Source organism: Caballeronia sp. KNU42, from assembly GCF_053760385.1.
Genome location: NZ_CM132389.1, coordinates 229148 through 285845 on the forward strand (window position 1 = coordinate 229148; position 56698 = coordinate 285845).

Here is a 56698-nt window from a genome sequence, read left to right on the forward strand (position 1 = left end):
TAAGCTCTTTGTCGTTCGCCGCACCCTCAACGTATTCTGGAAGATGCTCGCCATGCTCGACGAAATTGATTCCGCGTCCTTCCCGAATCACGAAAAAAATGTCGTCCCTGGTTTCGCCTGTCGCGGCACTGACCACCCGGAGTAAGCCAGCAGCAAGTTGCCGCTTCTGTTCGTCGGTCCGGCCGAAACGCATGTCACAAGAAATGAGTGCCATTTAAATCTCCTAAAGAATTTCGTGGATTAAACCTGCCCTGACGCTCCTTCGCTGCCTGACGACTGTGGCTCCTCAGCAGCGACACCGGCACTTGTCATTTGCCACCGACGTCGGGCGCTGAGGCGACGTAGCCGTCTAAATTCAATAATGCAAATTCGCACTGTTTGAACCGAATATCAAGCGAAGGGATTACATACGGCTATCTATCTGAGAGATAGCCCAGCCACGCCGTAGCCTTGACTATCCGGTTGCTACGCCAGCGGAGCCGGCTACCGATTCCCGCTCATGTGCTTAATGAGTTGCGCTGTTTCCCATGGGTCAACTGTGTACGGAATTATTTCGTCGCTGGAATCGAGAGATCGACCTCGGCCGCGATCGAATCGGTTATTTCCGTGGTTGCATGCGCTAGCGGCTGTTGCATAGCCATATCCGAATCGCGCTATTTCTCAGGCCACCGATCAGTCTCATTGCTGACGGGTGGCCCCCTCCCGTAGCGATTAAGTTGCGGCGGGCACCATACGATTTTGCGCATAAAGCGAGTAGCCGAGTATCGCATCCATTTCCCTGACAATATTTCCGACTATCGATTTGGCCGGCAACACCTCGTGAACCAGGGCAGCTGATTCACCCGCGATCACGGCAGCGATGTCGAAGTCGTGATTTTCACGAGCGTTGATATACCGCGTCCGCTCTGCATGCAGATGCCGAAACAGTTCGCGCTCACGCCCAACCCACTCTTCCGAGAACTTGTTTCGCAGCACCCGGCCCGTGTACGGTGCCGGCCAGATGTTATCGCGCGCTATATCAAACAGGCTTCCACGGATGGTTTGCTCACCGCCCGTGCATTCGACTATCCGCCGTTTGGCGTCATCATGCCCGATCGCTTCCTCGCTTGCGTACATGCGGGTTCCCAATACGATGCCCGAGGCGCCAAGCGCAAGGGACGCCGCGAAGCCCCTGCCGTCGGCGATGCCTCCAGCAGCAACCACCGGCACTCTTCCACCCACTGCATCGACAACCGCTGGGACCAGAGAGATCGTGCCGCAGGCAACGCCGTGGCCGCCGCCTTCCGCACCTTGAGCAACGATAATATCCGCGCCCTGGCTAACCGCCTCCCGTGCCATTGCAGCAGTCTGAACCTGGCAGATCACGAGGATTCCGGCCTCCTTCGTTCGCTCGATGTGTTTGCTTGCGTCACCGAATGAAAACATGATTGCGGCTGGTGAATGTTCAATGCATACATCAATAAGATGCGGCTGCCGGGATAGACTCCAAGTAATGAACCCCACGCCGATCCGGGCTCCTTCCGCCGCGGCAAACTGCTCGCGCAGCCACGTCTCGTCGCCGTACCCACCCCCTATTATTCCGAAACCGCCAGCGTCAGTGACCGCTGCAGCAAGCGTGCCGCCGGCCACAAGGTCCATCGGCGCAAGCAGTATCGGATGATCTACACCAAGTATCGCTTTAAGTTGCTCGTATCGCTCAAACACTCTCGTCTCCTCGTTTATTGCTCAACGAATCTGTCTCGCCCGCATCTGAAGGTGTAAGACTGCTACTCAGATCGCAGCATCTGAAACGATTTGTTCTGATACCGGTGATCTCTCAATCAGATAGGAAAGCAGGTACGTCTTGATCGCGGCGATTTCCACCCAGGCAAAAAACGCAGACGCCGCACCGTGCTGCGTGCGACGCCCGATCACCTGTCGCAACCGCTCGCTTACTTCGCAGTAGGCATTGCGAATTCAGCGCCCTTTTCCGTGCTTTCCGGCCAGCGTTGCATGATCGACTTCTGTTTCGTATAGAACCGCACACCTTCTTCCCCATATGCATGCGTGTCGCCAAAGAGGCTGCGCTTCCAGCCGCCGAAGCCGTGCCAGGCCATCGGGACCGGAATAGGGACGTTGATTCCGACCATGCCCACTTCGATGCGCCGTCCAAATTCGCGAGCGATATGCCCGTCTCGCGTGTAGCACGCCACACCGTTGCCGAACTCATGAGCATTGATCAAATCGACCGCTTCCGAAAAGTCCTTCACGCGGACACAGGCAAGAACGGGTCCAAAAATTTCTTCCTTGTAGATTCTCATCTCCGGCGTGACGTTGTCGAACAGCGTACCGCCCGTGAAGAAACCGCCCTCGAAGCCGTCTACCTTGAGGCCGCGACCGTCGACAACCAGCTTTGCACCTTCGTCGATGCCAATCGCGATGTACCCTTCGATGCGTTCGAGCGCCTGTTGCGTAACGACAGGCCCCATTTCCGCGTCGGACTCCATGCCGTTCTTCACAATCAGATTGCGCGCACGCTCGGCAAGCTTCGGAATAATTTTGTCAGCAACATCACCTACGAGGACAGCTACCGAAATAGCCATGCAACGTTCGCCAGCGGAGCCGTAGCCAGCGCCAACCAGCGCGTCGACAGCCTGATTGATGTCGGCATCGGGCATGACCACCATATGATTTTTGGCCCCACCCAGCGCCTGCACGCGCTTGCCGGTCCTTGCACCGGTCTCGTAGATGTAATTGGCGATTGGCGTCGATCCAACAAAGCTCACAGCCTTCACGTCCGGGTGCGCCAGCAGCGCGTCGACCGCGACCTTGTCACCCTGGACCACGTTGAAAATGCCGTCGGGCAGTCCGGCTTCCTTCATCAGTCTAGCCATGAACAATGATGCCGACGGGTCCCGCTCGCTGGGTTTCAGAATGAATGCGTTGCCCGCGGCAATCGCAACAGGGAACATCCAGCAAGGCACCATGCACGGGAAGTTGAACGGCGTAATGCCTGCGACAACACCGAGCGCCTGGCGCGTTGTCCAGTTATCCATGCCGGTCGAGACCTGCTCCGTGTAGTCCCCCTTGAGCAGTTGCGCAATACCGCAGGCGAATTCGATCACATCGATGCCGCGTGCTACCTCGCCTTGAGCATCAGAAAAGACCTTGCCGTGTTCGGCCGTGATGATTGCAGCCAACTCATCGCGATGCCTGTTCATCAGTTCAAGAAACCGCAGCATGACGCGGGCTCGGCGGATCGGCGGCGTGTTGCTCCACTTCGGAAATGCAAGCTTGGCGCTCGCGACTGCAGCGTCAACATCTGCGATCTCGGCGAGCAGAAGTTTGCGTGGCCGTTCCCCGGTGGCGGGATTAAAAATTGCCTGGGTACGCACTCCCGACCCGCGTACACGCTCGCCATGAATAAAATGGGTGACGTCGGCTGTGTCATTGAACGCTTTCATCTCGGATCCTTGATTGATGATGGGGTTATTGAAGCTTAGGAGTCGCCATTGAATTTCCAAAGGCGTTGAGAATGAAATGATTGTTTTCAATGGTGAACAAAAGCGAACAAAGATATAGTACGCATAGCTAATCTTCAACCTGCCAAGCCGCTAATCAACGGCCGACTTTGCGCCGCTCCGGAGCGGCGCAGCATCAGCCCACGCATGCCCCACTCCGCCAAGTTTTCACGAGAACCCGGTAGATTTCGAAACGGATTCCCAAGCGTCAATTTCGCGACGCAGCGCAGCTATCTTGTCCCGGACCACGCATAACGCATCATCGCCCAGCACGAGGTGAACCGGCGGATCAACCTCGTCGATCAAGTCCAGCAGCACCTTCGCCGCTTTCACCGGATCCCCGGGCTGCTTGCCATCTTTTGCCATCCGGGCGCGGCGGATCGGCGCAAACACCGAATCGTAGTCGTCGATGTCATGCTCCGTGCGTACCATTGACCTTCCCGCCCAATCTGTTCGAAACGCGCCCGGTGCAACAGCGATTACCTTGATGCCGAAGCTGCGCACTTCCTGTTCCAGGGCTTCCGATATCCCTTCAAGTGCGAACTTGCTGCCGCAGTAGTAGGAGATGCCGGGAAATGTAGTCAGCCCCGCCATCGACGTGATGTTGATGATGTGACCCGTGCGCCGTATTCGCATCGACGGAAGCACGGCCTTGATCATGGCAACTGCGCCGAACACGTTCACGTCAAACTGACGACGCAGCTCCTCGAGGGGTGATTCCTCGAGGATTCCTTCATGACCATATCCAGCACTATTCACGAGCACGTCGATGGGGCCAACGCGCTCAGCCAGTCCTTTGATCGTCGCATCGACTGAGTCGAAATCAGACACATCGAGCAGCACACCGTGAGCGTGGTGCGGATGCAATCCCTCAAACTCCGCCTTCGCGGAATCGCTTCTTACCGTACCAATGACAGTATTGCCGGCGGCCAATGCTGCTTTCGCCAAGGCTCGGCCAAAGCCGGAACTCGCACCGGTAATCAAAAGAATCCGCTGGGCGGCTTTGCTCATGATCGAAACCTCGCTTTGGCTAATCTTTGAAATGCGGATCCAGCAGCTATCCGGTACTAAATCGGGTGCTGGACAAGAAAAAATCGTCCACACCAAGCGCTACCCGAACCCCTTCATCCATGACTCAGCCCAACTCAAGCAGGCTGAATTCGCGGATCAAAGTCGAACTCGAGTCTGATGCCACCCGGTTCAAACACCATTGTGTGACGCTTGGGTCCTTCACCCATGTCCTCCGGTGCGAACTCAACCACCACTCCTGGCCATCCGGAGACCCGGGCGAAGATCGCGTCAAGATCCTCTTTACTACCGACCCGTAGCGCCAGGTGGTGCAGGCCCACATTCGTCTTGCGGTCGAACTCCACACAATCTGCCGTATCCCCGACCTCCCAGAGTGTGAGCGTGACGTGCCCGTCGGACACAAAAGCCGCCGGATAGTTGGGCCGCGCCCCAACCTGTTGCCAGCCCAGGGCGTCGATGAAAAAGTCCCGGGTGATACTCAGATTGCGGACCGTCAGACCAACGTGGTCGATGCCAAGTGTTAGCGGTACATCAGTCATTCCCAAGCTTTCCTATTGAACTTATCCTTCGATGATCCGACAGACCCTATAACAGTGTTCCTACGTTCGGATTGTTGGCGTATCACTCAGGAACCAGCTTAGCAAGCTTTCCAGAACGGATGAGCGGTTTCTGACGATAGGGGTATCGTCAAAATAGATACCCTGGAACCGAATTTCGCTTAGCCACGACATCGCGCCTTGTACGCTACGCCGCTGCCATCAAAGGTCCAAACTCCAGGCGCGCGACCTCGACGAAAGCATGCATGGCGCTCGACATGTAAGCGTCATGCCGGCGCACGAAAAGCGTCTCCACCTGTGCTTTCTCAGGCGAGATCTCGTGGATGGAAACGATGCCCTGCCGCGCCGCGCCCGCGACTACGCCTCGCGGCAGCAACGTGATTCCGACACCAGCCGCAACACACGCAATGATTGCGTCCAACGAGCCGAACTCGAGCGTCGTCACGATAATCCCCATCTCTGCGAGCAGCGCTTCCAACTGCCGCCGATACAAGCAGCCCACGCGGAACACAATCGTCTTCAGGTCCGGGATTGACGTCAAAGACGCCGGCGAGTGTATGGTCCTAGGAGTCACCAGCACCAGTTCTTCATGGAGAATCGTTTCGCTGTGAAGCTCCGGGTGGTCAAGAGGACCTGCTATGAACGCCCCATCCAGACGACATTCCGCGACATCCACCGCGAGGCTGCAGCTTGTTCCAGTCGTCAGCGACAGCCTGACCTGCGGATATCTCCGAGCGAAGTTGCTCACTATGGGCGAGAGCCGCAGCGCCGCAGCGGTCTCCATGGTTCCCAACACCAGTGAACCGCTTGGAGGACCATCGTCCATGGCGGCCACGCGCGCGTCTGCGACAAGCTTGGCGATTCGCGCCGCGAAGGGCAGCATGCGTTGACCCGCCGGGGTCATGCTCACGCCCCGGACATGCCGCCTAAAAAGCGCAACGCCAACTTCCCTTTCCAGTGAGCGGATCCTGGCCGTTACGTTGGACTGGACAGTATGCAACTCTAAGGCGGCCCTGTTCATGCTTCCGTGGCGAGCAACTGCTTCAAATGCCTTGAGGTCTGCAACATCCATAACACTGTCCCATCAAAAAAATCGCCTTCATCAGCGGTGACTGTTTGCTTTTGATACCGGCCCAATGCACCCCAGGCGGTGCGCATCGAAGGTGCGGTCAATGCGCGTACGCGAGCCAAAGGTAACGTCGACATTCGCGCCGTGCTCGCGAAGTGCGGCCTGTAGCCTGATGGCGCGATACAAGCGCACGAGCCATACACGTGATAGCCGGATTGCGAACGCTTGCAGGATCGTTCCTCCGATCACAGCGCACCCGAGGCCGGAAAGTGCGGCTGGCACCTTGGTGAGGAGTTGAGTCGGCCCGGGTGCATCGAACGCCAGGCGAATGCACGCGGAATGTCCGGCAAGTCATCGGCTGAGCGGCCGGCGCTGCTGCCACAAGTCGTCGCAACGGACGCGCGTTGCGGATTAGAGTTCATGCGAATAGCCTGATAATCTCGAGAGACGCCATGACGTTTCCGTCGTGGTCGGGATAGCCGCTATTCTGGATGACCTTCGACGCGAAATTATTGCGCTCGGTCGCAATTCAGTTGTTCCTGTGGGTCACCCCAAGCAACAGCGCCGCGCATGCGTTGCTCGGGCTACGGACACGTGTTCCCACTGCTTCGTTTATTCTTCGCGTGTTGTCACCGGCATTGCGACCCCAGGACGTACGCGATGCAGTTGCAGAGACCGGCGTCGAGCCGATGCATGATGTCGGTGCGACAACGCTATCGACTGTCGTCGCACCGTCTGAGACCAGGTTCTACTCCGAACCTTCGACAATCCGAAAATCCCGCTCCACAGCGTCGCCGAGTACTTTTAGCGTAGCCTGGTAGGCATCGCCTTCAAACGTCGCGATTGCCTGTTCGATGCTATCGAATTCGACAACGACAGTACGCTCAGCGATGCCTGCACCATGTGCCAGCTTTGCAACGCCACGAACCAGAATACGTCCGCCGCCACTGGCAATCGCCGGCGTGGCGAGTTTCGAATACTCAGCGAGCTGATCCGGCTTCAGCACCTTGCGATATGACACAACCCAATACCCTTTTGCCATTTTCATCTCCATAGTCATTTGCGCCGCTTCGGTCCGTCAAGCTCTTGACGGGCCAAACTGCGGCTTCTGCCCACCATCATCTAATCGTTTTCAACGCGGCAAACTATAAGTTCGTAAGGAATATCCGCGGAACTCGAGCATGCGCCGAGGATCACAGAAGTCAAAATCATTTCGCTTGCATTCAACGGCGCGTCCTTACCCGATCGCCGTGGGCGGAAAACAGATTGCCCTCTAAGTATGCGCTCCCCGCTGACCGCACAACGCCCGCTCCTTGGAGCGCCTCCCATCCTCCAAACCTGTTCGGCATAGTTGAGTGATGTAGGGTCGTGCCACGACAAAGAGACCGCTGAGGCCGACAGGCGTTCGAGAATTCGAATAGTTGCACATGAGTCTCTGGTATTTCGCGCTGCCCATTCGACCTTGCCCCTGCTTGCCCTTGTCAGCAGGGATATTCGGCCACGAATCTGATCGAAATCTTCGTCGTTGCAATCGCTCGGTTTTGGTCCAGAACAATTGCTTAGCATTGCAAGAGTCTGCGCCCACGGATCCAGCTGAAATTCGTGCTTCATCTTGAGCTCACGGTCAAAGTGAGGCGGGGGTCCCGCGAACCGCGCCCCGTGTTGATCACTGCGCGAAATAAGCGACGCCGTAACAGGCACCGCGGCCAGTAGAAACTGTAAGGTTCAAGACGTCGCTGAATATAGGTCGCCTCACGAACAACACCTTTTGCGCGTGGTTAATAGAAACGTTGCGCGCTTGCCGATTCAATCTCACCACAGAAATATGGCCGCCATCGCGCGCGACTTAGGCGCTGGCCACGCGTGAACGTCAGTATTCGGTTAGGAGACTTTGCGTTGAATGTCCGCGAACGCCTGACTGTGCTTATAGAGGCCAGAGACAACATCGGCTTGGGTCATCATCCCGACCAGCCGGCCGTGGGAGTCAACAACCGGTATGTGGTGATGCCCGTGCTTCGCGAACATCGGAACAACCGTGACAAGTAACGTTTTGGCTTCGACAGTTTCCGGTGTCACCGTCATCAGGCTATGGACCAATGTTTCCTGGTCGCCGACAGTCCAGGACTCAAGACGCGGACTCCCTCCCTCAGCAATGCCTGTGGTTTCTTCAAGTCTGCGAACATCCGCCCGAGTGACAATGCCAATGACCCGGCCCGATTCGTCGGTTACCGGAAGAGCTTTAATGCGGTGTCTAAGCAGAATGTCACGAGCTGTGTTCAATGAGGTCTTCGGTGATATGCAGATGACCGGACGTGACATGACGTCACCGCATGTCAGCCCGCTAAAGCTGCGAACGTAAGCCAGCGTCTGTACTTCCTGCAGCAACGAGGCGAGATCATCGGTGTCTATATCGAGGAGTTCTCCGCGTCGACGCAAGGCGGACTCCAGCTCATCGCGGGAGATCTCCCGACGTGCCCTGCCCGGGTTATTTATCGCATTGCTCTCGTGGTTAGCATGAGGATAACGGTGACCGGTGAGCGCATGATAGGCAATCGCGCACGCCAGCATGATCAAGGATTGCACCGCGATGGGTGCCAGCACGTAGCCGTATCCGAGCGAGTGAATGCCGGGCCCTCCCAACACGGCCGTGAGTGCAACGGCGCCTGAAGGAGGATGCATGCATCTAAGCGTAAACATCGCCCACAGCGCAAATGCGATCGCGGCAGCTGCCGCTAGTACCGGGTCAGAAATGATTTGCGAACAGGTCACGCCAATCGTGGCGGAAATCAAATTTCCGCCAATGAACGACCACGGCTGAGCGATCGGACTTGCCGGCACGGCGAAAAGCAGGACCGCCGACGCACCCATAGGCGGGACAAGGAATGGAACGAGTCCACTGCTTTGGCCGAAGCTGCGTATCCCTATCCCGGTGATCGCTATGCCAATCAATGCTCCTGCGCACGAGCGAATGCGTTCGGACCAGCTTACTGGGATGGATGACGGAATGAGCCGGTTAAGCCAGTCGATCATGCGATATTCCCACGCCTACGGAAAGCGGTGGACTGCACGGGCGCAATTCCAGACGCCTGACAAGCTGCGGAATCCGCCCGGAATCGAAAAAATACGATCGACCTGCCATCAAAATTTACGCACCCCGCGCAGACGCGATTGCTTCTTCAAGCATCGGAGTACCAATCAATGCGCCGTGAATTCCGATAACGCTCGCTATCTCGATAGTCTCGATGATTTCCTCGGCAGTTGCCCCATGGTGAAGTGCATTACGCATGTGGATTTTGATGCCCGGCTTGTACAGGTGTGTGGCGGCGAGATCGAGCGCACAAAGCACAAGCTCCTTGACCTTCGGCTCCAGAACACCGTTGCGCCACGGAACCGAGGAAAATTCGAGGTACGCCTCGAAGAAATCCGGATCGAGTTCCAGCGTCTCGTCCCATGAGGGATCCCAGTACCCCTGCACTTCGGTGAAATGCCGCTTCAATTCTTGCCGGCGGTTATCAGCAGGCCCTGCCGGCTTTCCGAGACCCTCTTCCTGAAGCACCTCGGCAAGGATCGGCATGGCCACATTCGAAGCGTGAATACCGACCGTACTGGTCAGTTCAAGCACTTCCATCAGTTCTTCACGAGTAGCGCCAAAATCCACCGCCGCTTTCAGATGCATCTGGATGCCGGGGGCAAAGAGATGGGTCGATGACGCATTCACGGCAATGTAGATAAATTCCTTGACCTTGTCCTCCAGATGGTTGTGCCACAGCGGCACCGCTGAGAGTTCAAGGTAAGCATGCAGAAAATCACAGTCGGTGCGAAGAATACTCTCCCATTGCGGAGCCCAGGTATTGCGCACGCGAATGAACTCGTCCTTGATCGATTGCTGTCTGGCAGTTAGCGTCATCACTTCTCCTTTAAGGATAGACATACATAGTCTGACTAACCGTTAGAGCGGCCCGCGCTTACCCGGTGTTTCAGGGAAAGCCCATCACATCGTCTATGCGGTCAGGAGCATGATCGAGGTCATACGCTCGCACTGTTTAGTGCGCTCGACAAGCGAAGGGAAAATATACGGCTATCTGTTTGACAGATAAGGCTGCATCGGCACCGAACGAGGCGTGTAGATTGCACCACACTGCGCATGGAAATAGCGTAGGCGCGCTGCCTGTGCTTCACTTGGAAGGCGGACTGGCAATCAACGCCTACGGCACGGAAGCGACACGACTAGCCAGGCAGCTCATGTCTGGATTGCAGCTTAGACGAGCGTGAGTGTCACGTCGATGTTGTTACGCGTTGCGTTTGAATAGGGGCACACAATATGCGCCCTGTTTATCAAGTCCTGAGCCGCTTCGCGTGCCATGCCCGGCAACGATATCTTCAACTCGACTTCGATGCCGAAGCCATTGGGAATGACGCCGATGCCCACTATTGCGTTGACCGACACATCAGCCGGGATAGCGATTTTGTCGCGCGCAGCAACGAATTGCATCGCGCCGATAAAGCATGCGCTGTAACCGGCGGCAAAAAGCTCTTCGGGGTTTGTGCCTTTCTCGCCTTTACCACCCAATCCCTGCGGCCTCGTCAGCCTCAAGTCCAGTCCGCCTTCCGGTGCAACGGCGCGCCCTTCCCGGCCTCCGGTAGCCTCGGCGTGCGCACGGTAGAGAACGTTTTCAATCGACATTGTCAGCTCCTTATTGATGAATCAAATAGCGGGCGCAACCAGTGGCACGCCCGTAATGCCCTTAGTGCCCAGCGCTCTGGCCGCCGTCGACGTGGAGGATCTCACCCGTCACGAATGGCGCCGCATCCAGATACAGGATCGCGTTGACAATGTCGCTCATCTCGCCCATGTGGCCGAGCGGATGGAACGCGCCCAGCGCCTCGTGTGTTTCGGGGGCATGCATGGGTGACTTGATTATGCCGGGGGCAACCGCGTTCGCACGGATACCGGACTTCGCGTATTCGATGGCGAGGGACTTCGTGGCCGCGTTCAAGCCGCCCTTCGTCAGTGATGCCAGGACAGACGGCACCTTGCTGTTGGCGTGATCGATCAGGCTGGTGGTGATGCAAACCACATGGCCGCTCTTGTTCTTCTCCATTTCAGTGATCGCCAACTGCGTGATGTAGAAGAAACTGTTCAGATTCACGCCCGTCACCGCGGCGTAGTCTTCAGCGGTGTACCCGGTGAACGGTTTTGCGATAAAGACACCGGCGTTATTAACCAGCGTATCGATGCGGCCAAAGCGCGCCACGCCCTCGGAAATCACGCGCCGCGCCGTCGCCGGGTCAGCGATGTCTCCAGCGACCGTCACGATGTTGGGATCTTCCGACGGTTTGATGCTGCGTGCCGTTGCGACAATGCGATAGTTAAGCGCCCGGAATGCTTTGACGGTCTCGGCTCCAATGCCTTGCGATGCGCCAGTAACGACTACGACCTTTTGCGACGTGCTCATGGAAAACCTCGAATATTGGATTCGGCTATCTCGCCGACCGGGCCGGCGGCTCCGATGCGTGCCTAATCTAGGTGTATTTATGCTTCGAAGAAATACCCGCCATGGACAAACTATTTGTCGCGAGCGGAACAAATCGGATCACGGCTCGACGAATCAAGTCGACAGACGAAATATCGCGCGGCGCATGTGGCATGTCACTTTGCTTAAATCGACGCGAGTCCCGAGTCAGATCAACTGTATTGAGACACCCAGACTATTTGGCTGGATTGATACCAAGATTGTCGATGGAGACAGTAGTCGCCAACGCATTCTGTTTGTACAGTATGGCTCTCCGCATGAACCGATCACGCGGACACAGGAGAGCGAAGATGATCAGGAACGCCCTGGTGGCGCACGCCGATAAAATGTTGGCAATTCCCCTGTCGATCGAATCAATCGACGTCCTGGCCATGAAGAATCAGCTGACCAATGATCGTTTTTCCTGACGCTGCACGCGGTGCAAGAGCGGCGCGAACTCGACCATGACCTCCGATACGAAGAGTGGCGAGACATATGACCCACTGCCTCATCGCGGGCGATCCGTCGATGGCGAAGAAAAGCCGCCGGCCCTGGAAAATCGCGCGCTACAGAAAGGCAGCGTCGCTCCTGAGGATTACGAAACTGTTGAGGCGGCGCAGCGCACCCAGATAGAACGGCGCGTGTACCAGATGTATCCCCGTTTGACTGAGGCACGAATAGCCAAAGCCGCCCGCTTCGGGACGACGGAGCAATGGAAAGCCGGTGATGTTATCTTTCACGCGGGGGAACCGAGCGATGGCATGAGGATCCTGACCCGCGGGACGGTGCATCTGATCGTACGAAACGGGTTTGGGGAGTCACGGCTCTTCCGGGAGGTGGCCGACGGCCACTTCCTCGGCGAAACGGCAACGCTAAGCGGTAAGCCATATCTTGTCGATGCGATCGCCATCACAGACGTTGACCTGATCCTTGTCCGGCCTGAGCGACTCCGCGCGCTTCTGATTGCAGAAGCTCAGCTTGGATCGGAGATCATGCGCGCGTTCATCCTCAGGCGGGTTGGGTTGATCCAGGATGGCAGTGGTCCAATCCTGATCGGTTCCTCCACCGACCCCAAACTTATTGCACTTGCGGACCTGCTGCGACGGGTCAATCATCCGCATCAGGTGCTGGATCCGGCAACGAACGAGAAAGCTCGCGAGTTCCTTTCGAGAACACAGTACGCAAATGGACAGATGCCCCTCGCCGTTCTGGTTGATGGCTCGGTGCTGCAAAGTCCCGATGAAAAACAACTGGCCTCAAAGCTGGGTCTTCTTCGCGGCTTCGACGAGTCACAGACCTATGACACGGTGATTGTCGGCGCCGGTCCAGCCGGGCTTGCTGCTGCAGTGTATGCCGCGTCCGAAGGATTATCCGTGCTGGTGTTCGATTCAAAGGGGTTTGGCGGGCAAGCCGGCGCAAGCTCGCGAATCGAAAATTACCTTGGATTCCCAACCGGCATCTCCGGTCACGTTCTGGTGAGCCGCGCGTTTGAGCAAGCCGTCAAGTTTGGCGCAGAGATCGTCATGCCGACTGGAGTGGCAAGACTGCACTGTAATTCGTCACCCTTTCAGATCGAACTCCGCGATGGCAGACGCGCCCATGCAAAGACGGTTGTCATCGCAACCGGCGCAGCCTATCGCCGCCCTCAGATTCGCGGGCTTGAGGAGACATCCATTCGTGGCGTCTGCTATTGGGCGTCGTCGATCGAGGGTCGACTCTGTCAAGGCTCGGAAGTCGTGCTCGTGGGAGGCGGAAACTCTGCCGGTCAGGCAATCGTCTTCCTGGCGAGCTATGCGGCGCACGTCCACGTGCTGATTCGCCGCGAGAGCCTGCGCGAAACGATGTCAAGGTATCTGATCGATCGCATTGGCACGTTTGCCAATGTCACCATTCACCCCAGTTCGACGATCGAGTCCGTCCTGTCTGACGAAGACGGTTTGACGGAAGTTCATTTCCGGACCCGCCAGAATCAAGCGCACATATCGACGCGTCATCTCTTCCTTTTTACCGGGGCGGACCCCGCCACGGGCTGGTTGAGCGAGTGTGGAGTAGAGGTCGACGACAAGGGGTTTGTTACAACCGGATGCACCGACTCACTCGGGCGGCCTGCACGATCCGCTTTTCAGACAAGCGTTCCAGGAGTCTTTGCGATCGGTGACGTGCGTTCGACGTCGATCAAACGCATCTCGTCGGCTGTGGGGGAAGGCGCTGCTGTCGTATCCGGGATCCATTCGCTCCTAAGCGCCGAAGTGACGGCCGCTGTCGATAAGTCGTAGGAACTTCAACACGCGAATGCAAAAGAACCGATGCTTGGAAAGTACACCGCAGAAGCTGTGCCATCCCCCGTCCGGGAAAGTCTGTGCGCTGGTCGGGAACGTGGGCGCCTCGATATCAAAGCGTGCATTCCACCGGGGTCCGGTAACGGCTGTTTGCTATCTATTTCCACGATACCCGTATCGCCACAAATCGCCTATGCGTTGTGGAAACATTGTTAATCTATTTGCTACCTGATACGTCAACAATCCGAACGTGCGAACGCCGTTATAGCGTGCGCCGGATTTTTATATCCGCGACAAGTCCAGTCAGGGGACGTTCGCCTTGTGAATTTATCAGCGAGGTAGGAGATGGACCAGCTATACATGTTGCGGGCGTTCGTTGCAGTCGTACAGCATCGAAGCTTCAGCAAGGCTGCCGCGTCATTAGGCGTAACCACCAGCTCGATCTCCAAAGCCATCGCCAAGCTCGAAGAGAGCACCCGGACGCGGATCCTGCATAGAACAACCCGATCCGTTTCGGTGACAGATGCGGCACAGTCGTACTATCTGAGTTGCCGCCGTCTCCTTGAAGAGCTTGACGAAGCAAATCGTCGAATCATGCAGGAGCGTGAAGTCGACAGTGGCAGGTTGCGACTTGTTGTGCACCCAATGCTGATGAGCAGAACCTTCGCCAGACTTGCGTCGAGCTATCAGGCTATTGCTCCCAACGTGAACCTCATGGTTTCCGTTCAGGAGGAAGCGGTGAACCTGTATGACGGACAGTTCGATATGGCGATTCTTCCACCTCATCTTCTGGAGCAGTCTGCGGTAATTCGCCGTACGCTGTCCAGGTCACCGCACATTTTTGTCGCCGCACCTGCTTATCTTGAGCGATGCGGTATACCCCAAGCCGCTTCGGAGTTGGCCGGCCATTTCCTCCTGCTGAACCCCACGTCGATGCACAAAGGCATGGATTTCATCGATCTGCTGGAAAACGGCAAGACAGTGAGCGTGCTTCCCATGTCGTCCATGAACGGTAACGAAGCTCTGCTTCGAGCAGCAGCGCTGACGGGGACCGGCATCGCGACCTTACCTGAAGCCATGGTTCGTGAAGATATTGCCATAGGGCATCTCACGCACATCTTGCCTCAGTGCTCCACGTCGGAAGGTGGCGTCGAGATATGTCTTTTCTACGCGCACCGCGAACTGCTTCCTGTGAGACTGAGGACTTTCGTCGATTTCTGCACCAACTTTTTTCGCACGGTTCCCCCCCATATCCCCAATTCGATGGCGACGGTTTCACAACGCCTGGACCACGACGTAGATCACGTGCTAATAACAGTCTGAAATTTGGGCGACAGAGTCGTTCAACGGATACTGGTCATGCGTTATGTGCTGACGAAACCTTCAGTGTGTCAGCGCCGCTCGTGCAACTTGATACCTTCATTTAGTTCGGACTGGAAATTACATTATCACGTGGAGTGGCGGCCTCTTGTGCCACTGAGGGTCTGAGTCGACAGAACCAACCTGGTCTACCCCAGCGCGAAGATAAAGATTCGAATGGCGGTATTGATACCAAGATTGTCGATAGAGAGATTGTTCCCGAGCGTACTCTGTTTGTATAGTCTCACTCCGGAAGTCGCCTTGCTCGCGCAGCTTAAGGCAAAGCCAGGAAAGGAGGACGCGCTGGCGGCGCACCTCATTCAGTCGCAATCGATCGCTGTGCCGCTGCGCGGCAATCCGCCAATCCCCGACAACTAGAAGCAAAGATGGAGCACACAGATGAGCGAGCATGTCTATGAAGACGGGATTTATCCCTTCCCGGCTGTGATGCAGACGCGGACGATCGAAACCAACGGTACGTCCATCCATGTGCGGGTCGGCGGTCATGGTCCAGCGGTCGTCATGCTGCACGGCTTCGGCACAACGGGCGACATGTGGGGTCATCTGGCGAGCGCACTCATCGAAGACCACATGATCATCGCGCCCGACCTGCGGGGGTTGGGCCTCTCGGCGAAACCTGACGGCGGCTACGACAAGAAGAATCAGGCGGCGGACGTGTTGGGCGTCCTGGACGCGCTGGGTGTGGATACGGCCGAATTGGTGACGCACGATATTGGCATCATGGTCGGCTTCGCGGTTGCCGCCACCCAGCCCGAGCGCGTGAACCGATGGGTGGCGATCGATGCGCCGCTGCCCGGCGTCGGACCCTGGGATCAGATCACCCAGGATCCAGCCATGTGGCACTTTGGCTTCGGTGGTCATGACATGGAGCGCCTGGTCACCGGCCGCGAGCGCATCTATCTCGACCGCTTCTGGAACGAACTTTCTCGTGACCCGAAGCGGTTTGATGAAGCGAAGCGCCAGCATTATGCGGCGCTTTATTCACAACCCGGCGCAATGCGAGCGGGCTTTGCCCAGTTCCTGGCGTTCAGCCAGGATGCGGCCGACAACAGGACGTTCCTTGCGCAGGGCAAGCTTCAGATGCCGGTCCTGGCCTTGGGTGGCGAAGCTACATTCGGCCCCTTGATCGGCTCGGTGATACGGTGTGTCGCCGATAACGTCGAAGATGTGATCATCCCGGATTGCGGGCACTGGATCACGGAAGAACAGCCGGCTGCGACGACAAAACTTGTCGTCGACTTCCTGCATCGCCGTTCGTGAGTTAGCTGGCAATACGTAGTGCGGCGTGTTGAGGATTGTGGATGACCGCAGCGGTGACCACAAACCGCTTGACGCGACAGCTATTGCGATCTTCTTTGTTATTCATTCAATAATCCTAATAAATATCCAGCGACTCGTACGGTCGCCTTTCGTTTAATTGGAGCATGCGCGTCAGCGCTGTTCAAGTTAGCAGCGGGCGCAAAGCGGCCCATCATCGACACTCAAGGAGTCTGATTTGAACAAGCACCTGATTGCATCTGGCGTTCTCGCGCTGATCGCGGGATCAGCCATGGCGGCCCCGACGACATACAACCTTGATCCGAGGCACACCTATCCCAGTTTCGAAGCCGACCACTTTGGCGGGATTTCGGTGTGGCGGGGCAAGTTCACGAAAAGCAGCGGCGTCGTGACGCTTGACGTCGCGGCGAAGACTGGCACAGTCGACGTGTCGATTGACACCGATTCAATAGACACCGGAAATGTGCCACTTGATACGAAGGTGAAGTCCGCTGATTTTCTCGATGTCAGCAAGTACCCGAGTGCGATATTCAAAAGCAGCTCGCTTCGCTTTGACGGTGACACGCCGGTCGAAGTCCTGGGCGACTTCACGTTCCACGGGGTGACCAAACCGATGACGTTGAAGATCGATACGTTCAAGTGCTTCGTCAACCCGTTGCTCAAGAAAGAAGTGTGTGGCGCGGAAGCCAGCGCGCAATTTGACCGCGCTGACTACGGCGTGAGCTGGGGCACCAATTACGGTTTCAAGACGCTGACTCGCTTGCAGATTCAGGTTGAAGGCGTGAAGGCGGATTAAGCTGCAGGCGGCCATCGACAAGCCACCCGATGGCCCCACACGAACAGCGGTAGTGACGGGCCGGCAACAACGCGGCAGCCAACAAATTTCATTCGGGAGATTGCCTTGGCGCTAACCCAAGCATCGCGAACGACTCCACCACCGCTTGCTGGACCGCCAGGACTGCGGATTCGCGCGTCCTGATCGAGCGCCATCCCAACTCGACCGGATACTTGGGCAGTGCAAGCGGACAAGGCAGCAGACGCAATCCGGTGATCCTGGATATCGCTGCTGCCGCGTGCCTCGGTATAGTCGCTATGGCGTCCGATCCATGGAGTAAGTAAGGTAGCGCAGCGAAATGCGTCGTCGATGCGCAAACAATCCTCTTTCGCCCGATGTTCGCGAGCCCTTCGTCGACAATTCCTACTACGCCTCCGGACGACACGAGGATATGCGGCCGGGCCACGTAGTCCTCTAGTGTCAACTCCCCCTGCTGGTCTGAGAGCGATGCGGGGTCCACCAGACAGGCATATTCCCCTTCGCCTAGCGCCTGTCGGCTCAACCCTCGCGACGACAATCCGCCTGAGGCAATGGCGAGATCTATTTGCCGGTTGAGCAGCGCATCGGCAACAATGTGGCTGTGTGTCTGCCTGAAGATCAAGCGTAGCCCCGGTGCATTTTTCGCCACGGCGCCCATCACCCGATGTCCTACAGCCATTTCGAAGTCATCGGACATACCGATAGAGACTGAACGGCCTCGGTAGTTGCTGGTGTCGTCTACCGTTATTGCCAGTGATTGCCGGCATCGGTCAAGTGCGTCGGTGACAAGGGGCTTCAATTCGTCAGCTCGAGCGGTCGGCGCCAGACCTCGCCCGGTCCGTGTGAAGAGAGCATCCCGATAGACCTCGCGCAGCCGTCTCAGCGCCGAACTGACTGCCGGCTGAGTGAGCTCCAGCCGGATCGCTGCCCGCCCCGCTCCGCCTTCTTCATAAAGGGCCTCGAACACCTTCAAAAGGTTGAGGTCCATCTCGACGATATCAATTCGGCTCATATCACTTATACAGGGAAGGCAGTTGCTTCATTCTATCGGTCTGCCATGATCAACACATCCCTTACAACGTGTGGAGCAGGAAATGCCAAAATCGATCGTCGCCGCGCTTCAACTTGGCTCGTCCCCGTCCGGCAAGGCCGACACGCTCGCGGAGATCCTGAGCTATGAACAACGAATCATCGATTCAGGCGCGAGCCTCGTTGTCATGCCCGAAGCGCTCCTGGGCGGATACCCGAAGGGCGAGATCTTCGGTACGCGACTGGGTTACCGGTTGGCCGAAGGACGTGAGGCGTTCGCACAGTACTTCGCGAACGCAATTGACGTTCCGGGCGCGGAGACCGACGCTTTGGCTGACCTGTCCCGTCGAACCAACGCGAGTCTGGTCATTGGTGTTATCGAACGTGCAGGCAGCACGCTTTTCTGCACTGCACTATTTTTCGATCCGCAGGACGGCTTGGTCACGAAGCACAGGAAGTTGATGCCAACCGGCACGGAGAGGCTCATCTGGGGCCAAGGGGACGGTTCGACTTTGCCGGTCGTCGACATGCCAGTGGGCCGCGTAGGAGCGGCGATCTGCTGGGAAAACCACATGCCCCTGCTTCGCACGGCGATGTACGCCAAGAACGTGCAGATCTGGTGCGCGCCGACCGTCGACGAGCGTGATGTATGGCAAGCCTCGATGCGTCACATTGCGCACGAGGGACGTTGCTTTGTCATCAGTGCATGCCAGGTTCAACCGACGCCCCGTGCTTTAGGCGTGGAGGTGCCCGGATGGGACAGCGATCGTCTGCTCATTCGAGGAGGCAGCGTGATTGTCGGGCCACTGGGAGAAATCCTTGCAGGCCCCCTGGTCGGTGAGTCCGGACTCGTTGTCGCGAATGTCGATACCGACGAACTGGTACGCGCGCGCTACGATTTCGATGTGGTTGGCCACTATGCACGCCCCGATATCTTTTCGCTGCATGTGGATGAACGTGCGAAAAAAACAGTTGAATTCCAGCGTTGATGCTTGATCGGGGTAACCCGCTATTACGGGTCCACTCAAACGAGGGTGAATGATGAGTTTCTACCACGCAGGAAGTTCGGAACTTCAAGAGCGGTTCGATGGGACACGCCTGGCGAAACGTCTCGAGGACGTCCGTGTACATCACGAGTTCTGGCCCGACGAGATCGACCAGATAAACCGGGCACATTTTTTCTTCCTTGCGACTACCTACGGCGACAACGTGGACTGTTCGTATAAGGGTGGAGAACCCGGTTTTGTGCGGGTGACGGGCCCCAGCACGCTCGAGTGGCCTGACTATGACGGCAATTCGATGTATCGCTCCCTGGGCAACATAAAGCTGAATCCGAACGTTGGCCTGCTCTTTGTTCCGTTTGATTCAGTCTCGCCACGCTTGCGCATCAATGGAAAGGCCAGCTTTGTATTTGATCGGGACCGGGTAGCGGCCTACCCGGGAGCCAAGCTGATCGTCCGCGTTGACTGCAGTTTTATCTATAAGAACTGTCACCGCTACATACCGAAGATGGAACTGCTTGATTCATCGGTCTATTCCCCGAAGGACGACTATTCTCCACCGGAGCCGGAGTGGAAGTCCCGTGACTACGCGCACGACGTTCTGCCCTCCGTCGCAAGATCTCATGCCTGACTGCAAAGCTCAAGACGGCATTGTCCTAAACACATTATTCCGTGCAGCTGGCTCCGCCGCGACTCATCGCGATCAGAGTTGAATTTTTAACCCCCGAAACCAAAGGAAAGCCAATATGAGTATCGAGAGAATGCCCGCGCTTGTCGCGTCCGTTGATCTGTATTTTCAAGCGCTGCATGAGTGCGATCTGGATAAGTTCGACCGAGTCTTCCACTCGAGTTGCAACTTGTTTGATACCGACGACGGAAAACTGACTGTCGTTCCGATTGCCGATTACCGCCGCGTCATAGCAGAGCGTGTATCGCCAATGAGCAAGGGGCAAGCGCGCGACGACGCGTTGATCTCGGCGGACTTCCTATCAAACGGCATGTCAGTCACCAAGGTTCGCCTGCGCATCCATGACAAGGTTTTCATCGATCAATTGAGCTGGGCGTATGTCGACGGTTCCTTTATGATCGTGGCCAAGTTGTGGCACGACATCACAATCGCTTCCGCGTAATAGCCATCGCCCGGAAACGCCAGTCCAATTGATCTGCGCTCGCGCCTTTCAGATTCTTGCTCGAAAGGCGCCTGCGTTAATTTGACGGTGCCAACACGATTACTGCTTGCGAAGTTCCTCCGTAATAAATTCAACGAATGCTCGCGCCACTTTCCGCGCAGAGCGCCCCAGCGGGAAATAGGCGTGCACAGGGAGCCCTGCCGTCTTCCAGTCAGCGAGAATAGCCACAAGCGATCCGCGACTCAACTCATCCTGACAACCCCAAAGCGGCGCCGATGTAATTCCGAGACCGCCCGTCGCACACGCGATGGCGCCTGCGATCGAATTGGTCGAGATATTCGGATGAAGTTCGACGTTGACTTCCTTGCCGTCCCGCTCGAATTGCCATGAGGCCGCCCGCGTTGCGGCCGGACCTCCAACAATCCTGTGTTGCAGCAGGTCATCCGGTACCAACGGCATGCCGGTGCGAGCGAAATAAGCAGGAGACCCAACGATCACCCGTGGGATGGTCGTAATGAATTTCGATGTTCCCGACGCGTCCGGCAGGTTGCCGACGCGCAAGCCGACATCCACCGCCTCGCGCACCATGTCCTGCCATCTGTCATCCAGCAGCAGTTCGACGTGGAGATTGGGGTGGCGTTCCGTGAAGGGCGATAGACGCGGCATGACCACGCGAAGGCCCATGGTGGTCGTCATGCCCACGCGCAACAAACCCCGAAGTTCGCCGCTTTCACGGACGCTGTTTTCCGCGTCCTCCAGCGCCGCCAAAATAGGCTCCATCCGGGTCAGGAACTCCGTACCGGCTTCCGTCAGCACGACCGCGCGCGTACTGCGTGTCAATAGCTTCGCGCCCAGACCGTCTTCCAGATCAGCGACCATTCGAGACACTTGCGACTGGGCAAGCCCGAATTCGCGTGCCGCCGCGGAGAAACTGCGTAGGTGGGCAACGCGTGAATAAAGCTTCAGGCTCAGGATGTCTTTCACGAATCCGTTCCCTATATCGTGCGACGACTTCAACCGTGGCGCGGCCCATCCTGGCGGCCGCCAGCGTGTCATTGATGCTGGTTCAGCATAAATATTAGCAAAAACCAACGGCTACCGCCCGCTCCCGGCAAGCCCCATTCTTCATTCACCGGCAGCGAAGTGCTTCATATCACCAGCACCTCAGGCCGCTTTCACCGCTTGGACCGCAGTGAATCAAGCAGGTGAATCGACATGCAAGCAACCCTCTCTAACGCAAAAGGATGATTATCATGAACCGCAAAGTACTGATTACCGGCGCGACAGGTGACACGGGCCGCGCCGCCGTCAAGGAATCTATCGACGCCGGTCTGACGGTGCGCGCGCTGGTGCGCCGCATCGACGAACGCTCAGCCGCTCTCGAACAGCTTGGCGCACAAGTCGTGGTGGGCGATCTGCAGAATATTGATGAAATCCGCGCCGCCATGGAAGGCGTCGATGCCGCCTACCTGGTGTATCCGGTCGCGCCGGGCCTGATCACAGCGACCGCCTACTTCGCACAAGCCGCCCGGGAAGCGGGTGTCTCCACCATCATCAACCTCTCGCAACGCTCGGCGAGCCGCACGTCGAACAGCCCTTCGTCGAAGGATCATTATGTTGCCGAGCAACTGCTCAGCGCGTCCGGACTCAACGTCATTCATCTTCGCCCGACGTACTTTCTCGAGTGGCTTTTCTACCCGTGGCAGCTCCCGCTCTTCCTCGATAAAGGCGTCTTGCGCCTGCCGGTCGGCAAAGGCCGACATGCCGCGATTAGCGCGGAAGATCAAGGCCGGGTGATCGCCGCCTTGCTGAAAAACCCGGCGGCCCACATTGGTCAGACTTATCCGCTCTTCGGACCGGTCGAAATGGATCATGAACAAATGGCGGCGGAACTCAGCGAGGCACTCGGCCGCAAGATCGTGTTTGAAGATATCTCGATTGACGAATATCGCCGCTCGATGGAATCGGTGGGCGTGCCGGAATACATCGTCAAGCATCTGGTTGCCGCAATGGACGACTATCAGCGCGGTGTGATGTCAGGCATGAACGACAACGTCGAAAAGCTGACCGGCCGCAAGCCGATGAGCGTCAAGGAATTTGCACGGGCTCATGCCGACCGGCTGAATCCGAAGGCAGCGTAATCGCATAGCCCTTAGCATCCATGCGATGCAGCACACCAAACCAAACTCTTTTTATACTGGAAAAATCATGAAAGTCATGGCCGTTGGATCGCTGGTTCCCCTCACCCCGGAACAGCTCAAGCATTACATGCCTACTGAAGTTCCCGCCACCTTGCAGTTGTACCTCGACGGTAAGATGGAGCAGTTCTGGATGCGGGAAAATGGTGTCGGGGTAATTTTCCTGATGAGCGTTGATTCGGTCGACGAGGCGGATCGCCTGCTCAAGGCGCTACCTCTTGGCGTCGACAACCTGCTGAGCTTCGAGCTGTATCCGATTGTTCCGCTCGCGCCCCTTGGCACGCTGATCGGGCACTAGGTCGCACGACCGGGTTTCTGAAGAACATCATTCAAACACATTTATTTAGGATTACTACCATGTCGACAGTATTAGTAACCGCCGCATCCGGCGATACCGGCAGACCGACCGTTGAACGGCTGCTTGAAAAAGGCTTAAGCGTGCGAGCGTTGGTCAGGAAGGACGATCATCGGGCGCAGAAGCTGCGTGATCTGGGGGCGGAAGTGGTCTTCGGCGACATGCTGAGCCTGCGCGATATCCGCGCCGCCATGCAGGGTGTCCAGCATGCTTACTTTTGCTATCCGTTAGCGGAAGGTCTGGTCGAGGCGGCGGTCATCTTCGCTCAGGCGGCGAAAGAGCAATCCGTCGAGCTGATCGTGAACATGTCGCACAAGCAGTCGCGTCCTTATGCCCGTAGCAAGGCAACGCAGAACCACTGGCTCTCCGAGCAGATCTTCAACTGGTCGGGCGTGCCGTCAACCCACCTGCGGATCACGTTCTTTGCCGAATGGCTGCTATATATCGCGCCGATGATCAGGTACGGCCGCTACATCATGCCGTTCAGCAAGGAAAGCCGCTTTGCGCCAATAGCCGGCAGCGATATTGCCAAGATCGTCGCCGGGATCATCGCGAATGCCCCGGCGCATGCCGGCAAGGTCTACGCACTGCATGGACCAGTGGAGTACAGCCATGAAGAGTTGGCGGCCGAAGTGAGCCGGGTGCTTGATACACCAATGCAATACGAACACGTTACGGTGTCGACGTTTCTCGAGACCTTCGGCCTTGAAGATGCCATCGCCATGCGCAAGCACTTCGAGGCGGTCACCATCGACCAGCAGGAAGGTCTGCTGGCGGGAACTGACAGCATCGGCAAGGAGATCATCGGCGCTCCGCTGACGACGGTGGAACAGTTCATCGCGGCGAACCGGTCGAAGTTTGTACTCGACTATCCGGCAACGGCAGCTTGATTGCATGACCGATGCGAGGGTGCCCGCTGGCAGGTGGTTGAAGGCCTTCAGCAACTTCGCTGAACGGTCTTGTCCAGGACCCTCAGGGCTCAGACCTGGCCGATGCCGCCATCGGCCATCAGATCCGCACCCGTCACGTACGAACTCTGGTCGGACGCGAGGAAGAGCGCCGCGCTGGCAATCTCCTCAGCCCGGGCGATCCGACCGATCGGGACCATGCTGTGGTACATCTTCACCAGATCCTCTCGTGTCTCAGTCTGAGAGTCGAGAATCGGGGTATCGGTTACGCCGGGACTGAGCGTATTGACGCGAATGCCGCGATCCTTGAATTCCGCAGCCCAGGTGCGGGCATAGGAACGCAGCGCCGCCTTGGTCGCCGCGTAGGCGGTGTGGCCAGGAATACCCATGCCGTGCATGGCCGATGAAACCAGAATGATCGACCCGCTACCTGTCATCAGCGGCAGCAGCTTCTGCACGAGGAAGACGGGGCCGCGGGCCATGAGGTTGAATGCCTTGTCGAAATGCTCAGGTGTGAGGGCGTCGATCGAGGCCTGCTTGGTAAAGCCCGCGTTCGATACGATAATGTCGACGGCACCCTTTTGCTCCCTTACTGCCGCAGCAACGCGGTCGAGGTCATCGAGGTTCGCAGCGTCAGCCTGGAGTGCCGTGACGTTGCGTCCGATCAGTTCGGCGGCCTCGTCGAGCTGTGCTTGCCGACGGCCGAAGATGAAGACGTGAGCGCCTTCGGCAACAAAGCGCTGGGCGATCGCTAAACCGATACCGGTCGTGCCGCCGCTAATGACGGCAATCTTGCCTGTGAGAGTGGACATTAAAACCTCTGCCTGTTCGTGAACGACAGGAAGATGGTAATTGCCGTTCCCGTCGATGATAATCCGCGGATTTCTTATAAGGTCTATTCTTAAAGAGAATGGGTCAAACGAGAGGAACGCAATGGATCGGTTTCACGAATTGAACGCCTTCATCGCCGTTGTCGAAGCGGGCGGTTTTTCTGCCGCGGCGCGTAGAACCGGCGATTCGCAGTCCGCTATCAGTAAGTCCGTCGGCGCGCTGGAGAAGCGTCTCGGCGTGATGCTATTTAACCGGAGCACGCGCAGCGTGACCCTCACGGATCAGGGGCAGCGGTACTACGAGCTGACAAAACCGCTGGTCGACGAGATGGACGAAGCCGACAGCGAACTGACGAGCGCTACGCTTGAGGTCTCGGGTCAGATCAGGATCGCCGCATCCGCCACTTTCGGTCGCCTCCACGTACTTCCACTCATACCCGACCTGTTGTCACTCAACCCCGGTCTTCAGGTAGATATGATTCTTTCGGACTCCATGCGAGATATGGTGGAAGACCGGATTGATCTGGCGATCCGGGTAGGCCCCGTCAACGAACCGGACGCGGTCGTCAGGCGCGTGGCCAGCACTCCCCTCGTATGCGTCGGATCCCGTCGCTACTTCGAGCAACGCGGAATACCAAAGACCCCCGCCGAGCTCGTCGATCACAATTGCCTGCTCTACGGCGGCCTGATGGAATCAGCGGATTGGCCGTTTGTCGGGCCGAAAGGTCGATTCAGCGTGTCCGTTCGAGGCAATCTTTCGTCCAACAGTGTCGAAACGATCCGGGCCGGTGTCCTGGCCGGTGTTGGGATTGGCCTGTTCGCCGGTGTCTCTCTTGCCGATGAACTCGGGCATCCGGACGTGATCTCGGTTCTCGACGAATTCATAGCCGACGCCCGCGACATAAGCCTCATCTGGCCAAGACGCCGGTATGTACCGGCGCGCGTGCGCCGCGTGACCGACTTTTTTGCTACGGCTCTCCCACAGCGTGTTTAGGCGAACGCAATCAATCAGCGCACCAAAGTCCGGATAGCCGAAAGACGCGAAGCGTCGCGGATCATCGACGCCATCGGCAAATGGCGGTGATCGCGGGTCCTGCACTTGGCGGGCTGTCCTACGCGCTGGGTCCAGGTGTCGCCTACGCGGGCTGCGGCCTCGCATTTCTGATGGCGATGGCAGCACTCGCTGCGCTCGGTGGCCGCAAGCCCGTACCGGTTCACACCGATCTGCCAACGGGGCGCATCGCGCGCATCACTGAGGGCATCGGGTTCATCCGTTCCCAACCGATCGTGGTCGGCGCCAGTGACATGGTCAGTGTCAACATTCGCTCGTCCCTGGTCCAGCTGGCGACCCCTGACGCCATGCGCAGACGGGTCTCGGCGGTCAACATGCTGTTCATCGGTGCTCCAAGCGAACTCGGGACCTTCGAGTCAGGCGTCGTCGCTTCAATGTTCGAGACTGTTGAAAGTGTCGTCTTCGGTGGCATCGGTACGTTCTTTGTCGCGGCGATATGGATGGCAGCATTTCCCGCGCTCAGGAAGGCCGACCGTGTTCACACGCTCACACAAGCGTCCGAGGCATGCTGCGAGCCAGTGGCAGACAGCTTGATCTAAGAGACGCGCACGCTGCTGAGCGTCGGCGACATCGGTGCGAGCGGTAACTGCGTGTTACCAATCTCGCAAGCCGGTTTCACTTGTGAGCGCGACCCACACATAGACTCCTGTCATCTGAAGGGCATTCGAGTCCGACCATCTTTTTGGAGTTATCAATGAACACACGGCATGCGGTCACTGCATTATCGGCGCTGACTTTACTTGTGGCTGTCGGCACGGCGCACGCAGAGGGATGCCTGAAAGGTGCGGTGGTGGGCGGCGTGGCCGGCCACGTCGCAGGCCACCATGCCGTAATCGGAGCCATGGGCGGGTGCATCGTGGGTCATCACTATGCGAAAGAAAAGGAGAAAGAGCAGGCGGCGGCCGTGCGCCAGCGCACTTCCGTCGCGCCGTCCTGATGGTTGAATGCAGGTAGCGCGTATCGAACGCGTAGATTATTGCGTCGTGCACGGTCCAATAGCCGTGTTGCGTCGCTTCGTCTCGCCTTGCGTCGACGACGGCCGTGTCAGCAGCTTGCACGGTCACCGCCTCACCATATTGGAGAGATCCATGCTGCGAATCCCTAGCCTTCGAGTTACCGCGCAGTTGGCAGACGCAGAGTTGTGCGCCGAGTACTGCGCGCAGACCGGACGTCTTCGTATCCTCAAAGATGATGCTCTCGTGCGCGAGTGGTTTCCGCCAAATTCGTGGATGGCCATTGCGTCAGTCGCCGGCGCCCGCAATTGGGGAACGCGGCCCGATTCGAATGAGCTTCGCGCGTTGCTGGAAAGCCAGATGTCGCTGCTGCATATCGGCTAGTCGTCGCCGGCGCCATGTCGTTTGCAGGTGAGGCTGGTCATCACACAAAGGCATGGAGTTCAATTCGCTCTCGGCCAACAATCATTTTTTGCAATCTTATCGTCGAGCATGACGACCAACGGAAAACGCCCCTCGGATTTTCGTCGCGAGGGGCGTTGTCACTTCAGAACACTTTCGCTTACAGCGCGGCGTCCTTCAGTTTCTTCAGCGGGCGCACCTTGAGCCGCACCGAAGCGGGCTTCGCCGCGAACCATTTGTCTTCACCCGTGAACGGGTCCTTGCCGAAGCGCTTCTTCTTGGCAGGCACATCTTGCGCGACCACCTTCAGCAATCCTGGCAGTGTGAACTCCTGCGCGCCCTTCTTGTGAATCGATGCGAGCACCGTTTCTTCAAGAGCCGCCAACAACGCCTTGGCCGCCTTGGGCTCCACGCCCGAACGCTCGGCCAGGTGAACGGTCAGCGACGCCTTCGTGAACGTATCCTTGATCGGTTTCAACGGAGCCGCCGCATCCGGCTTCTTTACTGCAGGTGCAGCAGCCTTCTTCGCGACAGGGGCAGCTTTCTTGCTGACAGCCGGCGCCTTTTTCGTAGCGGGCGCCGCCGCTTTCTTCGTAGCGGAAGCAGCGGTTTTCTTCGTAGCGGTTGTTGCCATGAATGCCTCTCTTCTATAGTCAAAGGTTGCCCAAGGCCTTTGCCTTTGCGCCGTCACCGACTAACGCAAAGGTACAAATTCTCGGGTTGGGCGCCAGCGTAACAACACCTACTTGAAGACGCAACGCCTGGGACCATGAATTGAGGGGTTTTTTGCATAAAAGTCACGAAAATGGTGACCTGTACCCCGCTTCAGGGAGGCGGTTTCAGCAAAACCCCTACCCAGCGAGGTTTCGAGCACGCATCGAAGATTCGTCGAATCAAACCACAGCCCTACTGCCCGACAATGACTGCTTTGAGAAAACAGTGCCTCAGGTGGCTGGTGTCGCGATGATCGGGCGTACACAAACGGTGGCACATAAACGCAAATCGCGAAGGCCCCCCACCCGGTCCAACGGCCATCGTTGGCTGCATCTGCGTAACGCGACGACCCTGCCGACACTTTCACACTATCGAGGCTCATGGCATAGTGCGGCCATGTCCATTTAAGGAGTTCACGATGCTCACCCTCGAACAGATCCAGGCAAAGATGAAGAAATTGCAGGTGCAAGCGGACACGTTGATTGCAAAAAAGGCGCAAGCGGCAGTCGATCAAATTCGAAAAATCATGCTGACGCACGGGTTGACCACTGACGACATCGAGGCCAAAGCGAAGGCAAAGCGCGATGCGAAAGCGGCGAATGGAAGTGCTCCACTCGTCAAGGCGAAGGTCGCCAAAAGTCTGAAGGGCGGTACCCCGCCAAAGTATCAACATCCGAAGACAGGCGCCACCTGGACCGGTCACGGTCGCGCGCCGGCGTGGATTGCGGAGGCCAAGGATCGCGCCAGGTTCCTGATTGCGAGTAGCACCGACGCTGTTCGTGCGGCGAGTGTGAGTCCTCTGAAGCCAGTGAGTAAGGCCAAGACTGCGGTCAGGAAAGCCCCGGTAGTTGCAGGCGCACTTGCTTCCAAGGGACAGCGTAAAGGCCCGCAGCCGGCAAAATACCTCGACCCAAAGACCGGAGCAACATGGAGCGGACGTGGTCCGGCGCCCGCATGGCTCGCGGCGGCGAAAGACCGGACGAAGTTTCTGGTTGACGGTGCCGGCAGCGGTGCGGCGGATGCGGGTAGCGCCAAGCCTGCTGGTGGAAAAACTACCGTCAAGAAGGTAGCGAAGAAAGCTGCCAGGAAGGCTGTGACCGCGAAGACTGTGAGTTAAATTGTTTCGGTGAGTGAGACGCGGAAGCCACTCGCTGCAAAGACACCGATGAAGAAGATGTCAGCAAAGAGCGTCGTCGCGACGACCCCGTTAGCAGTTCTCGAGACCTGTGTCGGCTCGACGACCTGAATGTGATTGACCCGGGTTGATCAGCTACTCCTGGCCACACGGGGCGAACGAGGAGTACGACGTTCTGTTTCTGCTGCGGTAAGGAACCGGTGCGAAGCCCTTCATCCACAGGCTCGTCCAGCGCTTCATCGTCATCAATTGCGCAATGCGTTGGAATTTCCGGATTCAGCCGAGCCTGCGCGCCATTGAAGGATTGTTGTTCGAGCGCGGGGTTGTCGTCAGCTACCCCCGAAGGAAGTCCCGTACGGATGAAACTGCCCGGCCGCCGGTGCAACAAATTCGGCGCGGGTTTCGCACATCGGGTCAGGGCGGGTTTCTGCAAGCCCGGCACCATGTGGCATCTGGACGAAGTATTGGTGACGCTGCGCGGCGAGCGCCGGGCGACATTGAACGCATGCGTATGAACCTCAAAGCGCAGATGAATCGCGCACCTGGACGCTATCAGTCAACCGCTGACCAATTCCACTCATCAGCAACGCAGGTCGTGCGGGCCATTGGGATCTTTTTTCGCTTCGCGCTCCTTACTGCAACAAAATCTGCCTCACGTCCATTGCAGGGCAGTTCTTTGCAACCATCGGCAAACACCTCTCGAAATGCCCCCGACCGCCAATCCTCCCTATTTTGATTGCGCGTGAACGATGATCGACCGCCGCTTTTCTGCGCCCAGCCCGCGGCGTTCGCGCCGCTCAATGAAGTTTCCCGAACGTTTGCTCTGGGAAAAAGATCGCGAAAACGCGTTCATCATGAGAGTCGTGCCCGCGAGGTTGGACGAAAATCCGGCCACCCAATGTTCTGTATGAGACGCTCCGTGGAGTCTTGCAGGCAACAGCGCTCGACGACCGTGAAAAAGCGCGCTGCGTACGACTGAAGTGCGACTGTCGAGCTTTTATCGCGGGGGTAAGCGCGATGCATTAAAGCAATCAGATCGCTTGCCGTTATCCCAAGTGAGGACGATGAAAAATTCGAGCACGCCTGGCGCAGGCCGATTCGGCGGCCAAGCATTCAACCAACGCGGCTCATTGATAAGCGATTGACGCAAATAATTTACTGAACTGAGAGTTCGTGGCTCATGAAAAAAAGCACGCCTAGCGAGTGCGCACGACCAATATCGAAGGTGACGCCGCCCGGGCTCCCTCGTGCAATTGCGCCAGAAAAACACGTCGGTCCAGGACGCCGTTTTATCGCCGGCTTTGTTCATGCACTGCACAAAAAAACGTCGTGCACCAAGGTCACCACCAAGTCGCTGGCGAGATTTCTCTCGGAAGACAGCGGGCTGATCGTGCTCGAGTACGCAATGGTGCTCCCGCTTTTTCTGGCAGTTGTAATCGGGACGTTCCAATTCGGCCTCATGTTCACCAGGCAATCGCTCATGGACAACGCTGCACGCGACGCCGCCCGGCTGATCCGTATTGGAACGCTTACCGGTGGGTCTAGCACGTACTCTGGCAGTCTCACAACCGCAGTCTGCAACGACCTGAACGTGAACGGCTATAGCCTCGTTCCGTCATGCACCACGAATATCCAGATTTACGTAGCGGCCGCAAGTTCAGGGACGACCGCCGGCGCAGGTTTTAAGACGCTGTCCGTCGCAAGCATCAACAACGGAGTCATGACGCAGAGCAAGGCTTCATTGTCGCCAAAGTACGACGTCATCCTGCAGGTTGGCTACAACATGCCATGGGTCGCGTCCCTCTTTTCGGGTACGGCAATGCTGGTGTCTACCCTCGCCTTCCAGACGGAGCCTTATTAATGCTACCCGGGCTTTGTAGATTCCTGAAAAACACGCGTGGTATCGCCGCGTTGGAATTTGTGTTTGTCCTACCACTTATGACAGCGCTCCTGTTCGGCATCTATGAGGTTGGGGAGTTCGTCAGGGTGAACATGCAGTTGGCCAACGCAGCTTCCTCCATGGCTGACCTGATCTCGCAACAAAGCAGTGGCGTCACGAGTGGTACGACCGGTGTGTTGGGCAATTTCTGCAAAGCGGGCAAGTTGATGATGACACCCTTTCCGACCGGAGCGACGACCGGTAATGGCGCGTTCTCAGTGGCGATGGCGAGTGTGACCAACTACACGATCGGCGGCGTTACGGTGGATTGGGAGAGCGACGTTTCGTGCGCCTCCACGGCAACAGCCTTGGGCAACGCCGCCACGACGCTGGCCACGGCGCCGACAAACCTGCTGCCAAACGCCGGCGCACCCGGCGACAGCGTCATCATCGTGCAGGCGACATATCAGTACAGCTCGGTCATCCAGTACCTGATCCCCACAAGCTTCACGCTGACGAAGACGGCGTTTGCCCGGCCCCGCAACAACCTGTCGATTGCATGCACCGTACCCTGTTCCTGAGGACCTCCGCATGGCGCCGTCAATGAAGCCCAAGTTCTTGCGTATGCCGACCCGCCTCATCACCGATGAGGCGGGTGGTATCGCGTTGTCGTTCGCGTTGCTGCTCATCCCAATGATCCTGATCGTGGGTGGCGCTGTTGATTATGCACGCATGGTTCAGTACCGCGCGAGCTTGCAGAACGCAGTCGATCAGGCCGCAATCGCGGGCGCGGCAGCCTTCTCCGATCCCAGTCAGAGCGCCATAGCAACTCAGGTCGCCACTAATTATTTTAATCGCACGATCCTGCCGTCGAGCCTTTCGATTACAGCACCGAACGTGTCGACAAACAGCAATGGCACGATCAATCCTGCGCTTGGCAGCGCGGCGGCCTACACAGTTACCGTCAGCGCTACCGCGACGGTTTCCACGACACTGTTGTCGCTGGTCATCCCGTCAGCCACCATTACAGCGACGGGCACCGCTGGAGACCCGGTTGTCGCGGCGAACCTGACGCTTGGTCATATAAACTCGCGTGCGTGCGACGGAAATTCGGTTTATCTGTACAAGGTGCCATTGAATGCGAGCGGGAACGGGTACGACTATTCCGCGGTACCGGCCTGGACGACCCCAGCGGGCCTTCCCACCAACAATTACTTCATGATTGGCAGCAGCTACCAGACTGTTCCCGCCGGCCAGGTCATGCCCTCATTTAGCGCCAACCAGCCGCTGGGCGTGGCCCTCGTGAACGTCACAGACGGCAACACCGGGAATTCGGGTTGCGGGGTGGGGGTGACAGGAGCGAACTCGTATGGCGCTCCGTATATGAACAAGCAGACGTTTTATTCGTCGCTTCTTCTTAACAATCAGTCACCAAGCGAAAATAGCAATAGCTCGTACACCATTACGGTGAACTCGACCAACAGCTCGCAAGGCTCCTCGATCACCAGTGTCTATAACGGATCGACGCTCGTGCCACCACCCACCCAGAGTTCCTACAACACCCTCTCGGCTTACCTTGGCGTCAATGCGCCCGGCTCTGGCTATTCCAACTGCACGTCCACATCATCTACGACGGGATCGAACACTACGACCATCTATACCTGCAAGACACAATATCTGACGACGAAGACATCGACAAAACCGAACTGTTCGCTGTATGTGCAAACCGGGGTGACGCAGAGCTACGTCAACGGTCTGTCCAACTCCAGTACCGCACCGGCAGCTGCGCTGTCCAACTGTTTTTCCACGACGGGTGGCGGAGCGGCCTATGCGGCACCAAGCTGCTCCCAGCTGTCTGCATTGTCAAACAGCTCTACAGGTATTGCTCCCGCTGTCGTATTTTGGTGGGATGACGCCGGCGGGGTGGGGCCAGGCGAGCAATACTACAGCCCGTCAAGTCATTGCTCGGCTACAAGCGCAAACGGCCCGGGTTACGGTGAAGACTGCCAATACAAGAATAATTTTTTCCCGGCGACATGTACAACGAACGGCGGCAGCGGCTCCGGCAATACGCAAGTCGTGTTGACCCAATAGACGCACGAGCGAGACTGCATCGGCCGTCATGCTCGTCGACAAGCAATCGGCTTGTCATACATCAGCCGGCGGGCGACGCCAGGTGCGTTCCCCTCGCCGACAACTGAGTCGCTAATGTGTCCAGGTACACGAACTCCACAAGATTGAGCGTTACAGCCGGGAAAAGGATTTTCCGACGCCAGCGTTTGTCATCGATCAGCTAGTGACCGGACCTGTGCAAAGTGCTGTCAATGAACACGCCAGGCAAGCAGTTACATGGTGGCAGGATACAAGGACTACATCAATCGCGACATCAGCGCGCACCGCATCAGTCTAGAAAACGTGGGCATGAACGAGGTATGGTCACCGGCTCATTCCACTTGGCATCGAGCAGATGAGTGAAATCAGCAAGACGAATCCAATCAAACAGCGCTGAACATCCGAACGTGGAATCATGGGAAGCCGCCAACCGGTGAAGTGGCGTGGGCTACCTGCCTGTCTGCAACGACCGGAAGCGGAGATCAAGGTTGCTTGCGATCCTGATCGCGAATCCGCAAATAAAACGCGGCGTACATGGAGCCGTACGAGGCCAGCCCCCGAGCACGCCACGCGTCTACGTCAAAATACTCCAGGTACGAATCGATACCGCACGCGCGCAGCGTATTCGCGATACCTCACGTCCTTGTTCAGCACTCGTTCCTCTCGCACGACACGGTAAATCTGCAATCCCCAGAGAAGCAGAACCACGGCAAGATTCTGCACGCCGAAATCAGACGAAAGAAAGCCGATCTGATTGACGAAGTACCCGAGGTAAATGGGATGCCGCGAAAAACGATAAGGCCCGCTTACAACCACCCCGCGATTCGCGGGCAGAATTCCGAATGAACGTCGCAAGGCAATCTTTGCACTGAGCTGGATAACTACTCCCGCGATCTGCAGACCGGCCGCAACCGATTCGGGGATCAAGTGAATCCCGGGCTCGATACGAAAGGCGAGAAAGTAGAAACTGGCGCAGGTGGCAATCACTACCGTCGCAGGGCGCCAGTCACGCTCACGCGGCACGCGCGTGCAGACAGCAAGCGCAAGCGTGAGCAGTTCAGAAAACGCAAGTAGCAACAACGTAATCCGCGAGGGATCTTTGTGAAACTGCGAGATCGTCGATGAGACAAACATTGAAAACACCACGACTGCAAGCAGTCGCATCGCGATCTCGGCCAACAACTGATCGCGGGTCAGGGAAACGCTCTTCCATGCCGGCGGTCGAATGAAATTGCGGGGAACAACGGGTCGACCAGTAGGCACTGGAATTATCGATTTCATGATTCGCTCTCGTCAAAGTGCGGATTCGCCATGGGAATATGCCGGGTCAGTCGAACGCTTCACGGGTTCTTTAGCTCATTCGTGGACGCCCCGGATTGCGGCTATCCGTCTGTAAATTTGATGTGGACCATCTCACTGCCACCTGCTCTGGAATAGTTATCCTGTCGTTTTGTGAGTATTCGTGCGCATCGGGCTCCTGCTAGAGCTTCACCATCAGTCCTGTTACTGGAGGAGGTTTGCGGCCTGTACGGACTGCGCCGGCACTGCCGTGACCTTGGGCAATGAAGCGGATGACACCGGCTGCGGCAAAAGACGTTGGCGCTGGATCTCGTAGTAGCGCAGGTTGTCCTGAACTGATGCCTTTGGCAGGTCCCGCCCGAGAATTTCGGCGGCGGCTTCCGTATTGCCGAGAAGACCGTAAGCCAGCGCGAGATCCTGGCGCGCCTGCGGCGGCGCTTGCGGATATCGAGTGACGTCGAGCAGAACGTTTGCGCCGTCACGGGGATCGCCTCCGAGGATCAGCGACAAACCGAGATTCGAACTCAGTACGGGATCGCCTGGATTGATCTTGAGCGCCGCGCGCAAAGCGAGCTGCGCGCCCGCGTGATCCCCGCTTAGGTCAAGCGCGGCGCCAAGCCCCGCCGACGCCAACGGGTCACCCGGTGTGAGCGTGAGTACGCGCTGATAGGTGGAGATAGCTTCGTTAAAACGACGCTGATGGATCGCAACTCGTGCAATCCCGATGAGCGGCGCAGTGTTGGTCGGATCGATCAGGCTGGCGCGCTGATAGTAGACACCAGCACGCGTGAAATCGCCGACTGCGTACAGTGTGTTGCCAAGCCCGGTCAGGCCCGCCACCGAGCGCGGATCGGCCGCCACTATCCGGTCGTATATGGTCGTTGCAACTTCCATGTTGCCCGAGTCCAGCGCGGTATCGGCAATGCGTAGCTCACTCATGCTGCTCGGCGAGGAATTGCGCGTGACAGGTTGCGTAGTGGTCGTGCGTTGCGTGGTCGTGGTACAGGCGACAGTCGTGCCGAGGACCATCACGCAGATGACAACCCGGCAAAGACAAAGGGCGGTCGATCCAGTGGTCAGGCGTTCGGCGATTGAGTGGTGATTATTTTTCATTGCTTTGAAATGAGGTCGAGAAGTTGGATAACCGCAGGACCGGCCGCAATCAACACTACCGCCGGAAGAATAAATAACATCATCGGAACGACCATCTTAGGGGCAAGCTTTGCGGCCTTCTCCTCTAGCGAAGCGATGTGTGTGAGGCGTTCCGTGCGAGAGAGCGTGCGTAGCGCTTGCGTGATAGGCGTGCCGTACCGCATGGACTGGACGAGCGTGGAGATCAGTGCCCGGATGGATGGCAAATCGATGCGCTCGGCAAGCCCTTGAAGTGCACGCGTGCTGTCGCCGGAAAGCTTGAGTTCGTCGGCAGTGAGTGAAAACTCGTCAGCGAGCGGTGGGCAAATAGTCCTGAGTTCGTCCGCGACGCGCCGGATACTCACACCCAGGCTGTTGCCTGCGTTAGTGCAGATCACCAACAGGTCAAGCGCATCGGGCAGACATCCGGCCATCTTCTTGCGGCGGCGCGACGCGCGAAATGCGACCACGTACTCGGGAACGATCATGCCAACGATAAACGCGAGCAACATCATTGCGCCACGCACCGCCGGGTATTGCCCAATCATCGGGATATTAGACCCCAGCATGACCGTGAGGCCGGCACAAATCAACCCTATGACAAACTTCACTGCAAGCAGCACTGACACCGCCATATTGCTGCGATAACCGCTTCGTGCCATTTCCTTTTTTAGCTTGAGCCGGTATTTCGCGTCGAACAGTGGGAGCCGGTCTCCGATACTCCCAAGCCGCCGCACCAGTTGCTCGCGCCACCCGCCCTGCCCCTCGGCCTCCTCTATCTGCACGCCTGCCGCTCGTTGTGTGAGCGCGACCTGTCGCGCGCGATCGGCAATCCTGCCGCGCCGGCCGCCGCGCTTGGTCGCCCACCAGATTGCGAGCCCGGCGAAGAGCGTGGACAGCATCAGCAGATTGATGAGAGTTTCGATGTACTCCTGTTTCATCGCGAGGCATCCAGTTTTGACATCTTGGTGACGACGACAATGCCTATCACGACAGAGATGGCCGCGTAGGTAAACAGCTTCTGGCCGCCGGGGGTTCCGAAAAGCACTGGAAGGTACGTCTTGTCCAGTGATGACATCGCCAACATGATGACCAAAGGGATCGCCGTGAGGATCTTGGTCGTGATGCGGGCTTCACCTGTCAGAGCTCGCGACTTCTGGCGAATTTCGCGGCGCGAACGCACGATAGTGGCGAGGTTCTCAAGCGTCTCGCCGAGTTGGCCGCCCGTTTCACGTTGCAGTACCAAACACACGCAGAAGAAAGAAAAATCCGCAATTTCGATGCGCCGCACCGCCACCGCGAGCACTGCCTCGAGATCCAGTCCAATCTGAAGCGAATCGCTCATCAGCTTGAACTCGTGACGCAGCGGTTCCTGAACTTCTTCCACGGCCGAGCCAATCACATGCGTCACCGGTACACCAGCGCGAACTGCGCGTACGAGCAGGTCAATCAAGTCTGGGAAACCATCGAGAAAACGCTCTCGAAAGCGGTTCACGAGAAAGCTGTAGGCGCGCATACCCAGCAGCACCGGTAGCACGGTCACGAGCAATGGAGGGGCGAAACGGGGCAGCGGCATGAACTTCGTCATGAGAATCGCAACCAGTTCTCCAAAAATGGTTGCCGCAATCACGATGCGCAGCCCCTGCGCGCCTGCGACCGTGCGAAGGCGCGCGAGCTTCGGGCCGAACCAGTGGCTGAACGCGTTGTCTTCCTTGCTAACTCTAAAGAGATCCGCGTCGACCTGGTCACGTTCCTTCGTTGCGAGCTGCTGGCCCTGCAACGAGAATGTGTCGGCCATGCGCGCGTGGATCTGCGCCTCGGGCCTCTTGCTGCGCAAGTCCTGCACGGTCAGATACATCACGCCGAGCACGATCACGCACGCGAACGATGCAAAGGTGAAAAGGTCGATGCTGCTCATAGCTTCATCGCCTCCATCAGGGCGTCCTCGAGGCCGTAGTACGCCGCGCGGGCCGAAAACGCCGGGCGCACCGAGGCGCACTCGAACACGCCCTTTACTTCCTCGCTGTACGCGCTCGCATCGTAGCGGAAGGTGAAAAGGTCCTGCGTGATGATGACCTCGCCTTCCATGCCGACAAGTTCAGTGATCCGCGTGATGCGGCGCATCCCGTCGCGCATCCGTTCGATCTGCACGATCAGGTGCACGGCGCTCGCGATCTGGCGACGGATCGAGAGCAACGGAAGATTGCCGTTCGCCATCATGACCATGCTTTCCAGCCGGGTGATGCCATCGCGCGGCGTGTTCGCATGGATCGTCGTCATGGAGCCGTCGTGGCCGGTGTTCATTGCCTGTAGCACGTCAAAGGCTTCGGGGCCGCGGGTTTCGCCGAGGATAATGCGGTCCGGGCGCATCCGCAGTGCATTGCGCACGAGGTCACGCTGAGCGACAGCGCCGAGTCCTTCGGAGTTTTCCGGGCGCGTTTCAAGGCTCACCACGTGGGGCTGCACGAGTTGCAGTTCAGCGGCATCTTCGATCGTAACGGTGCGCTCGCCGAGGTCGATGAAGTGCGACAGCGCGTTGAGCAATGTTGTCTTCCCCGAACCCGTACCGCCCGACACGATAATGTTGAGCCGGCAGGTGCTCGCGAGCTTCAGCACGTTCGCCATCGCCTGCGACAGGTTGCCCTGCTGCGCCATGCGGTGAAGCGTGATGTTGCGCTTGGAAAATTTACGAATGGAGATGACCGCGCCGTGGATCGCGAGTGGCGGCAAGACGACGTTGACCCGGCTGCCGTCGGCGAGTCGTGCGTCTACCATCGGGCTGCTTTCGTCTACGCGTCGCCCGACGCCCGCTGCAATTCTCTGCGCCACGTTCACGACGTGCGTGTTATCGCGGAACTTGTAGGGAGTAAGTTCAAGTCGGCCATGCCGTTCCACATAGACCTGGTCTGGCCCGTTCACGAGCACGTCGGTTACGGTTTCGTCGGCGAGCAGCGGTTCGATAGGGCCGAGGCCGAACATATCGTTGAGCAGGTCGCCGACAATCTGCACTTGCTCGGAGATCGTGATGTTCAGGCGCTCACGCTCGGCGATCTCCAGCACGAACTGTTCGACACTAGGCTTCATTTGCTCGCGTGTCTTGCCGACGACGGCGGACGCGTTCATCGAAGCGAACACGCCATCGCGAATGGTCCGGAAAAGGTCCGAGCGCACCAGCAGTTCATTGCCTTCCGACTGGCCGGCGCGTGACACAGCCGCCGCTGGGATCGCGAGAGCGACTGCCGGATCGAGCAAGGCGAGCGCGGGTGCGTCTGCGCCCCCCCCGTGCACCGCATCACCGACTATGGATGCGCCCTTCTTTTGTCCGAACATCAGTTTCTCCTCAACCTGAGCTTCTGGAAGAACGTGCGTTCAGCGTTCGAGTGCTGTCCGGTCAGGTCACTGCCAATGCGCGTGATTGTCTGGTTGAAACCGTTGGCCGTCTTGTCTTTGGGCGCTTCGCCCAGGTTTGCGGCGATCATTACCGCCTTTGCTTCGTAGGGAATCTCATGCAGCACGGTGCGTCCGACCGCCGACATGAAGTCGGCCGACTCGACCTTGCCCGCTGCCGAGGAAGTCGTGTTGTTGAGCAGGATCGAAGTGCTGGGATTGTTCTCGCGGTCCTCGATGAAGCGCAAACGGCGGATCGTCTCACGAGTCGAGTGTACCGAGCGATCCGCGACCAGATACACGCGTGACGAGTGGTCGAACGCGTCGGCTGCCAGCGGGTCTGCCAGGTCACCAACGTCGAGGATCACGTAATGAAAGTTGTCGCAAAGGAGTGCCAGCACGCGCCCGAGCGAGTTATCCGCGAACGACCGCGGCGCGCCATAGTCGAGTTCCGCTGACAGCACGAAAAGACGTGAACCCTTGGCGACGAGCGTGCGCTCCACGTATTGTGGGTCGAGACGGTGCACGTTCTGCAATACGTCGGAGAGACCGTTGTTGCTCTGGATGCCGAGCATGCTGTTGGCAGCACCGCCATACAGGTTCAGGTCGACGTAGGCGATCCGGCGGTGGGTGTCTTCGGCCAGATGGCGTGCGACGTTTAACGCGATCGTCGTCACGCCCACCCCGCCACGCGAGCCCGCAAACGCGACAGTCTTGCCTGCGCGCAGACGCTTTACCGGGCTCACCTTGCCGTCGGACACATTCAGCGTGCGCCTGAGCAACTCCACCGTGAGCGGCTTCACGAGATAGTCGCGGATACCGATCTGGAGCAAGGCACGGAACAGGCCGACGTCGTTGCGTTCGCCAAGCGCCACTACCTGCACGGAGGGCTCGCACACTTCGGCCAAGCGACCGAGATCGGAAAGCGGCATCACGGAGTCGTGCAGGTCCACGAGCAGGAACAATGGCGAACGCTCGAGCTTTGCCACATAGGCGATTGCATCGTTCACCCCGCCAATCGCGATGTACGTGTGCGGCATAGCCTGTTCAAGGACATAGCTTTTGAGGACCTGCTCAGTCTTCTTGTCGATGACGAAGGCGATGAAATCAGCGCTGCGGGTGCCAGCTTTGCCCTTCGCAAAATTGGACTCAGTCGTGCTCATGTTGTGCTCCCATTAGAATGCTCGCGTCATTTGGCATCGCGCGTCGTGCTCTTGTCGGTCGGAACCTGTTCGCCGGTTTCGTAACGGCGGACCGCGCTAGCCGCGACCGCGGCATTGGCCGGCCCAAGTGGGTGCGGCGCAACCACATCCTGCGGGTGTGCAATCTGTGCAGCGAGATTGGTATAGGTGGCGCAGCCCCACTCCATGCTGGGACGGTGCCAACCTGCGTCAGTCAATACCGACGGACGCGAAAGACCCGCGCAATCGGGCGGCACGACTGCGCGCCCATCAAAACCGAGGGTCGATGCGTCGGGCATGTCGCGCGGAGGCTTAAAGCAGCCGCTAAGGCCAACTCCGAGAGCACAGACGAGGACGAACGTGAGAGGACGTGCAGATTTCATGGCATTGTGCTCAATAAACGTATCCGGCCGCGCCGACGAGACGCGGTTGGCCTGCCGACGATCCTGCGCCGCTCGCCTGGTGATCGAAGCTGTACTCAATGTCATTGCTCGGCGAAACGAGCGACTCGAGCGGCGTGCGCAACTTAGCCGGGTCGGTCGGCTCGACAAGGTACGGCGTCACCATGATGACCAGCTCAGTCTTGTTGTTCTGGTAGTTCGTCGAGGAGAACAGCTTGCCCAGGATCGGAATTGAACCCATGCCCGGCACTTGAGAAATCAGGTCGTTCGTGGTGCTTTGCAACAGGCCCGCAATGGCGAAACTCTGCCCGCTGCCCAGTTCCACTGTCGTGTCCGCGCGGCGCACGCTCAAGCCCGGCACGGTGATGCCGCCGGTGGTCACGCTCACCGTCGGATCGATCTCGCTGACTTCCGGGCGCACCTTGAGGCTGATGCGGTTGTCGCTAAGCACGGTGGGCGTGAAGTCCAGTTTTACGCCGAACTGCTTGAAATCGACCGACACTGCGCCGTTGACCTGCGAAACAGGAATGGGAAATTCACCACCGGCGATAAAGCTGGCCGTCTGGCCCGAAAGCGCCACGAGATTTGGCTCGGCAAGCACGGTAAGGAGTCCCTCCTGGTTGAGCGCATCGACGAGCGCGGTGATATTCGTGTTGCCGGTCTTGAACTGGCCGAACAGCGAATACGCATTGTTGGTCGCGAGATTTACTGGGTAGGTAGTAACGCCACCGCTCGTGATGGGTTGAGCCAGGTTGTAGATCGCCCGGCCGCTGAAGATGCCGGCAAAGAAATTGCCGGCTGCATTGCCGATCGACTGCCAGTTAATGCCTAGCTGCTGCGTGACGTTGCGATCCACTTCCGTGATCCGCACGCGCAATTGCACCTGCAGCGGCCGGTCGATCGTCATGCGGTTGATCAGCACTTCCTTATCGGAAAGATAGGGTGTGACGGCCTGTACGACAGCGTCGGCGTCAGACGCGTTGGAAGCCTGGCCGGACAATTGCAGCGAGCCTTGGCCGCCCGTGATCTGCACATTCAGGTTCGGAAACCGCGCCGCAATCATTGCGCGCAGCGCCCCCATGTCGCGGGCGACCGTTACCGTGCGCTGCATGAGCGTCTTGTTGTTCGGGCCGAGCACGTAGAGCGTAGTAGTGCCACTCTTTTTTCCGAGCACAAATACTGCTCGAGGCGACGGCACGTGCACGTCCGCCACGGCCGGGTCGGCGATGAACACCGACGTCGCGTCTTCATTGAGCCGCACCAGCACGCCCGCGCCCGCGTTGACTTCGAGCGGACCCGTTGCGTTGGCGGGCAGCATCTGCTGCTTCGCATCGACGCCACCAGGCAACTCGGACCGCGCAGGTGCTCCGACTGTTGGAGCTGCGCATGCCAAGGCGCTCGCGAACGCCAAAGCCCCATGGAAAATCAAACTGAACCGCGTTTTCATGACACTTTCCTGATGAATGGACAGGTCCACCGGCTTGCTCACGGCGTTAATGCGCCGAAGCGACTGACGGCAGCGGAGGTGGGCCGTTTGTCGCGCCACCGCCTCCCTGTGCACTGGTCGCCGTTGAATCGCTCGAATCCGAACCTCGATAGATGACCACCGCGCGCGGTACGGCCGGCGCAGACGGAGCGCTCATAGTGTTCGCCTGCTGGACGCGTGACTTAGGCAGTTCGCGCACCGCCCGCGAGATGTCTCCCGCCCAGACGGGCGCTCCCTGCGAGGCGGCCACTACCGGCTCTGCAGTGGTCGTATCGGGGTCGCGCCGAGCGGTTGCAAAGCTGCGCAGCGCGAGCGACAGGCTACCCAGGCGCGCCGCCACCGAGACCACCTCCCCCATCCGCGGTGTCACTTCCAGCGTGACGGTGCGGGCGCGACTGTTCGCATCTGGAGCATCACTCGTCTTGGGCCGGCTGATCTCCGAGCCGACAGCGAGGACCCGCACTTGCTGCACCACCGTCTCGCTCGCAACGGCGAGGTCAGGAGAGTCCGTACGGCGATCCATTTGCTGGGTGAGCAAAAGGTCGACGTAGTCGCCCGGCTGGATCAGGCCCGCGTTACCGGACACGTCATCGACTGCCACCGAGATAGCGCGCATCTCGGGCTTGAGCGTCGCCGCAAGAAAGCCCGGCGAGCTCGGCAGGATGACATCCTCTGGAACCAGCACCGTTCCACTCAGCGCCGGGTGACGCAGGAGCGCGCCTTTCAGTTCGATGGCGTTGGGGGTATCGGCGACGATCGCGTTAGGCGGCACTTCAGCCACTGGCACGTTCTTCCAGCTAAGGTCGTCGTCGCGCAGAAGAAGGCCTTGTGGAAGATCGGCAGCGCTCACGCGAACCTTTTGCGTGTTCGCCGTGGGCGACGACGGGTGCGAAACGCTCGCAATGACCGTGCGCACAATTAGAGCGATCAGGAGAGCGCCTAGGAGGAGCAGCGCAATCTTAATAATTTTCGACATAGGGGCTCCGTCCTATCGCGTCAGAATCAAAGGCAGCAACGCAGGCAGCACGATCACTGTGCCGCCGCCCGCAGCAAGCGCCACGCCGTAAGGCACGCCGCGCGCGCCCGAAAACATGGCGAGCGCCCGCATGGTCGCCAGACGGTGATGCGGGTCAATGTTTTGGGTGGCAAGACTGATCATGGCCACGACTGTGCCGACCACGGAAATAAGGGTTAAGGCAGGCCAGGAAAGATGCAAGCCGGCCCAAAGGAAAATCACTGCAGCCAGCTTCGCATCGCCGCCGCCGAGCATCTTCGCGGCGAACAGTCCGGCGCAGACGAAAAAGACCACAAGAGCCATGGCGAGATGCAAGATAACGTCACCGAGCGAGATGCGAAGGACGAGGGCGTCGGCGAAGAAGAGAACACCCACTGCGAGCACGAGTTTGGTCGGCAGGCGTCGCGAACGAACGTCGATCACCGCCAGCCATAACAGCATACAAAGTACGGCGAGGCGAATGACGAGAGACAGTAGCTGCATGATGGTCGGCAAAATGGGACGTGGAGGGGCGGGAATTCGGACAGGAAGCCGAATTCCCGAACTCGAACGATTAGGCGCCAGTACCCGCAGCAGTGTTGATTTTCGTGAAGAGGGAGGTGAATAGATTTCCTAAGCTGGTGTTGAACGCAGTGCCGACGGCGGTCAGGGCGACTACCACGATGCCGGCCATAATTGCGTACTCAATCGCACTGACGCCACGTTCATTGCGAACAAACACTTTCAGAAATTTGGACATTTTTAGTATTTCCTATACGAAAAAGTAAGGTGTGGTTACGAAGTAACGACTCGCTTTTTTAATCGCAGGCCGCTACCCACGACCCCGGGACTGCTTGTACTCGTTTGCAACGGACGGGGTGTAGGTACACTTATTAACGGCAACCCCGGATGCATCTTTAGGAATACCAATCCCTAAATTTCAAATCGGCAAAAATCACTCGAAACATAAATTCAAGCAAACTTTCGAATGTCGCCTTGCGTTCAAACTGTTTACTAAAATCAAGGCCGCGATTTACGTGTCATAGTTTCTGTTGGCGCACGCCGCCCCCTGCTAATTGCGCCGCCATGGCCACAACAGCGCCTGCATGAGGTTATGCGGCGCGGCACCCGAGCCGAGTCCCACGTCAACGAACTCATCGCGCGCCGGTTGCCGCAGCGTGCCGAAAAGAATGTCCCAAAGCGGCAGCAAGTCGCAGAAATTCTTGTTGTAGTCGCGCTCGTTTCTGGAGTGATGCAGGCGGTGATATTGCGAATGACTGACTAACAAAGAGAAGCGTCGAGGAGAAAAGCGCCAGTTCATATGCGCAAGGTGATGATTTACCAGGAAGACAGTGCCAACCGCCATCCCGACGGTCGCCGGCACGTTGAATACAAGGCCGACCAGTGGATACAGCAAAGTCATCTTGAGTAACGGTTCGAACCAGAAATGCCGATAACTCAGCGTAACGTCGTAGTGCTCGGCGCTGTGGTGCAACTCGTGCATCCTCCACAAAACCGAGAACGTATGCTGCGCCCGGTGAAACAGATATTCCAGGAGATCTGTCATCAATAGCACTGCGAGGAAAGCACACGACCAGCCGAGAGCGCCGGGGGCGAAGGTGATATAACCCACATCTAGTGCGCGGGTAAACATTAATGGAAAACCAAGCAGGAAGGGCCTAAGCCCGGCAATTATCCCGAGCTGGACGACCGTATAGCGAATGTTGAACCACGCGTGTTCCCATGACGGCCGTCGCGCGTGCGGCACACATTTTTCCGTCGTGAGAGCAAGCAGCAACATCGAACCCGCCGTCGCCAGCGATATGAGGAGGTTGGTCGAAATGTCAGCGAACACGTGCGCCAGGTCGATACGGGCGTGCAGGATCCTCATAGCCAGGCCTTTGATGTCCGAAAAGGTAGCGGGATGAACTTCCCGTTGTTATCGGCATATAGCGGGGCAAACTATAGGGTTAAGCCAATCGTATGCCGGTTCGGATCCGTAGTTTTCCGCAGCAGGCGCCAGTCGAAATAAATATGGTGCGTTTTTGAGACGTGCAGTTAAGACTCGACAATGGAACTTTGAATTACGTCGGGTTCCGATTCAACCGCTCGCTGCAGGAATTGGAGAAAACGAACTATGTCCTCGACCTCATCAATGCGTGCCCTATAAACTGCAAGCTTGGTCGCCGGAGCACTAAACATCGCACTTCAACAGCAGATGGGCGCTTTAATCGCGTGCCGGCAGCGGCGAACGGCGTGAATATGCTGAAGCTGAATCTGGTCAAAACCCGTGTGGCGCTGTATCACCCAATAACTCATTTCTAAGTTCGGTTCTGACAAAGACTAAGGTCTTGAATGAAGACCCGACGGGACTTTGTCCTTACACTCGATTTACTGAACAACATCCGTCTGCGGGCAAAGACTAACACTTATCGCCCCCGTCAACGCATCGCGAACGCCCTAACCCGACACCCCCTATCGAGGCACCTCTCCGCCGCCCACATCCGCCGGCCAGCTAAACGGCTCCCTGACCAGTCGTTCCAGCTCGCTCGGCGAGATAGGCTTGCTGTAGTGATAGCCCTGGATTTCGTGACAGTCGTTGTCACGCAGGAAATCAAGTTGCCTTTCCGTTTCGACGCCTTCGGCAATAACCTTGAGATTCAGTTGCCGCCCGAGTGAGATCACGGCCCGCGCGATGGCGCGATTGTCTTCGCCATCAGGCAGGTCCCGCACGAACGACTGATCTATCTTGAGGCGCACGATCGGAAAGTGTTTCAATGCACTGAGACTCGAATACCCGGTTCCAAAGTCATCGATAGACAACCGCACTCCCATGGCCTGCAACTCGGTCATCGTAGCGACCGCGCCGTCGAGATCCTGCATGATGAGGCTCTCGGTCAGCTCGAGCTCGAGATACTGAGCGTCGAGCCCGCTCACGCTCAGCGCATGCGCCACCCGTGCGACCCATTCCTTCTGCTGGAACTGCCGCGCCGAGACGTTGACCGACATGGTCATTGGCGGCATGCCTGCGTCCTGCCAGGCCTTGTTCTGACAGCATGCCGTATGCAGCACCCAGTCGCCGATCGAGACGATCAGCCCCGTTTCCTCAGCCAGCGGAATAAACGTGGCTGGGACGACCGGACCCTCGGTCGGGTGATCCCACCGCAACAGCGCCTCCACGCCGAAAATCTTATTCGTGCGTAAATCGACCTGCGGCTGATACACCAGCCGGAATTCGTCATTCGCCAGCGCATGCCGCAACTGTTCCTGAAGGCGCAGTCTGTCGTGCACCTTGATGTTCATCTCTGCAGTGAACAACTGGTAGTTATTGCGGCCCATCTCTTTTGCGCGATACATCGCCGCGTCAGCGTTCATCAGCAGGGTTTCGGCGTCAGTGCCATCGTTCGGATAACTTGCCAGCCCCATGCTGCATGTGACTTGAAAGGTCTGGCCGTTCAGTTCGATCGGTTCGAGAATCGTGTCGCGAATCTTCTCGATGGCCGCCGTTATGTCTCCGTTGTTCTGCGCCTGGTCGAACAGGACGATCACGAACTCATCACCGCCGAGCCGCACCACGGTATCAGTGCGTCGCACGCATCGCACCATGCGCGTGGCCACCGTCTTCAACAGGTCATCACCGGCGCGATGACCGAGGCTGTCGTTGATCAGCTTGAAATTGTCGAGATCGATGAACACCACCGTCACGCCGCGCTGATAGCGTTGCGCATGCAGCAAAACCTGATTCAGACGATCCGAGAGCAAGGTGCGATTGGGAAGGCCCGTCAACGCGTCGTGATTCGCCATGTGGCGGATGCGTTCCTCTGCCTGGCTACGCTCGATCGCGATGCCGCAAATACGGGTCGCCATTGCAATGGCATGCGCCTCGCCGGCTGTTGGTTCATGAGGATCCCGGACGAATAGCGTCAGTGCGCCAAGCGCGCTGCCGTCGTGTGACAAAATCGGCAGCGCCCAGCAGGCGCCACGATCGTGCATGCCGTAGCCTTCCATCTGCTGGAGCAGGCTCGCGTCCTGTGTCACGTCCGAGATGTACACGGGCTGGCGCAAATGAATCGCGCGACCGCCCGGATCCGCGTCTGGACCAATCACCGAGCCATGAATCTGCTTATGGCAGTGCTCGGCCAGACTAGGCGCAGCGCCCAGCTTCAGGTGCTGGCCGTCTTCGTCGCGCAGGAGCGCGACGCACACCGAACCTGCGATCTGCGACTCCAGCTGCCGCGTCACATAGGAGAGGACTTCCTCGAGCGGCGTGCTGGTGGCGATCATTTCCAACACCCGGTTCTGCTCCGCGCGCCTGACTTCAGCGCGTTTGCGCGAGCTGATGTCGCGCACGATCGCAACCACGCCGTCTTCCACCCGCACGACCTGCCGCTGCAGCCATACCGATGACATCCCGGGTCTCTCGTGTATCCATTCGTGCTCCTCGACAGCAGCCGTCAGCGCGACGCCGACCAATTTGTCAAACATGCCGTCATCGCGACAATGAGGAAACGCAACATCGAGCGACTGACCGACTAACATGCCACGATGCCTGCCTGACAGTTCGGCGCCCCGGCGATTCGTATCGGTAAGCGAAAAATCGACGATCTGGCCGTTAGCTCCACGTTCGCTACGAAAGACGAAAAAGGCGTCCAGACTGGCCTCCGACGCCGCGTAGTAGGTCTCCTGCGCCCGGCGCGCGCGCTGCCGGCTGACAGCCAGCTGCCAGCTCAAGCGGCTCAGCACAAACGCCAGCATGACCAGCACCACGCTGCCGCCGCCGGCCCACAGCAGATAGCCACGCCGGTGCCGACGGAGCTGCGCGACCTGCTCGTCGTGGCCGAGACCCACCATCGCGATCAGCGGAAAGCCGTGCAGCGTGCGCATATTTGTGTAGCGCGGCACCCCGTGATCCCAGGGCTGGATCGAGGCCATACCGGTTGATGCTGCGGCGGCCGCGCGCACGGCAGTCAAAGAGAGGCGCTCGCCCCACGACTGTTGCTCACCCACCTGCTCGGCACGCATGACGCCATCGGTGCCGAGCAAGGCCAGCACGCCCTCTTTGCCCATCCGTGCGTAGTCATAGCTGCTCGTGAAATAGCCGGGGTCTACAGAGAGAATGACGACACCGGTAAAAGCGCCGGCCGCGTTCTGCAGCCGGCGGCTGAAGGTAATTTCGGGGGTCCCCGTGACGGGATCGCGCGTGACCTCGCTCACGAAGGGCATTGGGGCATCATCGACACGATCGCGTTGCGTCCGGAAATAAGGCTCGTCCGCTACCGTCACTGACGCCTGAGGCCGGGTTGCGGCGCCTATCCGGCCGTCAGTGCCGGCAATTGCCACCTTGAACACGATGGCTGGCGGAAGCAGCCCCTTGTCCCGAAGCTCCGGCAATCCTGCGGCCCCTTTCATCTCGTAGGCGTATTTGACCGTCTTTAGCGTCTGGTCGATAAAGACCAGATTGCGCACCATTTGCGCCTGGTAGGTATCAGCGAGTTCGCGACTCAACTCCGCCGCTGCACCCTGGGCAGCGACGTTTTCTGCGCTGATCAGATGGATAACGGTGGTCCAGGTGAGCACCAGCAGCATTGCTGCGAACAGCGGAAACAGGACATAGGCTTCGAGCAGGCGTCGCAGAACGGGACGCAGCGCCATACCCAATCCGATCAAACGGCCGTACGGGCCGCTTGATACGAACTGGGCGTTTGATTCGAGAAGGCTGCGCATACAATCCAGGTTTCGTGTGTCGACGTGCCGCCCCGTGACTGCCAGGGACGGCGTGCGACTAGTGAGGCGTCAGCACTGCCTTGACGCTGGCGTCCAGTTCGCTCCTGTCGATGTAGCCGATCGAATCCGGCTTGGCGACGATCGCTTTTTTTACGGCTGCGGCATCCGGTAGTTCACGCGGAGGCTGGCCCTGCCCTGTGAAGATCAGCTTCGACCAGTACGCTTTCAGTTGCGCCGCCGACTTGCCTGTAACCCTCCTGTAAAACTCTGCGCGGGTCGCGGCGTCTTCTGCCAGGTCGAGCGGAACGGCCGCGCCACCGTGCGGAAAATAGGCGGTGCGACCGAGGAAAATATCCGCCACCTGGCCTTCGCTGAGTTCGGCCAGCGGGTTCGAGGCGGATACGACCACGACCAGCTCGGCCATCGACGCCTGGGAGGTCAACCCAAGCACCAAGCCTAAAAGAACGACCCTGACGTGTTTGTTGGCGATGTCCACGAAGGCTCCGATCAGAAAACGAAGTCGAGAACGGCGCTGAACACGTTGGTGCCGCTGCCGAGCTGGAAATTCGGTTGGAGGTTGGTGAACGAGCCTGTCGAATTCGCGGGCAGCCAGACGTGATCGAATTGAACCTTCAGGTCCATGTTCTTCATGAAGTCCCAGCGCACCCCGGCCGAGATGTCTTTTTGCCCCATGTTGTAGTTCGGAACGAGGGTGGCGTGTCCGAGCGAGTGTGATTCGGAATACGTCAGGAACGGCGTAAACTTGTTGATCCGGTAGCCGCCGGTCACGTAGCCACTCATGTAGCCGGGGGTGAGCTGGTCGACGGTGACGCGTGCGAGTTCTCCTTGCACGAACCACGGCCCTGGGTCGTAATCAACGGCCATGCTGTAGACGTTCGCAGGCAGCTTCGGCTCCAGAACGGCGAGTTTCACATCGGCATGCAGGAAGCCAAAATGCACGGTGAAATCGCGATATTCAATCGTATCGAACGCGCCTACGATGCCCGTACCCGTGGTCCTGATCATTCCCGGATTCACGTGAAAAGCGCTATAGCCGTAGAGCACCCGCACCGTGTTGACCACGTCGTCGAGGCGAAATCGATACGACAGGTCGGCGCCGTCGCTATTCGTGATCGGCACGGTGTTATAGACCTCGGCCGGCACGCGTACCCACGGATTCGCATAGCCCACATCGCGATAGTCGGAGTTCAGGAACGTCGGCAGTTCGATCCTGCCGATGCGCACGCTGAAGTCCGGTGTGAAGGCGTATTTCAGGTTTGCCCACTCGATCTGCGGCACGAACGTATTGTCGTAACGGTGCTGGGACACGACTTGAACGACCGCGGAGAGCTTGTCGGTAAAGCGGCCAATAAGCTGTACGCCGAGCTTGGTGTCATCGGCGAAGTCGTAGGTGCGGCTATGTCCGGCGCCGTTCGGCTCGAACGCCGTGCTAATGAAGTCAGCGCTATCGAGGCTCGAATGTGTCATCCCAAGCGTTCCGAAGCCGCTTAGCGTAAACATGCCTGGCAAGGCAGAGGCGTTCGGCGCGTCGTCAGCGCGTGCGCTGGTCATGCAGGCCAGTGCTATCGCCGTCAGTGATGCGGCGCGTAACGACCTCCGCCCGTTACTGAAGCGCTTCTTCATGGTATTGCCGGTGATATGCGGAATGAATGAGCGGCGCCACCTGACAACCGATGGCCGGCCTGCTTTAGATATTCTGATTAACGGCCGCTGCTATTAAACCTTGAGACCCATGGGCTAGACGGCTCTGAGCGCCGTCCTGGCGGTCGGCGCCACCGTTGCGCGATCGGCTACGTGCCAGGGAGTCGCCTCGCCAAGGCGGAAATAACCACGGACTCCGTTAAACACCACTCCTGTTCTTCCAGCGACCAGAGCCTCGAATCAGGCTGCGACAGCATGCCCCAGCGTTTCACGCAGCACCGTGGCTAGCTCGTGCGCGACGAACTTGGAGATATACGCATCGGCGCCCACTTTTCTCACGTGTTCCTCGTTGGCGGATCCCGACAACGACGAATGGATCACGACCGGGATCGATCGGAGCGCGGCGTTACCCTTGATCTTGCGAGTCAAGGTGAAGCCATCCATTTCCGGCATCTCGAGGTCTGTCAAGACGAGTGCGATTTCGTCACTGACTGCGCGCCCCGATGCCTGTGCGCGTTTTTCGGCTGCGTCCAGCATGTTCCACGCTTCGAGCCCCGTCTTCGCCATGATGAACGGCAAGCCCATTGCAGTCAGACTCTGCTCAATCAAGCTGCGCGCTACACCCGAATCATCAGCGGCGAGAATCTTGGCGCCCCGCGCAATAGTGACGCGGCCGACGCTAGCCTCGGTAATGTCCGGCTCGCTTCCCGGAAGCACGTCGCGCAAAATCTGCTCGACATCGAGCAGTTGAGCCAGACGCGAGCCGTCTACGTTTCCATCGAGACGTGCGATGCTGGTCACGGTCTTGCCACTCGAATGCGCCTCCGCAGACAGCACCTGATCCCATTCAAGCCGCACGATGTCATCGACCTCTTCGACCGCAAAGCCTTGGGTCGTCCTGGCAAACTCCGTGACGAGCAGGATGCGTGGTTTTCCCTTCGGTGTACAACCCGTCAGCCTGGGCAAGTCGATGACAGGAATGATTTGCCCGCGAATATCAGCAATGCCGAGGATGTTGTCCGACGCGCCTGCGACGACCGTATAGGCCGGCATCTCGATGATCTCCCGCACCTTGAACACGTTGATGCCGTACAGTTCGCGCTGCGTCGAGTTGGGTGCTTCGCCAAGGCGGAACAGGAGCAGTTCGAAGCGGTTGTTTCCCGCCAGGTTGGTCCGTTGCTCAACGTCATGCTGGGAACTACTCATCTGATTCGCCTCGATTCTGTGCAGCATGACCGATTGTTCGGAGCACGCTTCGATATAGTTGATGACGCAGCTTTCTTCCGTAAGCAAGCGTTAGTCGAACTTCAAATTCCATTGTTCAGACGTTTGCCACTTAACCATTGCTTCATATGTGTTAACGACACATAGTCCGGCAGCTTGATTTTTGATTTTCTTAAGACCCCTCAGGTTTTCCCTATGAGGCGCCCTTGAGGGCTCGGCGTCTGGTTGTCCGCCATACCCACGTATTTCCGCCAAGCGGAGCACAACACCCGCATGGCCGCCCAAGGCGGTGAACTAAGCCACAATCGCGCCTCTCTTTGCGGCCTTGCGATTCCTGCACTAGGCTAAGCTCGGCTTACGCTGCATATGAAGGACCGGCAGCGCATTGAATTAAGGACGTGCTGCAAAAGGGACCTGCCTTACCCCGAAGCGACAAAGTACCGTTTTAGAAAATCGCGACCAATCAAATCAAAGGGCGGGAATGGGCCACGAAGAATTCATGTCTCAGGAGGAGGTCGATGCGCTGCTGAAGGGCGTCACCGGCGAGACCGACACGGTTGTCGAGCAAACCTCTTCGTCGGTCCCGCGTCCCTACAATCTGTCCGCCCAGGAGCGGATAGTGCGCGGCCGGATGGCAGGTCTTGAAATTATCAACGATCGCTTCGCCCGCCTCCTGCGCGGCGGGATCTTCCACTTGATGCGCCGCACCGCGGAGATATCGGTCGGACCGATCAAGGTTCAAAAGTACAGCGAATTTACGCGCAACCTCCCCATTCCGACCAACCTGAACCTGGTGCATGTCAAACCGCTGCGCGGCACTGCGCTCTTTGTGTTTGACCCGAACCTGGTGTTCTTCGTGGTAGATAACCTGTTTGGTGGCGACGGGCGGTTTCACGTTCGTGTAGAGGGGCGCGAGTTCACCGCCACTGAACAGCGCATCATTGGCAAGCTGCTCGACGTGGTGTTTGAACACTACATGGCCTCGTGGATCAACGTACGCCCCCTGACCCTGGAGTACGTTCGATCAGAGATGCATACGCAGTTCGCGAACGTGGCGACACCCAATGAGATCGTCATAGTCACCGAGTTTTCCATCGAGTTTGGTACGACAGGGGGAACGCTCCACGTTTGCCTGCCGTATTCAATGATCGAGCCCATTCGTGATTTGCTGTTTTCACCGCATCAGGGAGAGACGCTTGACGTCGATGAGCGATGGGGGCGCGTGCTCGCCACGCAATTGCAGGCGGCCGAGTTGGAGGTGACAGTCGATCTCGTCGACATACCGACGACGTTCGAGAAGCTCCTGAGCATGCGCATAGGCGACGTGATTCCGATCAACCTCGGCGAATACGTCACCGCCAAAGTGGACTCCGTGCCGGTCATGGAGTGCGGCTATGGAATTTTCAATGGCCAGTACGCGTTGCGCGTGAACAGGATGATCGCTTCAGAACAGGCATTGAAGGCGGTGGTGGAATATTAGCCCTGCTGATGATTCGACGCGTGGAGACCAGCGCGAGGCCTGAGAAGAGCAGCAGGAGCGGCTCCGTCCTCCGCGGGGACAGCAAAACATGCCTTTATTTCAGATATCCCGCCCTGCCGGTGTCTCACGGACAAGGTCGACTTCCCTGCCAGGCGCGCTGGAGCAACTCTCGAAGGGGAGCAGCCTCCACGGGACGCGGGTTCCAGTATGGATTCGACATTGCTATCTCGCACGCGTAATCGAGGTCGGCCTCGTTCAGTCCAATCTCACGTAACCCTCGTGGCACACCAAGTTCCTGGCTCAGTTCATACAACCCATCTGCGGCCGAGTTCACGTTGAGTGCCCGCGCAATTCGTGTCATTGCGTCCGCTGCGACGACGCTGTTGTAGGCGAGCGCATGGGGAAGAACAATCGCATGCGTTTCCGCGTGCGGCAGGTTGAACGTGCCGCCGAGCGTGTGGCACAGCTTGTGATGAAGCGCCATGCCGACGTTGCCCAAAACCATCCCGCAAAGCCACGCACCATAAAGGCACTCACTGCGCGCCGTGTTGTCCCTGCTGCTCTTCTTCAAGCCGCGAAGCCCATTCGCAAGCGCGCGGATTCCCTCTTCCGCCATCAGGGACATCACCGGGTTTCCGTCTTTTGCATACAGCCCCTCGGCAGCATGTGCAATGGCGTTAAGGCCGCTCACGAACGAGAGATGATCCGGCAAACCGACCGACAACTCCGGGTCGTAGAGGACCGTTTTCGGAAGAACCTTGAGGTCGCGCCCGGTCCGCTTTAGCCCACCCTCGGTTATCCCGTAGATCGGCGTCATTTCCGACCCCGCATAGGTCGTCGGAATGGCGATGATCGGCAAGGCCGACTGGAGCGCGATGGCCTTGCCGAGGCCGATGGTTGAGCCTCCACCGATCGCCACCGCACAATCCGCGTCAACCGCGTTCGCATACTCCCGTGCACGGCGGACGTTTTCAATGGGGACATGCATCTGCGCCCCATCAAAGACTCCGGCACTCGACGAACCGAGAAGGCCTGAAACAACCTCGGCCTGCGCTCTCTGCTCCGGCGTGCACAGAACCAGCGCCCTCCGCGCTCCCAGCTTCTCGACTTCCTGCTGGACGAGCTTCATGCTGCCGGCGCCGAACACCACCCGCGAGGCATGCGTCGTGTAGGTAAATTGGTACATGAGACTGGAGTTCCCTATCGTTCCCATTGTTTCATGGTCGCCGGATCAGAGGTAATCGACCTGGTGCCGGGCGATACGGCTGTCCCCAATCACCTGCTTGACCCGCAGATGTTCCGGATGAGAAGCGTATGCCTCCAGCGATTCAGTATCCTCGAACTCCGTGTAGAGCACGACGTCGCAGGCGTAGTCAACCCCGCTCACATCCACCCCGACTTCGAGTTTCGCCAGACCCGGAATTTTTCCGATCAGGCTTTCAAAGGCGCTCTTCACCAGTTGAGCCGTTTCCTTTTTTTGCTCGGGCGACTCGCCGCGAACATCCCACATAACGATGTGCTTAATCATCTCGATTCCGTGTTGACTGCTGAAGCCCGTATGAATTTTGCTTAGATATCCCTATTTATGGATGCTTCATTCGGGTTCGCCAGGTACTCTGCCGTTGAAATTGGCTGCTTCACGTCCGCACCAACTTTCTGCACGTTCAGAAGCCGAAGCTCAGGCCTTGTTCTTGTTGTAGACATCAACAAAGACCGCCGCGAGCAACACCACTCCCTTGATCACCTGCTGATAGTCAACGCCAATGCCCATGATGGACATTCCGTTGTTCATGACACCCATGATGAAGGCGCCTACTACCGCACCAACCACCCTCCCCACGCCACCAGAAGCAGACGCACCGCCAATGAAGCATGCTGCAATCACATCGAGTTCAAAGCCCGTTCCGGCTTTAGGCGTGCCGCTGTTCAAGCGCGCCGCGAAGATGAGGCCGGCCAATGCAGCCAGGACGCCCATATTCACGAAGGTGAAAAAGCTGATTGCCGGCACGCTGACCCCTGACAACCTGGCCGCCTTGGCGTTGCCACCCACTGCGTAGACACGGCGGCCAACGGTGGTGCGGTTCATCACGAACGTGTAAACACCAATCAGGACGCCCATGATGACGAGAACCGTCGGCAGGCCGCGATATGAGGCAAGGATGGTGCAGAGGAAAACAATCAGGCCGGTGAGGATGACGTTCTTCGCGACAAACATCGAGAACGACCCGCTACCCATGCCGTGTTTCGTCGCACTCGCGCGGTGTCGAAGCTCAATCACGAAAAAGAGCACGCCCACCAGGGCCCCAAGCAGGACGGACGTGATGTGCAGATTCTGCCCGTGAAAGACGTCGGGAATGAAGCCTGAACTAAAAGCCGCGAACGCGTCGGGGAAAGGCCCAATGGATTGCCCCTGCAACACGAGGTTTGTCAGCCCGCGAAACACCAGCATGCCGGCCAGCGTGACGATGAACGATGGCATCCGCCAGAACGCAATCCAGTAACCCTGGACGGCGCCAATCAACGCACCGGTGAATATGCAAATGACGGTGGCCAGCACGTAGTTGACATTGAACTGCACCATCAGCACCGCTGCGAGTGCGCCCACCAGTCCGGCGGTCGAACCAACCGAGAGGTCGATGTGACCCGCAACAATCACCATCAGCATGCCGAGGGCCATGATGACGATGTAACTGTTTTGAAGTACCAGGTTCGTCAAATTGAGCGGCTGCATCAACACGCCGCTCGTCGACATCTGGAAGAACGCCATGATGACGATCAGCGAAATCAGCAGTCCGTATTCACTGGCGCCCCGCTTGAGCACCCGGACGATTTCGCCATGTTTGATCCCGGCGTCCTGCGGCGCCGCCGGTGAGAGTGTCTTACGCATTTTAGATGCCTCCATTTCGCATGATTGCCCGCATGATCTTCTCCTGCGAGACTTCCTCTGCGGTGAACTCGCCGACGAAGCGGCCTTCGTTCATGACATAGACGCGGTCGCACATGCCAAGAAGCTCCGGCATTTCCGAAGAAATCATGACGACGCACTTGCCCGCTTCAACCGCTTGATTGATGATGCTGTAGATTTCGTACTTCGCTCCCACATCAATACCGCGCGTGGGCTCGTCCAGGATGAGGACTTCGGGTCCGGAAAACAGCCACTTGCTCAGCACGACTTTCTGCTGATTGCCGCCAGAAAGATTGGCCACAACATGGGTTCCTCCCTGGGCCCGGATACGGAGCTTCTTCAGGAATTCCCCCGCGACCCTTGCTTCTTCGTGTTCGTTGATAACGCCGAGACTCGACACACCCGCGAGATTCGCCAATGTGATGTTTCGCTGGATGTTGTCGTCAAGGAGCAGGCCGTTTCCCTTGCGGTCTTCGGTCACATACGCGAGACCCGCCTTGATGGCCTTCTGTACCGAAGAAACGTCTACCGGCTTCCCGTGCATGAGCACCGTTCCGGAAATGTCCTGACCGTACGTTCCGCCAAAGACGCTCATCGCAAGCTCGGTCCGTCCGGAACCCATGAGACCGGCAATGCCCACGATTTCACCCTGACGCGCCTTGAGGTTGACACCCTTGATGACGGCGC

Annotated in this window: 57 protein-coding genes and 2 pseudogenes (2 of these 59 cut by a window edge); 23 read left to right on the forward strand and 36 right to left on the reverse strand. The window is 58.2% G+C overall.

Features of this window, described 5'->3' with window-relative positions; all coding sequences use genetic code 11:
* The 12 genes from ACSOSP_RS20090 to ACSOSP_RS20145 all read right to left on the reverse strand — a co-directional run.
* A protein-coding gene (locus ACSOSP_RS20090; RefSeq protein WP_455312643.1) for a tautomerase family protein crosses the window boundary here: on the reverse strand, positions 1-214 show its 5' portion. The gene continues 17 nt to the left of window position 1, outside the view; only the first 214 of its 231 coding nucleotides appear in the window; its start codon is at positions 212-214; its stop codon lies off the left edge, out of view.
* A 497-nt stretch (positions 215-711) separates the two neighbouring features.
* Positions 712-1704 carry an NAD(P)H-dependent flavin oxidoreductase gene (locus ACSOSP_RS20095; RefSeq protein WP_455312644.1) on the reverse strand — a complete coding sequence of 331 codons (993 nt, stop codon included), beginning with the start codon at positions 1702-1704 and terminating at the stop codon, positions 712-714.
* Between the two features lie 227 nt (positions 1705-1931).
* Positions 1932-3443: a CoA-acylating methylmalonate-semialdehyde dehydrogenase gene (locus ACSOSP_RS20100; RefSeq protein ID WP_455312645.1), complete on the reverse strand. Its 1512-nt coding sequence runs from the start codon at positions 3441-3443 to the stop codon at positions 1932-1934.
* Between the two features lie 225 nt (positions 3444-3668).
* A complete protein-coding gene (locus tag ACSOSP_RS20105) occupies positions 3669-4511 on the reverse strand; it encodes an oxidoreductase (protein WP_455312646.1) in 843 nt (280 codons plus the stop codon).
* A 134-nt stretch (positions 4512-4645) separates the two neighbouring features.
* A complete protein-coding gene (locus tag ACSOSP_RS20110) occupies positions 4646-5068 on the reverse strand; it encodes a VOC family protein (protein WP_455312647.1) in 423 nt (140 codons plus the stop codon).
* A gap of 205 nt (positions 5069-5273) precedes the next feature.
* Positions 5274-6158: a LysR substrate-binding domain-containing protein gene (locus tag ACSOSP_RS20115; protein ID WP_455312649.1), complete on the reverse strand. Its 885-nt coding sequence runs from the start codon at positions 6156-6158 to the stop codon at positions 5274-5276.
* Between the two features lie 745 nt (positions 6159-6903).
* Entirely contained in the window at positions 6904-7197 is a 294-nt protein-coding gene (locus tag ACSOSP_RS20120) for a DUF1330 domain-containing protein (protein ID WP_455312650.1), read from the reverse strand.
* Positions 7198-7277: 80 nt separating this feature from the next.
* Positions 7278-7766, reverse strand: a complete 489-nt coding sequence (locus tag ACSOSP_RS20125) for a DUF3331 domain-containing protein (RefSeq protein ID WP_455312651.1) — start codon at positions 7764-7766, stop codon at positions 7278-7280.
* A gap of 270 nt (positions 7767-8036) precedes the next feature.
* Positions 8037-9185 (reverse strand): HPP family protein, encoded by a 1149-nt coding sequence (locus ACSOSP_RS20130; RefSeq protein ID WP_455312652.1) that lies wholly within the window; start codon positions 9183-9185, stop codon positions 8037-8039.
* 115 nt (positions 9186-9300) lie between these two features.
* The gene (locus tag ACSOSP_RS20135) at positions 9301-10062 is read right to left on the reverse strand and encodes a carboxymuconolactone decarboxylase family protein (protein ID WP_455312653.1); all 762 of its coding nucleotides are present in this window, start codon (positions 10060-10062) and stop codon (positions 9301-9303) included.
* Positions 10063-10413: 351 nt separating this feature from the next.
* Positions 10414-10839: an organic hydroperoxide resistance protein gene (locus ACSOSP_RS20140; protein WP_455312654.1), complete on the reverse strand. Its 426-nt coding sequence runs from the start codon at positions 10837-10839 to the stop codon at positions 10414-10416.
* Between the two features lie 61 nt (positions 10840-10900).
* Positions 10901-11611 carry an SDR family NAD(P)-dependent oxidoreductase gene (locus ACSOSP_RS20145; RefSeq protein ID WP_455312656.1) on the reverse strand — a complete coding sequence of 237 codons (711 nt, stop codon included), beginning with the start codon at positions 11609-11611 and terminating at the stop codon, positions 10901-10903.
* Positions 11612-12132: 521 nt separating this feature from the next.
* Between ACSOSP_RS20145 and ACSOSP_RS20150 the strand changes: the two genes are divergently transcribed.
* The 4 genes from ACSOSP_RS20150 (at position 12133) to ACSOSP_RS20165 (ending at position 17401) form a co-directional block, all read left to right on the forward strand.
* Complete coding sequence (locus tag ACSOSP_RS20150; RefSeq protein WP_455312657.1) at positions 12133-13944, forward strand: FAD-dependent oxidoreductase; 1812 nt, start codon at positions 12133-12135, stop codon at positions 13942-13944.
* Between the two features lie 348 nt (positions 13945-14292).
* Positions 14293-15270, forward strand: coding sequence for a LysR family transcriptional regulator (locus ACSOSP_RS20155; RefSeq protein WP_455312658.1), 978 nt, complete (start codon positions 14293-14295; stop codon positions 15268-15270).
* Positions 15271-15705: 435 nt separating this feature from the next.
* Positions 15706-16587 (forward strand): alpha/beta fold hydrolase, encoded by an 882-nt coding sequence (locus ACSOSP_RS20160; RefSeq protein WP_455312659.1) that lies wholly within the window; start codon positions 15706-15708, stop codon positions 16585-16587.
* Positions 16588-16876: 289 nt separating this feature from the next.
* The gene (locus ACSOSP_RS20165; protein ID WP_455313736.1) at positions 16877-17401 is read left to right on the forward strand and encodes a YceI family protein; all 525 of its coding nucleotides are present in this window, start codon (positions 16877-16879) and stop codon (positions 17399-17401) included.
* An 88-nt stretch (positions 17402-17489) separates the two neighbouring features.
* Here the strand turns inward: ACSOSP_RS20165 and ACSOSP_RS20170 are convergent, their stop codons facing one another.
* Positions 17490-18431 (reverse strand): LysR family transcriptional regulator, encoded by a 942-nt coding sequence (locus ACSOSP_RS20170; protein WP_455312660.1) that lies wholly within the window; start codon positions 18429-18431, stop codon positions 17490-17492.
* A gap of 82 nt (positions 18432-18513) precedes the next feature.
* Between ACSOSP_RS20170 and ACSOSP_RS20175 the strand changes: the two genes are divergently transcribed.
* The 3 genes from ACSOSP_RS20175 (at position 18514) to ACSOSP_RS20185 (ending at position 20579) form a co-directional block, all read left to right on the forward strand.
* Entirely contained in the window at positions 18514-19437 is a 924-nt protein-coding gene (locus ACSOSP_RS20175) for a carbon-nitrogen hydrolase family protein (protein ID WP_455312662.1), read from the forward strand.
* A 49-nt stretch (positions 19438-19486) separates the two neighbouring features.
* Complete coding sequence (locus ACSOSP_RS20180) at positions 19487-20080, forward strand: pyridoxamine 5'-phosphate oxidase family protein (protein WP_455312664.1); 594 nt, start codon at positions 19487-19489, stop codon at positions 20078-20080.
* A gap of 130 nt (positions 20081-20210) precedes the next feature.
* A complete protein-coding gene (locus ACSOSP_RS20185; protein ID WP_455312666.1) occupies positions 20211-20579 on the forward strand; it encodes a nuclear transport factor 2 family protein in 369 nt (122 codons plus the stop codon).
* Positions 20580-20678: 99 nt separating this feature from the next.
* On the opposite strand, the gene ACSOSP_RS20190 is transcribed toward ACSOSP_RS20185, so the two are convergent.
* On the reverse strand, positions 20679-21563 hold the full coding sequence (locus tag ACSOSP_RS20190; RefSeq protein WP_455312668.1) for a LysR family transcriptional regulator: 885 nt from the start codon (positions 21561-21563) through the stop codon (positions 20679-20681).
* 269 nt (positions 21564-21832) lie between these two features.
* Between ACSOSP_RS20190 and ACSOSP_RS20195 the strand changes: the two genes are divergently transcribed.
* The 3 genes from ACSOSP_RS20195 to ACSOSP_RS20205 all read left to right on the forward strand — a co-directional run bounded on the left by ACSOSP_RS20195 (position 21833) and on the right by ACSOSP_RS20205 (position 24022).
* Positions 21833-22720 (forward strand): NmrA family NAD(P)-binding protein, encoded by an 888-nt coding sequence (locus tag ACSOSP_RS20195; RefSeq protein WP_455312669.1) that lies wholly within the window; start codon positions 21833-21835, stop codon positions 22718-22720.
* A gap of 67 nt (positions 22721-22787) precedes the next feature.
* Positions 22788-23075 (forward strand): hypothetical protein, encoded by a 288-nt coding sequence (locus tag ACSOSP_RS20200; protein WP_455312670.1) that lies wholly within the window; start codon positions 22788-22790, stop codon positions 23073-23075.
* Positions 23076-23134: 59 nt separating this feature from the next.
* Entirely contained in the window at positions 23135-24022 is an 888-nt protein-coding gene (locus ACSOSP_RS20205; RefSeq protein WP_455312671.1) for an NmrA family NAD(P)-binding protein, read from the forward strand.
* Between the two features lie 89 nt (positions 24023-24111).
* Here ACSOSP_RS20205 and ACSOSP_RS20210 read toward each other — a convergent pair whose 3' ends face one another.
* Positions 24112-24852 carry an SDR family NAD(P)-dependent oxidoreductase gene (locus tag ACSOSP_RS20210; RefSeq protein ID WP_455312672.1) on the reverse strand — a complete coding sequence of 247 codons (741 nt, stop codon included), beginning with the start codon at positions 24850-24852 and terminating at the stop codon, positions 24112-24114.
* Positions 24853-24973: 121 nt separating this feature from the next.
* Here ACSOSP_RS20210 and ACSOSP_RS20215 point away from each other — a divergent pair, with 121 nt between their 5' ends.
* The 4 genes from ACSOSP_RS20215 (at position 24974) to ACSOSP_RS20230 (ending at position 27279) form a co-directional block, all read left to right on the forward strand.
* Positions 24974-25864: a LysR family transcriptional regulator gene (locus ACSOSP_RS20215; protein WP_455312673.1), complete on the forward strand. Its 891-nt coding sequence runs from the start codon at positions 24974-24976 to the stop codon at positions 25862-25864.
* 80 nt (positions 25865-25944) lie between these two features.
* Positions 25945-26481: a hypothetical protein gene (locus tag ACSOSP_RS20220; protein ID WP_455312674.1), complete on the forward strand. Its 537-nt coding sequence runs from the start codon at positions 25945-25947 to the stop codon at positions 26479-26481.
* Positions 26482-26636: 155 nt separating this feature from the next.
* On the forward strand, positions 26637-26879 hold the full coding sequence (locus ACSOSP_RS20225; RefSeq protein ID WP_455312675.1) for a hypothetical protein: 243 nt from the start codon (positions 26637-26639) through the stop codon (positions 26877-26879).
* 151 nt (positions 26880-27030) lie between these two features.
* Positions 27031-27279, forward strand: coding sequence for a hypothetical protein (locus tag ACSOSP_RS20230; protein WP_031363300.1), 249 nt, complete (start codon positions 27031-27033; stop codon positions 27277-27279).
* A gap of 178 nt (positions 27280-27457) precedes the next feature.
* Here ACSOSP_RS20230 and ACSOSP_RS20235 read toward each other — a convergent pair whose 3' ends face one another.
* Positions 27458-27931, reverse strand: coding sequence for an HU family DNA-binding protein (locus ACSOSP_RS20235; RefSeq protein WP_455312676.1), 474 nt, complete (start codon positions 27929-27931; stop codon positions 27458-27460).
* 498 nt (positions 27932-28429) lie between these two features.
* Between ACSOSP_RS20235 and ACSOSP_RS20240 the strand changes: the two genes are divergently transcribed.
* The 6 genes and pseudogenes from ACSOSP_RS20240 (at position 28430) to ACSOSP_RS20265 (ending at position 33119) form a co-directional block, all read left to right on the forward strand.
* Positions 28430-29128, forward strand: coding sequence for an H-NS family nucleoid-associated regulatory protein (locus ACSOSP_RS20240; protein WP_455312677.1), 699 nt, complete (start codon positions 28430-28432; stop codon positions 29126-29128).
* Positions 29129-29402: 274 nt separating this feature from the next.
* A pseudogene (locus ACSOSP_RS20245) lies at positions 29403-29631 on the forward strand (hypothetical protein); the annotation flags it as partial.
* Positions 29632-30551: 920 nt separating this feature from the next.
* A pseudogene (locus ACSOSP_RS20250) lies at positions 30552-30599 on the forward strand (hypothetical protein); the annotation flags it as partial.
* A 27-nt stretch (positions 30600-30626) separates the two neighbouring features.
* On the forward strand, positions 30627-31007 hold the full coding sequence (locus tag ACSOSP_RS20255) for a hypothetical protein (RefSeq protein WP_455313752.1): 381 nt from the start codon (positions 30627-30629) through the stop codon (positions 31005-31007).
* Complete coding sequence (locus tag ACSOSP_RS20260) at positions 31007-31606, forward strand: TadE/TadG family type IV pilus assembly protein (protein ID WP_455312678.1); 600 nt, start codon at positions 31007-31009, stop codon at positions 31604-31606. Before ACSOSP_RS20255 ends, ACSOSP_RS20260 begins: the two co-directional genes overlap by 1 nt.
* 22 nt (positions 31607-31628) lie before the next feature.
* Positions 31629-33119 (forward strand): TadE/TadG family type IV pilus assembly protein, encoded by a 1491-nt coding sequence (locus tag ACSOSP_RS20265; protein WP_455312679.1) that lies wholly within the window; start codon positions 31629-31631, stop codon positions 33117-33119.
* A 597-nt stretch (positions 33120-33716) separates the two neighbouring features.
* On the opposite strand, the gene ACSOSP_RS20270 is transcribed toward ACSOSP_RS20265, so the two are convergent.
* Complete coding sequence (locus ACSOSP_RS20270) at positions 33717-34418, reverse strand: methyltransferase family protein (protein WP_455312680.1); 702 nt, start codon at positions 34416-34418, stop codon at positions 33717-33719.
* A 222-nt stretch (positions 34419-34640) separates the two neighbouring features.
* Positions 34641-35375: a tetratricopeptide repeat protein gene (locus ACSOSP_RS20275; protein WP_455312681.1), complete on the reverse strand. Its 735-nt coding sequence runs from the start codon at positions 35373-35375 to the stop codon at positions 34641-34643.
* On the opposite strand from ACSOSP_RS20275, the gene ACSOSP_RS20280 reads away from it, so the two are divergent.
* Positions 35359-35538 (forward strand): hypothetical protein, encoded by a 180-nt coding sequence (locus ACSOSP_RS20280; protein WP_455312682.1) that lies wholly within the window; start codon positions 35359-35361, stop codon positions 35536-35538. The two genes, ACSOSP_RS20275 and ACSOSP_RS20280, sit on opposite strands and share 17 nt — an antisense overlap.
* A gap of 7 nt (positions 35539-35545) precedes the next feature.
* On the opposite strand, the gene ACSOSP_RS20285 is transcribed toward ACSOSP_RS20280, so the two are convergent.
* From ACSOSP_RS20285 to ACSOSP_RS20345, 13 genes are all read right to left on the reverse strand, one after another.
* The gene (locus ACSOSP_RS20285) at positions 35546-36508 is read right to left on the reverse strand and encodes a type II secretion system F family protein (RefSeq protein ID WP_455312684.1); all 963 of its coding nucleotides are present in this window, start codon (positions 36506-36508) and stop codon (positions 35546-35548) included.
* On the reverse strand, positions 36505-37485 hold the full coding sequence (locus ACSOSP_RS20290; RefSeq protein WP_455312686.1) for a type II secretion system F family protein: 981 nt from the start codon (positions 37483-37485) through the stop codon (positions 36505-36507). Before ACSOSP_RS20290 ends, ACSOSP_RS20285 begins: the two co-directional genes overlap by 4 nt.
* Positions 37482-38897, reverse strand: coding sequence for a CpaF family protein (locus ACSOSP_RS20295; RefSeq protein ID WP_455312687.1), 1416 nt, complete (start codon positions 38895-38897; stop codon positions 37482-37484). The genes ACSOSP_RS20290 and ACSOSP_RS20295 overlap by 4 nt, the downstream gene beginning before the upstream one ends.
* Entirely contained in the window at positions 38897-40117 is a 1221-nt protein-coding gene (locus ACSOSP_RS20300) for an AAA family ATPase (protein ID WP_455312688.1), read from the reverse strand. Before ACSOSP_RS20300 ends, ACSOSP_RS20295 begins: the two co-directional genes overlap by 1 nt.
* A 26-nt stretch (positions 40118-40143) precedes the next feature.
* Positions 40144-40518, reverse strand: a complete 375-nt coding sequence (locus tag ACSOSP_RS20305; RefSeq protein WP_455312690.1) for a CpaD family pilus assembly lipoprotein — start codon at positions 40516-40518, stop codon at positions 40144-40146.
* A 10-nt stretch (positions 40519-40528) separates the two neighbouring features.
* Complete coding sequence (locus tag ACSOSP_RS20310; RefSeq protein ID WP_455312692.1) at positions 40529-41983, reverse strand: type II and III secretion system protein family protein; 1455 nt, start codon at positions 41981-41983, stop codon at positions 40529-40531.
* A 46-nt stretch (positions 41984-42029) separates the two neighbouring features.
* Positions 42030-42998, reverse strand: coding sequence for a Flp pilus assembly protein CpaB (cpaB, locus tag ACSOSP_RS20315; protein ID WP_455312693.1), 969 nt, complete (start codon positions 42996-42998; stop codon positions 42030-42032).
* A gap of 12 nt (positions 42999-43010) precedes the next feature.
* A complete protein-coding gene (locus ACSOSP_RS20320) occupies positions 43011-43520 on the reverse strand; it encodes an A24 family peptidase (RefSeq protein WP_455312694.1) in 510 nt (169 codons plus the stop codon).
* 70 nt (positions 43521-43590) lie between these two features.
* Positions 43591-43776, reverse strand: a complete 186-nt coding sequence (locus tag ACSOSP_RS20325) for a Flp family type IVb pilin (protein WP_455312695.1) — start codon at positions 43774-43776, stop codon at positions 43591-43593.
* 312 nt (positions 43777-44088) lie between these two features.
* Positions 44089-44817: a sterol desaturase family protein gene (locus ACSOSP_RS20330; RefSeq protein ID WP_455312696.1), complete on the reverse strand. Its 729-nt coding sequence runs from the start codon at positions 44815-44817 to the stop codon at positions 44089-44091.
* A 674-nt stretch (positions 44818-45491) separates the two neighbouring features.
* A complete protein-coding gene (locus ACSOSP_RS20335) occupies positions 45492-48740 on the reverse strand; it encodes a bifunctional diguanylate cyclase/phosphodiesterase (protein ID WP_455312697.1) in 3249 nt (1082 codons plus the stop codon).
* A 58-nt stretch (positions 48741-48798) separates the two neighbouring features.
* Entirely contained in the window at positions 48799-49236 is a 438-nt protein-coding gene (locus ACSOSP_RS20340) for a phosphate ABC transporter substrate-binding protein (protein ID WP_455312699.1), read from the reverse strand.
* Positions 49237-49247: 11 nt separating this feature from the next.
* Positions 49248-50228: a hypothetical protein gene (locus tag ACSOSP_RS20345; RefSeq protein WP_455312700.1), complete on the reverse strand. Its 981-nt coding sequence runs from the start codon at positions 50226-50228 to the stop codon at positions 49248-49250.
* A 31-nt stretch (positions 50229-50259) separates the two neighbouring features.
* Between ACSOSP_RS20345 and ACSOSP_RS20350 the strand changes: the two genes are divergently transcribed.
* The gene (locus ACSOSP_RS20350; RefSeq protein WP_455312702.1) at positions 50260-50481 is read left to right on the forward strand and encodes a hypothetical protein; all 222 of its coding nucleotides are present in this window, start codon (positions 50260-50262) and stop codon (positions 50479-50481) included.
* A 161-nt stretch (positions 50482-50642) separates the two neighbouring features.
* Here the strand turns inward: ACSOSP_RS20350 and ACSOSP_RS20355 are convergent, their stop codons facing one another.
* The gene (locus tag ACSOSP_RS20355; protein ID WP_455312703.1) at positions 50643-51608 is read right to left on the reverse strand and encodes a chemotaxis protein; all 966 of its coding nucleotides are present in this window, start codon (positions 51606-51608) and stop codon (positions 50643-50645) included.
* A gap of 499 nt (positions 51609-52107) precedes the next feature.
* Here ACSOSP_RS20355 and fliM point away from each other — a divergent pair, with 499 nt between their 5' ends.
* Positions 52108-53106: a flagellar motor switch protein FliM gene (gene fliM / locus ACSOSP_RS20360; protein ID WP_455312705.1), complete on the forward strand. Its 999-nt coding sequence runs from the start codon at positions 52108-52110 to the stop codon at positions 53104-53106.
* A gap of 124 nt (positions 53107-53230) precedes the next feature.
* On the opposite strand, the gene ACSOSP_RS20365 is transcribed toward fliM, so the two are convergent.
* From ACSOSP_RS20365 to mmsA, 4 genes are all read right to left on the reverse strand, one after another.
* Positions 53231-54292 (reverse strand): maleylacetate reductase, encoded by a 1062-nt coding sequence (locus ACSOSP_RS20365; protein WP_455312706.1) that lies wholly within the window; start codon positions 54290-54292, stop codon positions 53231-53233.
* A 45-nt stretch (positions 54293-54337) separates the two neighbouring features.
* A complete protein-coding gene (locus tag ACSOSP_RS20370) occupies positions 54338-54634 on the reverse strand; it encodes a Dabb family protein (RefSeq protein WP_455312708.1) in 297 nt (98 codons plus the stop codon).
* Positions 54635-54784: 150 nt separating this feature from the next.
* Complete coding sequence (gene mmsB, locus ACSOSP_RS20375) at positions 54785-55993, reverse strand: multiple monosaccharide ABC transporter permease (protein ID WP_455312709.1); 1209 nt, start codon at positions 55991-55993, stop codon at positions 54785-54787.
* Position 55994: 1 nt separating this feature from the next.
* A protein-coding gene (gene mmsA, locus ACSOSP_RS20380; protein ID WP_455312710.1) for a multiple monosaccharide ABC transporter ATP-binding protein crosses the window boundary here: on the reverse strand, positions 55995-56698 show its final stretch. It continues 826 nt past the right edge of the window; only the last 704 of its 1530 coding nucleotides appear in the window; the start codon falls outside the window, past its right edge; its stop codon occupies positions 55995-55997.

Coding starts and splice junctions, on each gene's coding strand:
- ACSOSP_RS20270 (WP_455312680.1), bottom strand. CDS start 34,418: ATGAAATCGATAATTCCAGTGCCTACTGGTCGACCCGTTGTTCCCCGC.
- ACSOSP_RS20220 (WP_455312674.1), top strand. CDS start 25,945: ATGGCGGTGATCGCGGGTCCTGCACTTGGCGGGCTGTCCTACGCGCTG.
- ACSOSP_RS20210 (WP_455312672.1), bottom strand. CDS start 24,852: ATGTCCACTCTCACAGGCAAGATTGCCGTCATTAGCGGCGGCACGACC.
- ACSOSP_RS20110 (WP_455312647.1), bottom strand. CDS start 5,068: ATGACTGATGTACCGCTAACACTTGGCATCGACCACGTTGGTCTGACG.
- ACSOSP_RS20335 (WP_455312697.1), bottom strand. CDS start 48,740: ATGCGCAGCCTTCTCGAATCAAACGCCCAGTTCGTATCAAGCGGCCCG.
- ACSOSP_RS20280 (WP_455312682.1), top strand. CDS start 35,359: ATGCGTAGCTCACTCATGCTGCTCGGCGAGGAATTGCGCGTGACAGGT.
- ACSOSP_RS20365 (WP_455312706.1), bottom strand. CDS start 54,292: ATGTACCAATTTACCTACACGACGCATGCCTCGCGGGTGGTGTTCGGC.
- ACSOSP_RS20180 (WP_455312664.1), top strand. CDS start 19,487: ATGATGAGTTTCTACCACGCAGGAAGTTCGGAACTTCAAGAGCGGTTC.
- ACSOSP_RS20145 (WP_455312656.1), bottom strand. CDS start 11,611: ATGAGCACGTCGCAAAAGGTCGTAGTCGTTACTGGCGCATCGCAAGGC.
- ACSOSP_RS20350 (WP_455312702.1), top strand. CDS start 50,260: ATGCCTGGCAAGGCAGAGGCGTTCGGCGCGTCGTCAGCGCGTGCGCTG.
- ACSOSP_RS20105 (WP_455312646.1), bottom strand. CDS start 4,511: ATGAGCAAAGCCGCCCAGCGGATTCTTTTGATTACCGGTGCGAGTTCC.
- ACSOSP_RS20355 (WP_455312703.1), bottom strand. CDS start 51,608: ATGAGTAGTTCCCAGCATGACGTTGAGCAACGGACCAACCTGGCGGGA.
- ACSOSP_RS20100 (WP_455312645.1), bottom strand. CDS start 3,443: ATGAAAGCGTTCAATGACACAGCCGACGTCACCCATTTTATTCATGGC.
- ACSOSP_RS20235 (WP_455312676.1), bottom strand. CDS start 27,931: ATGGCAACAACCGCTACGAAGAAAACCGCTGCTTCCGCTACGAAGAAA.
- ACSOSP_RS20275 (WP_455312681.1), bottom strand. CDS start 35,375: ATGAGTGAGCTACGCATTGCCGATACCGCGCTGGACTCGGGCAACATG.
- ACSOSP_RS20175 (WP_455312662.1), top strand. CDS start 18,514: ATGCCAAAATCGATCGTCGCCGCGCTTCAACTTGGCTCGTCCCCGTCC.
- ACSOSP_RS20170 (WP_455312660.1), bottom strand. CDS start 18,431: ATGAGCCGAATTGATATCGTCGAGATGGACCTCAACCTTTTGAAGGTG.
- cpaB (WP_455312693.1), bottom strand. CDS start 42,998: ATGTCGAAAATTATTAAGATTGCGCTGCTCCTCCTAGGCGCTCTCCTG.
- ACSOSP_RS20255 (WP_455313752.1), top strand. CDS start 30,627: ATGGACAACGCTGCACGCGACGCCGCCCGGCTGATCCGTATTGGAACG.
- ACSOSP_RS20160 (WP_455312659.1), top strand. CDS start 15,706: ATGAGCGAGCATGTCTATGAAGACGGGATTTATCCCTTCCCGGCTGTG.
- ACSOSP_RS20295 (WP_455312687.1), bottom strand. CDS start 38,897: ATGTTCGGACAAAAGAAGGGCGCATCCATAGTCGGTGATGCGGTGCAC.
- ACSOSP_RS20195 (WP_455312669.1), top strand. CDS start 21,833: ATGAACCGCAAAGTACTGATTACCGGCGCGACAGGTGACACGGGCCGC.
- ACSOSP_RS20165 (WP_455313736.1), top strand. CDS start 16,877: ATGGCGGCCCCGACGACATACAACCTTGATCCGAGGCACACCTATCCC.
- ACSOSP_RS20265 (WP_455312679.1), top strand. CDS start 31,629: ATGAAGCCCAAGTTCTTGCGTATGCCGACCCGCCTCATCACCGATGAG.
- ACSOSP_RS20305 (WP_455312690.1), bottom strand. CDS start 40,518: ATGAAATCTGCACGTCCTCTCACGTTCGTCCTCGTCTGTGCTCTCGGA.
- ACSOSP_RS20320 (WP_455312694.1), bottom strand. CDS start 43,520: ATGCAGCTACTGTCTCTCGTCATTCGCCTCGCCGTACTTTGTATGCTG.
- ACSOSP_RS20215 (WP_455312673.1), top strand. CDS start 24,974: ATGGATCGGTTTCACGAATTGAACGCCTTCATCGCCGTTGTCGAAGCG.
- ACSOSP_RS20185 (WP_455312666.1), top strand. CDS start 20,211: ATGCCCGCGCTTGTCGCGTCCGTTGATCTGTATTTTCAAGCGCTGCAT.
- ACSOSP_RS20130 (WP_455312652.1), bottom strand. CDS start 9,185: ATGATCGACTGGCTTAACCGGCTCATTCCGTCATCCATCCCAGTAAGC.
- ACSOSP_RS20230 (WP_031363300.1), top strand. CDS start 27,031: ATGCTGCGAATCCCTAGCCTTCGAGTTACCGCGCAGTTGGCAGACGCA.
- ACSOSP_RS20310 (WP_455312692.1), bottom strand. CDS start 41,983: ATGAAAACGCGGTTCAGTTTGATTTTCCATGGGGCTTTGGCGTTCGCG.
- ACSOSP_RS20370 (WP_455312708.1), bottom strand. CDS start 54,634: ATGATTAAGCACATCGTTATGTGGGATGTTCGCGGCGAGTCGCCCGAG.
- ACSOSP_RS20200 (WP_455312670.1), top strand. CDS start 22,788: ATGAAAGTCATGGCCGTTGGATCGCTGGTTCCCCTCACCCCGGAACAG.
- ACSOSP_RS20325 (WP_455312695.1), bottom strand. CDS start 43,776: ATGTCCAAATTTCTGAAAGTGTTTGTTCGCAATGAACGTGGCGTCAGT.
- ACSOSP_RS20240 (WP_455312677.1), top strand. CDS start 28,430: ATGCTCACCCTCGAACAGATCCAGGCAAAGATGAAGAAATTGCAGGTG.
- ACSOSP_RS20155 (WP_455312658.1), top strand. CDS start 14,293: ATGGACCAGCTATACATGTTGCGGGCGTTCGTTGCAGTCGTACAGCAT.
- mmsB (WP_455312709.1), bottom strand. CDS start 55,993: ATGCGTAAGACACTCTCACCGGCGGCGCCGCAGGACGCCGGGATCAAA.
- ACSOSP_RS20140 (WP_455312654.1), bottom strand. CDS start 10,839: ATGTCGATTGAAAACGTTCTCTACCGTGCGCACGCCGAGGCTACCGGA.
- fliM (WP_455312705.1), top strand. CDS start 52,108: ATGGGCCACGAAGAATTCATGTCTCAGGAGGAGGTCGATGCGCTGCTG.
- ACSOSP_RS20225 (WP_455312675.1), top strand. CDS start 26,637: ATGAACACACGGCATGCGGTCACTGCATTATCGGCGCTGACTTTACTT.
- ACSOSP_RS20300 (WP_455312688.1), bottom strand. CDS start 40,117: ATGAGCACGACTGAGTCCAATTTTGCGAAGGGCAAAGCTGGCACCCGC.
- ACSOSP_RS20330 (WP_455312696.1), bottom strand. CDS start 44,817: ATGTTGCTGCTTGCTCTCACGACGGAAAAATGTGTGCCGCACGCGCGA.
- ACSOSP_RS20120 (WP_455312650.1), bottom strand. CDS start 7,197: ATGGCAAAAGGGTATTGGGTTGTGTCATATCGCAAGGTGCTGAAGCCG.
- ACSOSP_RS20135 (WP_455312653.1), bottom strand. CDS start 10,062: ATGACGCTAACTGCCAGACAGCAATCGATCAAGGACGAGTTCATTCGC.
- ACSOSP_RS20345 (WP_455312700.1), bottom strand. CDS start 50,228: ATGACACATTCGAGCCTCGATAGCGCTGACTTCATTAGCACGGCGTTC.
- ACSOSP_RS20260 (WP_455312678.1), top strand. CDS start 31,007: ATGCTACCCGGGCTTTGTAGATTCCTGAAAAACACGCGTGGTATCGCC.
- ACSOSP_RS20290 (WP_455312686.1), bottom strand. CDS start 37,485: ATGAGCAGCATCGACCTTTTCACCTTTGCATCGTTCGCGTGCGTGATC.
- ACSOSP_RS20125 (WP_455312651.1), bottom strand. CDS start 7,766: ATGAAGCACGAATTTCAGCTGGATCCGTGGGCGCAGACTCTTGCAATG.
- ACSOSP_RS20150 (WP_455312657.1), top strand. CDS start 12,133: ATGACCTCCGATACGAAGAGTGGCGAGACATATGACCCACTGCCTCAT.
- ACSOSP_RS20115 (WP_455312649.1), bottom strand. CDS start 6,158: ATGGATGTTGCAGACCTCAAGGCATTTGAAGCAGTTGCTCGCCACGGA.
- ACSOSP_RS20285 (WP_455312684.1), bottom strand. CDS start 36,508: ATGAAACAGGAGTACATCGAAACTCTCATCAATCTGCTGATGCTGTCC.
- ACSOSP_RS20205 (WP_455312671.1), top strand. CDS start 23,135: ATGTCGACAGTATTAGTAACCGCCGCATCCGGCGATACCGGCAGACCG.